General features: G+C 66.1%; 52 protein-coding genes and 2 pseudogenes (1 of these 54 only partly in view). 17 read left to right on the forward strand and 37 right to left on the reverse strand.

Translation table 11 applies throughout. From position 1 onward, the window contains the following. Window positions 1–275: 275 nt before the first annotated feature. From GV027_RS13195 to GV027_RS21270, 5 genes are all read right to left on the reverse strand, one after another. Window positions 276–1,202 carry a cytochrome c oxidase subunit 3 gene (locus GV027_RS13195; RefSeq protein ID WP_159512147.1) on the reverse strand — a complete coding sequence of 309 codons (927 nt, stop codon included), beginning with the start codon at window positions 1,200–1,202 and terminating at the stop codon, window positions 276–278. Between the two features lie 29 nt (window positions 1,203–1,231). Further along, entirely contained in the window at window positions 1,232–1,771 is a 540-nt protein-coding gene (locus GV027_RS13200) for a cytochrome c oxidase assembly protein (RefSeq protein WP_031441785.1), read from the reverse strand. Beyond that, window positions 1,771–1,914 carry a hypothetical protein gene (locus GV027_RS21265; RefSeq protein ID WP_166746380.1) on the reverse strand — a complete coding sequence of 48 codons (144 nt, stop codon included), beginning with the start codon at window positions 1,912–1,914 and terminating at the stop codon, window positions 1,771–1,773. The genes GV027_RS13200 and GV027_RS21265 overlap by 1 nt, the downstream gene beginning before the upstream one ends. After that, on the reverse strand, window positions 1,911–2,810 hold the full coding sequence (locus GV027_RS13205; protein WP_159512148.1) for a heme o synthase: 900 nt from the start codon (window positions 2,808–2,810) through the stop codon (window positions 1,911–1,913). The genes GV027_RS21265 and GV027_RS13205 overlap by 4 nt, the downstream gene beginning before the upstream one ends. Window positions 2,811–2,912: 102 nt before the next feature. Beyond that, window positions 2,913–3,441: L,D-transpeptidase family protein (locus GV027_RS21270; protein ID WP_236559209.1), on the reverse strand; the 529-nt coding region annotated here is incomplete at its 5' end. 51 nt (window positions 3,442–3,492) lie between these two features. On the opposite strand from GV027_RS21270, the pseudogene GV027_RS21915 reads away from it, so the two are divergent. Beyond that, a pseudogene (locus GV027_RS21915) lies at window positions 3,493–3,576 on the forward strand (hypothetical protein); the annotation flags it as partial. 143 nt (window positions 3,577–3,719) lie between these two features. Here GV027_RS21915 and GV027_RS21275 read toward each other — a convergent pair. From GV027_RS21275 to GV027_RS13225, 4 genes and pseudogenes are all read right to left on the reverse strand, one after another. Further along, window positions 3,720–4,865, reverse strand: a pseudogene (locus GV027_RS21275) (SLC13 family permease); the annotation flags it as partial. A 365-nt stretch (window positions 4,866–5,230) separates the two neighbouring features. After that, on the reverse strand, window positions 5,231–6,538 hold the full coding sequence (gene xylA / locus GV027_RS13215; protein ID WP_159512150.1) for a xylose isomerase: 1,308 nt from the start codon (window positions 6,536–6,538) through the stop codon (window positions 5,231–5,233). Between the two features lie 9 nt (window positions 6,539–6,547). Beyond that, window positions 6,548–7,993, reverse strand: a complete 1,446-nt coding sequence (gene xylB, locus GV027_RS13220) for a xylulokinase (RefSeq protein WP_159512151.1) — start codon at window positions 7,991–7,993, stop codon at window positions 6,548–6,550. Continuing rightward, complete coding sequence (locus GV027_RS13225) at window positions 7,993–9,165, reverse strand: glycoside hydrolase family 43 protein (protein ID WP_236559210.1); 1,173 nt, start codon at window positions 9,163–9,165, stop codon at window positions 7,993–7,995. The genes xylB and GV027_RS13225 overlap by 1 nt, the downstream gene beginning before the upstream one ends. A 260-nt stretch (window positions 9,166–9,425) precedes the next feature. Here GV027_RS13225 and GV027_RS13230 point away from each other — a divergent pair, with 260 nt between their 5' ends. Then, a complete protein-coding gene (locus GV027_RS13230) occupies window positions 9,426–10,511 on the forward strand; it encodes a LacI family DNA-binding transcriptional regulator (protein ID WP_082451164.1) in 1,086 nt (361 codons plus the stop codon). A 57-nt stretch (window positions 10,512–10,568) separates the two neighbouring features. Here the strand turns inward: GV027_RS13230 and GV027_RS13235 are convergent, their stop codons facing one another. Genes GV027_RS13235 through GV027_RS13275 form a run of 9 tightly spaced genes read right to left on the reverse strand, consistent with a single transcriptional unit; the run spans window position 10,569 to window position 19,296 of the window. Further along, window positions 10,569–12,245: a GMC oxidoreductase gene (locus tag GV027_RS13235; protein ID WP_159512152.1), complete on the reverse strand. Its 1,677-nt coding sequence runs from the start codon at window positions 12,243–12,245 to the stop codon at window positions 10,569–10,571. Window positions 12,246–12,266: 21 nt separating this feature from the next. Further along, on the reverse strand, window positions 12,267–13,112 hold the full coding sequence (locus GV027_RS13240; RefSeq protein ID WP_031394101.1) for a sugar phosphate isomerase/epimerase family protein: 846 nt from the start codon (window positions 13,110–13,112) through the stop codon (window positions 12,267–12,269). Next, window positions 13,109–13,684 carry a gluconate 2-dehydrogenase subunit 3 family protein gene (locus tag GV027_RS13245; protein ID WP_159512153.1) on the reverse strand — a complete coding sequence of 192 codons (576 nt, stop codon included), beginning with the start codon at window positions 13,682–13,684 and terminating at the stop codon, window positions 13,109–13,111. Before GV027_RS13245 ends, GV027_RS13240 begins: the two co-directional genes overlap by 4 nt. Then, window positions 13,681–14,496: a 3-keto-disaccharide hydrolase gene (locus GV027_RS13250; RefSeq protein WP_443029557.1), complete on the reverse strand. Its 816-nt coding sequence runs from the start codon at window positions 14,494–14,496 to the stop codon at window positions 13,681–13,683. The genes GV027_RS13245 and GV027_RS13250 overlap by 4 nt, the downstream gene beginning before the upstream one ends. Before the next feature lie 26 nt (window positions 14,497–14,522). Beyond that, window positions 14,523–15,434, reverse strand: a complete 912-nt coding sequence (locus GV027_RS13255) for a hydroxypyruvate isomerase family protein (RefSeq protein WP_159512154.1) — start codon at window positions 15,432–15,434, stop codon at window positions 14,523–14,525. A 13-nt stretch (window positions 15,435–15,447) separates the two neighbouring features. Further along, complete coding sequence (locus GV027_RS13260) at window positions 15,448–15,837, reverse strand: c-type cytochrome (protein ID WP_082446874.1); 390 nt, start codon at window positions 15,835–15,837, stop codon at window positions 15,448–15,450. Continuing rightward, entirely contained in the window at window positions 15,834–16,976 is a 1,143-nt protein-coding gene (locus tag GV027_RS13265) for a Gfo/Idh/MocA family protein (RefSeq protein WP_056406580.1), read from the reverse strand. Before GV027_RS13265 ends, GV027_RS13260 begins: the two co-directional genes overlap by 4 nt. Beyond that, entirely contained in the window at window positions 16,973–18,037 is a 1,065-nt protein-coding gene (locus GV027_RS13270) for a sugar phosphate isomerase/epimerase family protein (RefSeq protein WP_159512155.1), read from the reverse strand. Before GV027_RS13270 ends, GV027_RS13265 begins: the two co-directional genes overlap by 4 nt. Beyond that, on the reverse strand, window positions 18,034–19,296 hold the full coding sequence (locus tag GV027_RS13275; protein ID WP_236559211.1) for an MFS transporter: 1,263 nt from the start codon (window positions 19,294–19,296) through the stop codon (window positions 18,034–18,036). Before GV027_RS13275 ends, GV027_RS13270 begins: the two co-directional genes overlap by 4 nt. A gap of 124 nt (window positions 19,297–19,420) precedes the next feature. Here GV027_RS13275 and GV027_RS13280 point away from each other — a divergent pair, with 124 nt between their 5' ends. Both GV027_RS13280 and GV027_RS13290 read left to right on the forward strand, forming a co-directional pair. Next, on the forward strand, window positions 19,421–20,428 hold the full coding sequence (locus tag GV027_RS13280) for a LacI family DNA-binding transcriptional regulator (RefSeq protein ID WP_159512156.1): 1,008 nt from the start codon (window positions 19,421–19,423) through the stop codon (window positions 20,426–20,428). A gap of 508 nt (window positions 20,429–20,936) precedes the next feature. Further along, window positions 20,937–21,533: a sugar transferase gene (locus GV027_RS13290; protein WP_236559212.1), complete on the forward strand. Its 597-nt coding sequence runs from the start codon at window positions 20,937–20,939 to the stop codon at window positions 21,531–21,533. On the opposite strand, the gene GV027_RS13295 is transcribed toward GV027_RS13290, so the two are convergent. After that, window positions 21,527–22,615, reverse strand: coding sequence for a glycosyltransferase family 4 protein (locus GV027_RS13295; RefSeq protein WP_159512159.1), 1,089 nt, complete (start codon window positions 22,613–22,615; stop codon window positions 21,527–21,529). The two genes, GV027_RS13290 and GV027_RS13295, sit on opposite strands and share 7 nt — an antisense overlap. A 248-nt stretch (window positions 22,616–22,863) precedes the next feature. On the opposite strand from GV027_RS13295, the gene GV027_RS13300 reads away from it, so the two are divergent. From GV027_RS13300 to GV027_RS13315, 4 genes are read left to right on the forward strand one after another with little or no spacing between them, the layout of a single operon-like run. Beyond that, the gene (locus GV027_RS13300; protein WP_236559342.1) at window positions 22,864–23,748 is read left to right on the forward strand and encodes a glycosyltransferase family 2 protein; all 885 of its coding nucleotides are present in this window, start codon (window positions 22,864–22,866) and stop codon (window positions 23,746–23,748) included. Then, a complete protein-coding gene (locus tag GV027_RS13305; RefSeq protein ID WP_159512161.1) occupies window positions 23,745–24,839 on the forward strand; it encodes a glycosyltransferase family 4 protein in 1,095 nt (364 codons plus the stop codon). Before GV027_RS13300 ends, GV027_RS13305 begins: the two co-directional genes overlap by 4 nt. Then, entirely contained in the window at window positions 24,832–25,980 is a 1,149-nt protein-coding gene (locus GV027_RS13310; protein ID WP_159512162.1) for an acyltransferase family protein, read from the forward strand. Before GV027_RS13305 ends, GV027_RS13310 begins: the two co-directional genes overlap by 8 nt. 1 nt (window position 25,981) lies before the next feature. Further along, on the forward strand, window positions 25,982–27,478 hold the full coding sequence (locus tag GV027_RS13315; RefSeq protein ID WP_159512163.1) for an oligosaccharide flippase family protein: 1,497 nt from the start codon (window positions 25,982–25,984) through the stop codon (window positions 27,476–27,478). 48 nt (window positions 27,479–27,526) lie between these two features. Here GV027_RS13315 and GV027_RS13320 read toward each other — a convergent pair whose 3' ends face one another. Next, a complete protein-coding gene (locus GV027_RS13320) occupies window positions 27,527–28,501 on the reverse strand; it encodes a glycosyltransferase family 32 protein (protein ID WP_159512913.1) in 975 nt (324 codons plus the stop codon). Window positions 28,502–28,671: 170 nt separating this feature from the next. Between GV027_RS13320 and GV027_RS13325 the strand changes: the two genes are divergently transcribed. Beyond that, a complete protein-coding gene (locus tag GV027_RS13325; RefSeq protein WP_159512164.1) occupies window positions 28,672–29,724 on the forward strand; it encodes an acyltransferase family protein in 1,053 nt (350 codons plus the stop codon). 8 nt (window positions 29,725–29,732) lie between these two features. Here the strand turns inward: GV027_RS13325 and GV027_RS13330 are convergent, their stop codons facing one another. The 6 genes from GV027_RS13330 to GV027_RS13355 all read right to left on the reverse strand — a co-directional run bounded on the left by GV027_RS13330 (window position 29,733) and on the right by GV027_RS13355 (window position 37,647). Beyond that, the gene (locus GV027_RS13330; protein ID WP_159512165.1) at window positions 29,733–31,187 is read right to left on the reverse strand and encodes a hypothetical protein; all 1,455 of its coding nucleotides are present in this window, start codon (window positions 31,185–31,187) and stop codon (window positions 29,733–29,735) included. Next, the gene (locus GV027_RS13335; protein WP_236559213.1) at window positions 31,178–31,684 is read right to left on the reverse strand and encodes a hypothetical protein; all 507 of its coding nucleotides are present in this window, start codon (window positions 31,682–31,684) and stop codon (window positions 31,178–31,180) included. Before GV027_RS13335 ends, GV027_RS13330 begins: the two co-directional genes overlap by 10 nt. Continuing rightward, on the reverse strand, window positions 31,671–32,849 hold the full coding sequence (locus GV027_RS13340; protein ID WP_159512167.1) for a glycosyl hydrolase: 1,179 nt from the start codon (window positions 32,847–32,849) through the stop codon (window positions 31,671–31,673). The genes GV027_RS13335 and GV027_RS13340 overlap by 14 nt, the downstream gene beginning before the upstream one ends. Further along, window positions 32,849–33,889: a glycosyltransferase gene (locus GV027_RS13345; RefSeq protein WP_236559343.1), complete on the reverse strand. Its 1,041-nt coding sequence runs from the start codon at window positions 33,887–33,889 to the stop codon at window positions 32,849–32,851. The genes GV027_RS13340 and GV027_RS13345 overlap by 1 nt, the downstream gene beginning before the upstream one ends. 163 nt (window positions 33,890–34,052) lie before the next feature. Then, the gene (locus GV027_RS13350; RefSeq protein ID WP_236559214.1) at window positions 34,053–36,287 is read right to left on the reverse strand and encodes a GumC family protein; all 2,235 of its coding nucleotides are present in this window, start codon (window positions 36,285–36,287) and stop codon (window positions 34,053–34,055) included. Between the two features lie 58 nt (window positions 36,288–36,345). Then, on the reverse strand, window positions 36,346–37,647 hold the full coding sequence (locus GV027_RS13355) for an outer membrane beta-barrel protein (RefSeq protein ID WP_159512168.1): 1,302 nt from the start codon (window positions 37,645–37,647) through the stop codon (window positions 36,346–36,348). 614 nt (window positions 37,648–38,261) lie between these two features. Here GV027_RS13355 and GV027_RS13360 point away from each other — a divergent pair. From GV027_RS13360 to GV027_RS13375, 4 genes are all read left to right on the forward strand, one after another. Continuing rightward, window positions 38,262–38,585, forward strand: a complete 324-nt coding sequence (locus GV027_RS13360) for a hypothetical protein (RefSeq protein WP_236559215.1) — start codon at window positions 38,262–38,264, stop codon at window positions 38,583–38,585. Further along, window positions 38,582–39,694: an acyltransferase family protein gene (locus tag GV027_RS13365; RefSeq protein WP_159512170.1), complete on the forward strand. Its 1,113-nt coding sequence runs from the start codon at window positions 38,582–38,584 to the stop codon at window positions 39,692–39,694. The genes GV027_RS13360 and GV027_RS13365 overlap by 4 nt, the downstream gene beginning before the upstream one ends. Before the next feature lie 66 nt (window positions 39,695–39,760). Continuing rightward, window positions 39,761–40,333 carry a polysaccharide biosynthesis/export family protein gene (locus GV027_RS13370; protein ID WP_159512171.1) on the forward strand — a complete coding sequence of 191 codons (573 nt, stop codon included), beginning with the start codon at window positions 39,761–39,763 and terminating at the stop codon, window positions 40,331–40,333. Between the two features lie 57 nt (window positions 40,334–40,390). After that, window positions 40,391–40,966 (forward strand): hypothetical protein, encoded by a 576-nt coding sequence (locus tag GV027_RS13375; RefSeq protein WP_159512172.1) that lies wholly within the window; start codon window positions 40,391–40,393, stop codon window positions 40,964–40,966. Here GV027_RS13375 and GV027_RS13380 read toward each other — a convergent pair. From GV027_RS13380 to GV027_RS13420, 10 genes are all read right to left on the reverse strand, one after another. Beyond that, on the reverse strand, window positions 40,953–42,176 hold the full coding sequence (locus GV027_RS13380) for a glycosyltransferase family 4 protein (RefSeq protein ID WP_159512173.1): 1,224 nt from the start codon (window positions 42,174–42,176) through the stop codon (window positions 40,953–40,955). The two genes, GV027_RS13375 and GV027_RS13380, sit on opposite strands and share 14 nt — an antisense overlap. Then, complete coding sequence (locus GV027_RS13385; protein ID WP_159512174.1) at window positions 42,173–43,354, reverse strand: polysaccharide pyruvyl transferase family protein; 1,182 nt, start codon at window positions 43,352–43,354, stop codon at window positions 42,173–42,175. The genes GV027_RS13380 and GV027_RS13385 overlap by 4 nt, the downstream gene beginning before the upstream one ends. A gap of 318 nt (window positions 43,355–43,672) precedes the next feature. Beyond that, window positions 43,673–44,884, reverse strand: a complete 1,212-nt coding sequence (locus GV027_RS13390; RefSeq protein ID WP_159512175.1) for a nucleotidyltransferase domain-containing protein — start codon at window positions 44,882–44,884, stop codon at window positions 43,673–43,675. Beyond that, window positions 44,878–45,381 carry a lasso peptide biosynthesis B2 protein gene (locus GV027_RS13395; protein ID WP_159512176.1) on the reverse strand — a complete coding sequence of 168 codons (504 nt, stop codon included), beginning with the start codon at window positions 45,379–45,381 and terminating at the stop codon, window positions 44,878–44,880. Before GV027_RS13395 ends, GV027_RS13390 begins: the two co-directional genes overlap by 7 nt. After that, window positions 45,360–46,412 (reverse strand): 50S ribosomal protein L11 methyltransferase, encoded by a 1,053-nt coding sequence (locus GV027_RS13400; RefSeq protein WP_159512177.1) that lies wholly within the window; start codon window positions 46,410–46,412, stop codon window positions 45,360–45,362. Before GV027_RS13400 ends, GV027_RS13395 begins: the two co-directional genes overlap by 22 nt. Beyond that, complete coding sequence (locus GV027_RS13405; protein WP_159512178.1) at window positions 46,412–48,376, reverse strand: asparagine synthetase B family protein; 1,965 nt, start codon at window positions 48,374–48,376, stop codon at window positions 46,412–46,414. The genes GV027_RS13400 and GV027_RS13405 overlap by 1 nt, the downstream gene beginning before the upstream one ends. A gap of 37 nt (window positions 48,377–48,413) precedes the next feature. After that, entirely contained in the window at window positions 48,414–48,695 is a 282-nt protein-coding gene (locus GV027_RS13410; RefSeq protein ID WP_159512179.1) for a PqqD family peptide modification chaperone, read from the reverse strand. A gap of 635 nt (window positions 48,696–49,330) precedes the next feature. Beyond that, on the reverse strand, window positions 49,331–49,453 hold the full coding sequence (locus GV027_RS21725; protein WP_261362610.1) for a hypothetical protein: 123 nt from the start codon (window positions 49,451–49,453) through the stop codon (window positions 49,331–49,333). Window positions 49,454–49,574: 121 nt separating this feature from the next. After that, on the reverse strand, window positions 49,575–50,495 hold the full coding sequence (locus GV027_RS13415; RefSeq protein WP_159512180.1) for a hypothetical protein: 921 nt from the start codon (window positions 50,493–50,495) through the stop codon (window positions 49,575–49,577). After that, on the reverse strand, window positions 50,492–52,294 hold the full coding sequence (locus GV027_RS13420; RefSeq protein WP_159512181.1) for an ABC transporter ATP-binding protein: 1,803 nt from the start codon (window positions 52,292–52,294) through the stop codon (window positions 50,492–50,494). The genes GV027_RS13415 and GV027_RS13420 overlap by 4 nt, the downstream gene beginning before the upstream one ends. 366 nt (window positions 52,295–52,660) lie before the next feature. Between GV027_RS13420 and GV027_RS13425 the strand changes: the two genes are divergently transcribed. Both GV027_RS13425 and GV027_RS13430 read left to right on the forward strand, forming a co-directional pair. Further along, window positions 52,661–53,158 (forward strand): PilZ domain-containing protein, encoded by a 498-nt coding sequence (locus GV027_RS13425; RefSeq protein WP_159512182.1) that lies wholly within the window; start codon window positions 52,661–52,663, stop codon window positions 53,156–53,158. Window positions 53,159–53,375: 217 nt separating this feature from the next. Further along, window positions 53,376–55,157: a hypothetical protein gene (locus GV027_RS13430; RefSeq protein WP_159512183.1), complete on the forward strand. Its 1,782-nt coding sequence runs from the start codon at window positions 53,376–53,378 to the stop codon at window positions 55,155–55,157. 40 nt (window positions 55,158–55,197) lie between these two features. Here the strand turns inward: GV027_RS13430 and GV027_RS13435 are convergent, their stop codons facing one another. Continuing rightward, complete coding sequence (locus GV027_RS13435) at window positions 55,198–56,136, reverse strand: ABC transporter ATP-binding protein (protein ID WP_056673057.1); 939 nt, start codon at window positions 56,134–56,136, stop codon at window positions 55,198–55,200. Window positions 56,137–56,416: 280 nt separating this feature from the next. On the opposite strand from GV027_RS13435, the gene GV027_RS13440 reads away from it, so the two are divergent. Then, window positions 56,417–56,650, forward strand: a complete 234-nt coding sequence (locus GV027_RS13440) for a zinc-finger domain-containing protein (RefSeq protein ID WP_031393477.1) — start codon at window positions 56,417–56,419, stop codon at window positions 56,648–56,650. A gap of 18 nt (window positions 56,651–56,668) precedes the next feature. Beyond that, a protein-coding gene (gene tldD / locus GV027_RS13445) for a metalloprotease TldD (protein WP_056673054.1) crosses the window boundary here: on the forward strand, window positions 56,669–57,369 show its 5' end (the start). 730 nt of this gene lie beyond the right edge of the window; 701 of the gene's 1,431 nt are visible here — the first part of the coding sequence; its start codon is at window positions 56,669–56,671; the stop codon falls past the right edge of the window.

Here is a 57,369-nt window from a genome sequence, read left to right on the forward strand (position 1 = left end):
GAGCCCAGCCTGGCTCCCCGCGGGGGCGGGGAGCCAGGCTGGGCTCCCGCCTTTGCGGGAGAACAGGGGGCGGGTGCTGCATATCGCTTGCGGCATCGCCTTACCGGCAAGGGCCACCTCCCCGGCGGAGGCCGGGGTCCAGTTGGGGGACGTTGCCAACGCAGGGTAGCGCGTCGTTACCGCGGCCTTCCCAACTGGGCCCCGGCCTTCGCCGGGGTGGGGCCTATCGGGGTGGTGCCTACCGGGGTGGTAGGCAGGGATGGTGGCGTGAACGCTCAACCGCCGTGGACGGGGGCGCCCCAGCCGCCCCAGACATAGACGGTGACGAACAGGAACAGCCAGACGACGTCGACGAAATGCCAGTACCAGGCGGCGGCTTCGAAGCCGAAATGCTGGCGCGGGGTGAAGTCGCCCTTATAGGCGCGGACGAGGCAGACGATCAGGAAGATTGTGCCGATGAGGACGTGGAAGCCGTGGAACCCGGTCGCCATGAAGAACGCGGCGCCATAGTTGATCCCCTTGAACGGGAACGGCGCATGGACATACTCATAGGCCTGGATCGCGCTGAACAGCGCGCCGAGGATGACGGTCAGCCACAGGCCCTTGAGCACGCCGTCGCGGTTGCCGACGCCGATCATGCCCCACAGCCCGGTCTTCTCGCCACCGCGCTGGTTGTGGATCAGCGCATGGTGCGCCCAGGTGACGGTGGTGCCGGACGTCAGCAGGATCAGCGTGTTGAGCAGCGGGAGCTCGAACGGGTTGATGACGGTGAGGCCCTTGGGCGGCCACTGTGCGGCGACCGCAGCCGCACCTTCGGCGGCGCGTTCGACCTGGCCGTCGACGATGCTCATCGCGGTCGGGAAGAGCGAGAAGTCGAAGAACGCCCAGAACCAGCCGACGAAGAACATGACTTCGGAGGCGATGAACAGGATCATGCCATAGCGGAAATGGAGCTGGACGACGGGGGTGTGATCGCCCGCGCGTGCCTCGGCGATGACCTGTGCCCACCAGCTGTAGAAGGTGAAGAGCAGCCCGGCGAGGCCGATGAAGAAGATCCAGCCGCCGCCATTGGGCTTGTCGACATGGCCGCCATGCATCCACATGACGCCGCCGACCGCCATCACGAGTGCGGACATCGACCCGACCAGCGGCCAGACGCTGGGCGGCAGGATGTGATAATCGTGGTTCTTGGCGCCGGCCATGGTACTCCCCTATGTTCTTTACGACTGTCCTAGCTTGCGTTTTTCGCGGAATCCACCGGGTAAAACGTGTAGCTGAGCGTGATCGTCTGGATATCCGCCGCGTCGGGATCCTTCAGGATCTTCGGATCGACGAAGAAGATCACCGGCATCCGCGCGGTCTCGCCGGGCTTGAGCGTCTGCTCGGTGAAGCAGAAGCACTGGATCTTGGTGAAATATTTGCCGGCCTGCGCGGGCGTTACGTTGAATGTCGCGGTCCCGGTAATCGGCCGGTCCGAGGTGTTGGTCGCGGTGAAGAACGCCATGTCGCGCGCGCCGACCGCGATCGTGTCCGACGGGTTTTCGGGCGCGAACTTCCACGGCAGCTTCGGGTTCACATTGGCGTCGAAATCGACGCGGATCTGGCGATCGGTCCCGCCCGGGGCGACGAGCCCGCGCTGCGTCGTGCCGTTGAGGCCGGTGACCTGGCAGAACAGGCGGTAGAGCGGCACGCTGGCAAAGGCGAGCCCGGTCATGAAGCAGATACCGAGCACCGCGAGCAGGGCGGTTCGCGTGGTGCGCTCGACCCGCATCAGTGCGGCATCCCCGCTTGGATCTTGGCGATCGAGATGGCGAAGACGAGGATGACGAACGCGCCGAGCAGCAGCGCCATCACCTTGGCCCGGCCCATCTGGCGGCGGCGGATCAGGTCTTCGCGGGTCTTGTCGTCGTTCATGCCAGCCACCTATCGACGACGAGCGCGCCGAACATCGCAAAGAGATAGAGGATCGAATATTTAAACAGCCGCCGCTCGGGCTTCATCGTGTCGTCGACACCGGTCGTGCGCGTCGCGACGACGACCACGAGCCAGGCGAAGATGCCCGTCAGGACGGTCGCGACGACGCCGTAGAAATTGCCGACCAGGCCGAGCGGCCAGGGGAGCACCGCGGCGAGCGCCATCGGAATGGTGTAGAGCCCGATCTGGGTCCGGGTGACGCGCTCGCCCGCGACGACGGGGAGCATCGGGACGCCTGCATTGGCGTAATCGGTCTTCACGAACAGCGCGAGCGCCCAGAAATGCGGCGGCGTCCACAGGAAGACGAGCCCGAACAGCAGCAGCGGGAGCAGCGCGACATCGCCGGTCGCGGCCGCCCAGCCGATCAGCGGCGGGAAGGCGCCCGCCGCACCACCGATGACGATGTTCTGCGGCGTGCGGCGCTTGAGCCAGACGGTGTAGACGAGGACGTAGAACAGGATCGAGACGGTCAGGATCGCGGCCGCGGCGAGGTTGACCGCGAGTCCCATCAGTAGGACCGAGAAGCTGGCGAGCCCGACGCCGAAATGCAGCGCGGCCTGCCGGTCCATCCGGCCGGCGGGAAGCGGGCGCTTCTGCGTGCGTCGCATGACTGCGTCGATGTCGGATTCATACCATTGGTTGAGCGCCCCCGCCGCACCCGCGCCGAGCGCGATGCACAGGATCGCGGTGAAGCCGATCACGGGATGGATGCCGACGGGCGCGGCGAGCATGCCGCACAGCCCGGTGAACACGACGAGCGTCATCACCCGGGGTTTGGTCAGCGCCAGAAAGTCGCGCCATTCGGCGGGGGGAAGCAGGGGCGTCGCAGTGGTCATGGTTGCGCAGGCCTATACGCGACCCTGCCGTTCGGGGAAAGCCATGGTTCTGCTGGGCTTCTGCTGGGGAAATCGAAACCCCGGTATGGTGGCGAACGCCGATCAGGCGGCGGTGATCGGCTGGCCGAGGTCGAGTCGCTCGCCATCGGTGACGATCACGCGGTCGCCGAGCTTCACCGCGTCGAAGATCCGCTTCGCGAACGCCCTGGGCACGCCGATACAGCCATGCGTGGCATAGCCGTCGCCGACGTCGCTGCCATGGATCGAGATGCCGTCATTGGTCAGCCGCAGCATGTACGGCATCGGCGCATTGTAGAGGTTGGAGACGTGGTCGGCGTCCTTCTGCGTGATCGGGAAGACGCCCAGGGGCGTCGGCTTGTCGTCCGCGCCGTAGATGATGACCGCGGTGCCGATCTCATAGCCGGCGCGGAAGACCGAGACGGTCTGCGCGGCGAGGTCGACGGTGACGATGACGGGGCCCTGGGGGGCGCCGGTCTCGTCCCAGTAATGGTCGCCCTGACGCATGGGCCCCGGGATCTGGAGGATGCGCTTGACGGTGTAGGCGGCGGGATCCGGGGCGGCCGGTTTGGGGGCAGATGCCGCTGGGCGGGCCTTTGGCGCGGTGCGGGGTNTCGACCTGATCATTTCCGACGTGCTGATGCCGCGGCAGACGGGGCCTGAGATGATCGCGGCATTGCGGCCGCTGTTCCCCGACATCGCGATCCTGTTCGTCACGGGCTTTGCGGGTGAAGCCGCGACGAGCGAATTCGGTGAGCATGAGGTGTTGCGCAAACCCTTCACGCTGAGCGGCCTGGAACGCGCGGTCGCGGCGGCGATGGGCACCGACCGCCCTACCCCGACATCAAGGCCTTCACGGCGGATCGCCTGGAGCCACAGGATCGTCGCGAGCGACCCGGTGATCGACAGGTTGGGGCCGAGATCGACGCCGATCAGCAGCGCATCGACGACGACGCGCGGCGGCTGCGCCTGCGCGACCGCGGTGCTCGCGATCAGCCCGGCGGGAAGATTGTTGACTAGGTTCGACCCGAAGGCGAGCATCGTCCCCGTGGTCATCGCCGCGCGTGCAGGATCGGCGGCCTCTGCGCGCAACCACGCAACGACGTGGCCGATGACGCCGCTATGATCGAGCGCCTCGACCAGCACGAACAGCCCGGCGACGAGCGGCAGCACGCTCCACGACACGTCGCGCACGACCATGAGGGGTGACATGCGGACCAGCAGGCAGATGGCGAGCGTCGTCGCGACCCCGGCGATGCAGGTCGGCAGCCCCAGTTGCACGTCGAATGCCGAGGCCAGCAACAGCACGACCGCGGTGACGACGACTCCCGCCAGCGCCGCCTTGCCGCCGATGGTCAGCGGCGTGCGCGCGATCTCCGTCTCGCACTGCCCGACGAGCCGCGCCCGTTCGGTCCAGCGGAGCGCGCCATAGGTCACGACGATTGCCGCGACCGATGGCAGCGCGAACGACGCGAACCACTGGCCGAGCGGGGGCATCGTGCCGCCATAGAGCACGAGATTCGCCGGATTGGAGATGGGCAGCACGAAACTTGCCGCGTTGGCGATGAGCGCGCAGGCGAACAGCAGCGGCAGCGGATCCGCCTTCGCCTTGCGCGCGGCGGCATAGACGGCGGGCGTGAGCACCACCGCGGTGGCGTCGTTCGACAGGAAGGTCGTGGTGACGATCCCGGTGACGTAGACGAGCGCGAACAGGCGGACGGGCGACCCCTGTGCACCGCGCGCGGCGGTCGCGGCGATCCAGTCGAACAGGCCCTGCTGGCGCGCGGTCTCGCTGAGCAGCATCATGCCGATCAGAAAGAGATAGACGTCCATGCCCTGCCCGACCGCGGCCAGCCCCGCGGCGACCGGCAACAGGCCCAGCCCGAGTAGCGCGACCGCGCCGGCGACCGCCCAGACCGCCTCGGGCAGGCGGAACGGGCGCGCGATCACCCCGGCCGTCGCCGCCGCGCAGATTGCCCAGGTCAGACCAATTCCGGGGGTCACGCGCAGCGTCCGTCGCTGCTTCCAATGCGGCACCGGTTCGGCGCGACACGGCAGTCATTATGGCCACGATGACCAGCATAGCCGGTCATCACCCTGGTCGTCGCCATGGTCTTTTCAGACTAGGCGGCGTGATCGGGAAGTGTTGTTGCCCTAATGATTGTGTTACGCATTGATCCGGCCCCTGACATGACTTGCCGACAACTGGTGTCAGGCGCGACAACACAGCAGCAGGGGCAAAGGGCCCCGCTGCGATCGTGACAAATCGTTCATGTGGCAATCGGACCCGGATCGACGGGTTTATCGCCTGTTCCCAGCGGCTTGATTGCAGCGGCTGGGCGGCGAGCGGCGGCTAGGCCGGGGCCCGTCCTGCAGGACGTGGCCCCGGCGTCGTGGGTCGATCAGAGGAAGCGGTTGATCAGGTTTTCGAGGCGTTCCTGCTGGCCCGAAACCGGCTTCGGATCGATGTCGCGCTCGACCGCGAGATCGGCGATACCGGCCAGATCGAGCCCGCCGATCGTGCTGCCGAAGTCACCGTCCCAGCCGGCATAGCGCTTGGCCTTGATCGCATCGACCCGACCATCTTCGATGATCGCGGCGGCGGCGAGCAGCCCCTTCGCGACGACGTCGATGCCGCCGACATGGCCGTAGAACAGGTCGGCCGCGTCCATGCTCTGGCGCCGGACCTTGGCGTCGAAGTTGAAGCCGCCGGTGGTGAAGCCGCCGCCGCGCAGGATCTCGACCATCGCCAGCGTGAGTTCCTCGACCGAATTGGGGAACTGGTCGGTATCCCAGCCATTCTGTGGATCGCCGCGATTGGCATCGATCGAACCGAAGATGCCGAGCGCGTTGGCGGTCGCGATCTCGTGCTCGAAGGTATGCCCCGACAGCGTGGCGTGGTTCGCCTCGATGTTGACGCGCACCTCATTCTCGAGCCCGTAGCGCTTGAGGAAGCCGTACACCGTCGCGGTGTCGAAGTCGTACTGATGCTTGGTCGGCTCGTGCGGCTTGGGTTCGATCAGGATCGTGCCGGTGAAGCCGATCTTGTGCTTGTGCTCGACGACGAGGCTCAGGAAGCGGCCGAAATTGTCGAGTTCGCGCTTCATGTCGGTGTTGAGCAGCGTCTCATAGCCTTCGCGACCGCCCCACAGCACGTAGTTCTGGCCGCCGAGGCGATGCGTCGCCTCGAGCGCGTCGCGGACCTGCAGCGCGGCAAAGGCATAGACTTCGGGATCGGGGTTGGTCGACGCGCCGGCCGCATAGCGCGGATGGCTGAACGCGTTGGCGGTGCCCCAGAGGAGCTTGCGGCCCGACGCGGCCTGGAGCTGTTCGAGATGGTCGACGGCTTCGGCGAAGAAGCGGCGATGCTCGGTCACGTTGGCGGCATCCGCCATGACGTCGACGTCGTGGAAGCAATAATAGGGCACGTCGAGCTTCTTGAAGAAGTCGAACGCGACCTCGCGCTTGTGCGCCGCAGCGGCCGAGTCGTTGGCGCCTGCATGCCAGGGGCGGTTGAACGTGCCCCCGCCGAACACGTCCGACCCCGGCCAGCAGAAGGTGTGCCAGAAGCACGCGGCGAAGCGCAGATGCTCCTCCATCGTCTTGCCGAGCACGACCTTGCTCTTGTCGTAATAGCGATAGGCGAGCTCGTTGCTGCTGTTGGGGCCCTCATATTTGATCTGGGGGATATCGGCGAAGAAGTCGGACATCGGGGATTCCTATGACTTGGGGGTGATACGGGGATAGGCCTGGCGGAACGCCGCCTTTTTCTCGGCGAGCGCGGCGACGAGTGCGGGGTCGGGGGCGATGCGGTGCGACACGGGCGGTGCGACGCAGACGGTCGCGGGATCGCCGCCATCGACACCGAGCTGCGCGAGCCGCGCGGCGCCGAGCGCGGGGCCGACCTCGCCGCCCTGGAGATAGACGAGTTCGACCTCCATCGCCGCGGCGAGCACCGCACCCCAGTAGCGCGAGCGCGCGCCGCCGCCGATGACCGCGAGGCGTTCGACCGTCGTCCCCGCCGCACGCAGCACGTCGAGCCCGTCGGCGAGCGCGAAGGCGACGCCCTCGAGCACCGCCTGCGACAGCCGGCCGGCATCGGTGTCGTTGTCGAGCCGGAGGAACGCGCCGCGAACCTCGGCATCATTGTGCGGCGTACGCTCGCCCGACAGATAGGGGAGGAAGATCTCGGGGCCGCTGGCAGGACCGGCGGCTTCCGCGCGTGCGAACAGGTCGGCCGGGCCGGTCGCGCCGGTGATCCGCGCAACCCAGTCGATGCACGACGCAGCCGACAGATGGACCGACATCTGGTGCCACATGCCCGGCAGCGCATGGCAGAAGGCATGGACCGCGCTATCGGCGTTGGGACGGAACTCCTTCGTCGCGACGAAGATCACGCCCGAAGTGCCGAGCGAGAGCAATGCATCGCCGTCCGCGACCACGCCGACGCCGACCGCACCCGCGGCATTGTCGCCGCCCCCCGCCGCGACGGGGACCGGCGGCATGCCCCAGAGTTCGGCAACCTCGGCGGTCAGTGTGCCGGTGATCTCGGAGCCTTCGTACAGCCGTGGCATCTGCGCCTGCGTCAGCCCGCACGCGGCCAGCAGCGCGTCGCTCCAGCTCCGCGCGGCGACGTCGAGCCAGAGGGTCCCTGCGCTGTCCGACAGGTCGGACGCCTTGTCGCCGGTCATCAGCAGGCGGACATAGTCCTTGGGCAGCAGCACGGTCGCGATCTTCGCGAAGATCTCAGGCTCATGCTCGCGCACCCAGAGCAGCTTGGGTGCGGTGAAGCCCGGCATCGCGATGTTGCCCGCGATTGCGCGCAGATCGGGCACCGCACGCTCCATCGCTTCGCACTCAGCAAAGCTGCGGCCGTCGTTCCACAGGATCGCGGGGCGTAAAGGGCGGTCGTCGGCGTCGAGCAGGGTCGCGCCGTGCATCTGCCCGGCAAGCCCGACGCCGCGGACCGAGCGGCGGACGGCCGGGTCGATCGCCTGGACCGCCGCGGTGGTCGCATGCCACCACGCATCGGGATCCTGTTCGGACCAGAGCGGATGCGGGCGCTGGACGCTCAGCGCGGCGACGCCCTGGCCGACCACGCTGCCGGCCTCGTCGAGCACCACGGCCTTCACGCCGGAGGTGCCGATGTCGATTCCGAGGAACATCAGTTGACGAACGGATCGATGGTGGGGATCGAGCCGTCGGCGGCGAACTTCAGCTCGGTCACCTTGACGTTGCGCAGGTGATTCTTGTTGCTCAGCTGCGTGTCCGCATAGAACAGCCACCATTTCTTGTTCCACTCGATGATCGAATGGTGGCTCGTCCAGCCCTGCACCGGCTTCAGGATATGCCCCTTGTAGGTGAACGGCCCGTACGGATTGTCGCCGGTCGCATAGTTCAGGAAGTGCGTGTCGCCGGTCGAGTAGGTGTAGTAATATTTGCCGCCGCGCTGGAAGACCCAGGACGCCTCGAAGAAGCGCCGCTCATGATCGCCGCCGAGCACGGGCTTGCCGGCCTCGTCGAGGATCTGGACGTCGCGCGGCGTCTCGGCAAAGCTCTTCATGTCGGGGTTCAACCGCGCGATCTTGCCCGACAGCGCGGGCTGATCGTCCTGGCCGAGATCGGTGTCGGAGCCGTTGGGGTCAAACTTGCCGTCCTTCCAGCGCTGCAGCTGGCCACCCCAGATGCCGCCGAAATACATGTAGCTGGCGCCGTTCGCGTCGGTGAACACCGCGGGATCCATCGAGAAGCTGCCCGCGATCGGCTTGGGGTCCGCCTTGAACGGGCCGACCGGGCTCTTCGAGGTCGCGACGCCGATGCGGAAGGTGCCGAGCCCGTTCTTGTCGAGCTGTTTGTCGCGCACCGGGAAATACAGATAATAGGTGCCGTTCTTATAGGCGGCGTCGGGCGCCCACATCTGCTGCGACGCCCAGGGCACGTCCTTCACGTCGAGCGCGACGGGGTTCACCTTCACCGGCCCGCCGATCCGGTCCATCGACAGCACGCGGTAATCGCGCATCGCATATTGGTTGCCCAGATCGTCATCGGCCTTCGTCACGTCGATGTCGTGGCTCGGATAGACATAGATCTTGCCGTTGAAGACATGCGCGGACGGGTCGGCGGTGTAGATGCTGGTGACCAGTGGCTGCGACAGATAGCGCTTGCCCTCGGGGCTGCGCGGTTCGCCCTGCGGTTTGGCGGCGGACTGCGCCGTCGCGGTCCCGCCCGTGAACAATGTGGGTGCGAGACCCGCCAGCACGGGGATGACCAGAGCGGAGGCGGCCAGCAACGGGACCGCGCGCGCACGGCGGGCGGGCATGGGGAAACAGAGGCGCATGACCTTAATGATCCTTCCTAAGAGCTGGTCTTCTACGAGACCTGTCCTCCGCCGGGGCGGGAGATAGCGCTATCATATCCCTCTCGTGCGCCGGAACAAGGGGGTTCCGCATCGTCGCGCACGAAAAATACCCCATGAAAAGAACGGCAGGCGTCCCGCGACGGGGCGAGTCGTCCATCGAAGCCCGACGACGACGGCCGACTCGGGATCGGATCGCGTGGGGCTTTGCCGCGTCAAGGGGGTGCGCTAACGGTTGGTGCATGAACACTTCCTCGATCGGCCGCGTCAAGACGTCGCGGCGCACCGGCGGCGCGCCGACCATCAGCGACGTCGCGCGACTCGCCGGGGTCTCGCCGATGACTGTATCGCGCGTGATCAACGGCACGAGCAATGTGCGCGCCGCGACGCGCGATGCGGTGACTCACGCGATCGCGACGCTGAACTATGCGCCCAACCCGGCCGCGCGCAGCCTGGCCGGGGCGGGGCAGGTCCGCATCGGCCTGCTCTACAGCAACCCGAGCGCGGGCTTTCTCAGCGAGTTCCTGCTCGGCAGCCTCGACCAGGCGGCGCGCAGCGACGTGCAGATCATCATCGAGAAATGCGACCTGGGCGAGCACGAGATCGCGGTGACGCGTCACCTGATCGAGGGCGGGATCGACGGCATCATCCTGCCGCCGCCGCTGTGCGAGGCGGATGCGGTGCTCGACCTGCTGGCGGCGGCACAGGTCCCGACCGTGTCGCTAGCGAGCGGTCTGCCCGTGCCCGACATGCTGGCGATCCGCATCGACGACCGCGAGGCGGCGCTGACGATGACTCGGCACATCATCGCGCTGGGCCATCGCCGCATCGGCTTCATCACCGGCAACCCCAATTTGTCGTCGAGCGCGCGGCGGCTCGAAGGCTATGCGGCGGCGCTGGACGAGGCCGGGATTGCGCGCGACGAGTCGCTGATCGCGCACGGGCTGTTCACCTACCGATCGGGGCTCGATGCCGCTGAGACGCTGCTGGGGCTCGCCGAGCAGCCATCGGCAATCTTCTCGTCGAACGACGACATGGCGGCTGCGACGGTCGCGGTCGCGCATCGGCGCGGGCTCGACGTGCCGGGTGACCTGACGGTGTGCGGGTTCGACGACACGACGCTGTCGACCGCGATCTGGCCCGAATTGACGACGATCCACCAGCCGATCGCGGACATGGCGCGGTCGGCAGTCGAAATGCTCGCCTCGACCATTCGCCGGTCGCAGGCGATCGATCCGCAGGACCGGCACAAGACGTTCGATTTCACGCTGATCCGGCGCCAGTCCGACTCGGCACCGCGGCGCAGGCCGAAGGTTTCCGTCGACTGATCCGTCACCCGCCACCCCTCGATGATAGCGATATCATCGAGGGGTGGCGGGGGCCGATCAGGCGCGGGTGCGCTGCTTCACCGCGTGATCGGCGGCGCGTGCGGTCAGCGCAATGAAGGTGAGCGACGGATTGACGCAGGAGGCCGAAGCCATCTGCGCACCATCGGTGACGTAGAGGTTGGTGGCCTCGTGCGCGCGGCTCCATGCGTCGAGCACCGAGGTGCGCGGATCGCGCCCCATGCGCGCGCCGCCCATTTCGTGGATCGCGTCGCCGGGAACGTGCTCCTGTTCCGAACTCTTGACGTTGGTCAGCCCGGCACCGCGGAGCATCGCCTCGCCCTGCGCCCGCGCATCGGCCATCATCTTGAGTTCGTTGTCGTGGAAGCGCACGTCGAACCGGAGCAGCGGCACGCCGAACCGGTCGACCTTCGACGCATGCAGCGACACATGGTTGTCGGCATAGGGCAGGCATTCGCCGAACGCGCCCATGCTGAAGTGCCACGGCGCGTAGTTGCGCATCCCGTGCTTCATCGATGCACCGAATCCGACGGGTGCCGCAGGCGTGCGATAGGCGCCGCCCTGATAGCCATAGCCGCGTTTGAAGCCGACGCCGTCGTCGCCGCCGATGTTGCGGAAACGCGGGATATAGACGCCGCCCGGGCGGCGGCCATATTCGATAAACTCCTGCATCCCGCCGATCTCGCCGTCGACCCCGACACGGAAGATATGGTCCATCACATAGCGGCCGAGCGTGCCGCTCGTGTCGAAATGGCTGCGATCGCTGCCCGCCGGACGCGAATTGAGCAGGATCTGCGTCGATGCCATCGCCGAGGCGCAGAGGAAGACGAGGTCCGCCTGGACCGACTGCGCCTGGCCGGTCTTGGTATCGATGTAGCGGACACCGGTCACGCGCTTGGCCTTGGGATCATAATCGAGGCTGGTGACAACTGCGTCCGACTGCAGCGTGAGCCGGCCGGTCGCGCGCGCCGCGGGCAGCGTCACCGCCTGGGTCGAGAAATAGGCGCCGAACGAGCAGCCATTGCTGCACTGGTTACGGAACTGGCATTTGGTCCGGTTCTGCTCGGGCTTGTCCTCGGTCATGTTGGACAGGCGCGTGTTGATCAGCTTGCGACCGGGGAAGCGGCTCTCCAGATTCTGCTTCAGCCACTTTTCCGCGACGTTCATCGGGATGGGTGGCTGGAATTCGCTGTCCGGCAGATAGGGCAGGTTCTCGCGCGAGCCCGACACGCCGATATATTTCTCGACATAGCTGTACCAGGGCGCGACGTCGCCATAGCGGATCGGCCAGTCGCCATCGATTCCGTCACGCTTGTTCGCCTCGAAATCCTCCTCGCTCCACCGGAAGCACCAGCGTCCCCAGATCAGCGACTTGCCGCCGACCGCCGCGGGCCGGATCCAGTAGAATTTGCTGCCCTCGTCATAGGCATAGGGGTTCAGCCGGTCGTCATTGTAGAAGGCGCGGTTGCTGGGTGCGACATAGCCGTGCTTGGCGATGAAATAATCGCTTTTGACGAGCGCCGGGGGCATGATGTTGCGCGCGGGCACCTCGTAGGCGGGCTTGCCGTCATAGGCATAGCCTTCGCCGTGCTCGACCATCACGCCGCGGTCGAGCATCAGGACGCGCAGGCCCTTTTCGGTGAGTTCCTTCGCAGCGAACCCGCCGCTCACGCCCGATCCTATGACGATCGCGTCGAACCTGTTGGTTGCGGCCATGGTCTTGGTCTCCTGTCTCGATCAGAAGCGCAGTGCGCGCAGCGTCCGGAAGCTGGTGGTGATGTCGGGCAGATAGGGCGCGGGCGCCTGGTCGTTCTCGACGTAGAAATGCTGCACGCCGGCGCCCGACTTGCGCTTGAACAGCGCGGCAAAGTCGAGCGTGCCCTGGCCGACCGCGGTCATGCTGCGATCGGGGCGCATGTCCTTGACGTGATAGGCGTAGAGGCGGGTGGACAGCCGGTCGATCAGCGCCGCGGGATCCTCGCCCGCATGCGCCGCCCAGTAGATATCGAGCTCGAGCTTGACGAGCGCGGGATCGGTTTCCTTGAGCAGGCGGTCGTACAGGCTGACCCCGCCCGGCCGGACCGTGAATTCGAAATCATGGTTGTGATAGGCAAAGCCGAACCCCGCCGACTTCAGCTGCGTCGCGAAACGGTTGAAATTGGGCAGCGCGGCGTTCCAGCCCTGTTCGTTGCGATGTTCGTCAGTCATATACGGCAGCACGACCGTCTTCGCGCCGAGCGTCCTCGCCATCGCCACCGACGGTTCGAACCGCTGAAGCAGCGCGTCATAGCCGATATGCACCGAGGGTGCGGTCAGGCCGAGCCGGTCCATGGTCTTGCGCAACAGCGCGTGATCCATGGTCTCGTACCCGCCGCCGCCGAATTCGACCTCGCGGTAGCCGATCCGCGCAACCGCCTCGAGCGTGGCGACGGGGTCCTTCGCGAACAGCTCGCGCACGGTATAGAGTTGCAGGCCGATCGCCTTGAGCTGTGCGGCGGAGGCGGGGGAGATCGAGCGATCGACCAGCGCGAGCGCCGCCACCGCACCGGTGCCCGTAAGCAGGGTTCTACGGCTGAGGATCATGAGGAATACACCTTGTTGACCTGGGAATAGGGGAAGGCACCGTTATATTCGCCGGGGACCGGCAGATATTCGCGTTCCTGCGTGATGCCGATTTCGGACGTGTAATAGCCGGTGATGACGAGCTGCCGGAACGCGGTGAAGAACGCGCCGCCCGACGGCAGGCCGTCGTTCATCGCCAGGGTGAGCAGCGCGTCGTGCTGTGCCGCGGTCGCCCGGGCGCCGGCGACCTTGTAATCCTGCAGACAGCGCGCCTCGATCGCGTCGAGCCCGGCGATGATCGGCACGCGGTCCTCGGGTCGGGCCCAGTCGGCCAGCAGTTTCTCGATGAAGGCGGGGACGTCCGCCGCGATCGCGCCGGGGGTATCGGTGGTCGGCAGGACGCGCTCGCTGAGCGCGGTCATCAGTGCACGTTGTGCAGGCGTGAAGACCGGCGCGCTCGGTGGCCCTTCGCTGATCGGCGGGATAGCGCCCGCCGGCTGCTGCGCGAGCCCGGCCGCGCGCGCGATCGGGGCATAGAGCGCTGCGCCGAACATGCCGGCGACACCGGCCAGCGCGGTTCTGCGATCGATCATTTACCGTCCTTTCCAAGGTCCTGCGCGATTGCCGCATCGGTCAGCGGGCGGATCCAGATGTTGCGGAACGCCACGGGGGAATCATGGTCCTGCAGCTGGATCGGAGCCGCATCGGGATGCGCGGTGTAGCGTGCGACATGGCGCCAGTTGGTCGTGCCGAGCATCGCCTGATGGTTCTGGACGAGCACGCCGTTGAGCAAAGCGGTCACGTAAGCCGGCCGAACCAGACTGCCGTCGGCGGCAAAGCGCGGCCGCTCGAACACGATGTCGTAGGTCTGCCATTCGCCCGGTTTGCGCGCCGGGTTCACCAGCGGTGGCTTCCAGCCATAGACCCCGCCCACCGTGCCATCGGCATAGGTCGGGTTCCGATAGCCGTCGAGGATCTGCAGCTCGTAGCGCTGCATGAACCAGATGCCGCTATTGCCGCGGTCCTGCGAACTCTTGGTCGGCGGATTGGGCGAGCGGAATTCGAGATGCATCTGCACGTCGCCGAAACTCTGTTTCGAGACGAGATTGTTCTCGCCGCCGCTTTTTGCGCGCGACGGGATTATCAGCGCACCGTTCTCGATCGGCCAGGCGATGCGATCGGGCTTCCACGCGTCGAGTGAACGGCCGTCGAACAGCACGATCGCGTCGGCGGGCGGACCGCCGGGGGCGGCGGCCGGCGCGACGGCGATGGGCGCAGGGCGGTCGGCGTCGTGGACACGCCATTGGCCGCCGGGCAGCATCGGCGTGTCCGTGAAGCCCGGCTTGTCCTGCGCGGCAACGGACACCGTTGTCGTCAGCGCCATCGCCGCGACGACCCCCGCCATCACATAGCTCGTCATGCTCTTCCCCCTCATGCCGCGTCGATCGCGCGATAGGCGGCGATCAGGCGATCCTCGCCCGCGCGTCCCGCCACCGAATTGCCGTGTTCCATGCCGATTACCCCCGCATAGCGCCGGCCGCGCAGCCAGCGGACGATCGCGGCATAGTTGATCTCGCCCGTCATCGGCTCGTTGCGGCCGGGATTGTCGCCGAACTGGAGATAGCCGATCTCGTTCCAGCAGCTGTCCAGCGTGGGGATCAGATTCCCCGACTGGATCTGCTCATGGTAGAGGTCGGCGAGGATCTTGACCGCAGGGCTGTTCGCGCCGCGGGCGACCGCATAGCCCTGCGCGATCGTCTGCATATAGACGCCGGGATGGTTGGTGCGCGTGTTGAGCGGCTCCATCACCATCGCGATGCCGTGCGGCGCGACGATGTCGCCGGCCCGTCGCATGACGTCGATCACGCGCGCCGTCTGGATCTCGACGGGCAGTTTCGGGTCCATGAAGCCGGTGACGACCGTCATCCGGGTTGCGTTCAGCCGCTTGGCGACCGCGATCGACGCGCGGATATCGGCAAGGAACCCTTCGCGATCGGCGTCGTCATTGGCGCCCAGCAAGGGGCGCGACTTCGCCCATTTGGGCATGCTCGCGACGAAGACGCCCATCGTCATGCCGCGCTGCGCCAGTGCCTTGGCCATCCGCTCCTGGTCGGCGACGGGACGGGCCGCGGCCTCATTGTCCTCCCAGGCGGTGAAGCCCTGGTCGGCAGCGAAGGCGATCTGCTCGATCAACCCGCCGCGGCTCGCAAAGCTGCCCTCATGCGGCGCATAGCCGAGCGAGAAGCGGGCGGCGGTCGTGCCGCGGCGCTGCGCGGCGATCCCCGCGGGGAGCAGCGACGCCGCGGCGCCGGCCGCGATCAGCGTGCGGCGGGAGAGCGTCATCGCCGGATCCGTCTCATTTCGCGCCCGCCGCCTTCAGATAGGCGATGATCGCGGCGCGCTTTGCGGGATCCGGGGTGGCGATCGGCATGCGCGATCCGGGGACCTTCTTCGACGGGGCCGCGAGATATTCGCTCAGCGTCGCGTCGTCCCAGCGCAGCTTCGACGCCTTCAGCGCAGGCGAATAATTGAACCCCGGCGACGCGGCGGCGGCACGGCCGACCACGCCGTGAAGATTGGGGCCGATACCGTTGCGCCCGCCCTTGTCGACCGTATGGCAGGCCCGGCAGGCGGCAAAGGCCGGGGGCGCCGCGGCGGGCGTCGTCTGGGCGCTGGTCGGCGCACAGACGGCCATGAGGGCCGCCGCGCCGATGCCGGCCGCGCCAAGCCCGATGAAGAATTTCATTCCGTCTCTCCAGGATAGAGCGGCGACCATTTGCGGTCCGATGCCGCGTTGGCGATCACCGCCTCGATAAACCGCATCGTGCGAAGCCCGTCGACGACGCCGGGGAACCAGCGTCCGCCCTCGCCGCGGACGGTTGCCGCAAAGGCGCGATACAGATTGGCGAACGCCTCGATATAGCCTTCGGGATGGCCCGACGGGGTCCGCGTCAGCGCGGCGACACCGGGCTGCAGCGCGGGGCCGCCGGTGCGGACGATCTCGGCCGGGCGGTCGAGCCAGCGCATGACGAGCGTGTTCGGCTCCATCTGTGCCCATTCGAGCCCGCCTCGCTCGCCATAGACTCGCAGCGTCAGCGCATTTTCTTCGCCGGCCGCGACCTGGCTCGCCTTCAGCATGCCGCGCGCACCGCCCTCGAACCGCAGCATCGCGCTGACATCGTCGTCGAGCCGGCGGCCTGGCACGTGCGTCGTCAGATCCGCCGAGACTGCCTCGACCCGCAGCGCGCAGACATGTTCGGCGAGGTGGAAGGCATGCGTGCCGATATCGCCGAGACAGCCGCCCAGCCCGGCACGGGCCGGGTCGGTCCGCCACTCGGCCTGGCGGTTGCCGTCACCATCGATCGGCAAACTGAGCCAGCCCTGCAGATATTCGACCTGGACGAGGCGGATCGCGCCAAGATCGCCGCGTGCGACGCGTGCGCGCGCCTCCTCGATCATCGGATAGCCGCTATAGGTAAAGGCGAGCGCGAAATGCCGGCCGCTGGTCTTGGCGGCGGCAGCGATCGCCTCCGATTCGGCGACGCTCATCGCCATCGGCTTTTCGCACAACACGTCGAAGCCCGCGTCGAGCGCGGCGATCGCCATCGGCGCGTGGAGATGGTTGGGCGTGACGACCGCGACCGCCTGCGCGCGGATGTCCGCGGGCAGCGCGCTTTCGCCGGCGATCATCGCCTCGAACGACGCATAGACGCGTGCCGGGGCGAGCCCGAGCTGTGTGCCGGTACGCGTGTTGCGGCCGGCATCGGTGCTGAACGCGCCCGCGACGAGGTCCCAGTCGCCGTCGAGCGCGGCGGCCATCCGGTGGACCGCGCCGATGAACGCGCCCTCGCCGCCGCCGACCATCGCGAGCCGCAGCCGGGTCATGCGCGGTCCTCGGCCAGTCCCAGGATCGCGCGGATCGATGCGCGATCGATCCCGCTGGCGGCGAAATCGTCGAACGGGCGCTCGGTCAGGCGGATGATGTGGTCGCGGATGAACGGTGCGCCCTCGCGCGCGCCGTCCTCGGCCCGCTTGAGCGCGCACTCCCATTCGAGCACCGCCCAGCCGGCAAAGCCATATTGCGCCATCTTGCTGAAGATCGCGGAGAAATCGACCTGTCCGTCGCCGAGCGAACGGAACCGGCCGGCGCGGTCGACCCAGCTTTCATACCCGCCATAGACGCCCGATCGGCCGGTCGGGTTGAACTCGGCATCCTTGACGTGAAAGCAGGATATCCGGTCGTGATAGCGGTCGATGAAGTCGAGATAGTCGAGCTGTTGCAGCACGAAATGCGACGGGTCGAACAGGAGGCGCGCGCGCGGATGGTTGTCGACCGCGGCAAGGAAGCGTTCCCAGGACGCGCCGTCATGGACGTCCTCGCCGGGATGTACCTCGAACGCGCAGTCGACGCCGGCCTCCCCGAACACGTCGAGGATCGGGGTCCAGCGCCGCGCGAGCTCGGCGAACGCCTCCTCAATCAGCCCGGCCGGGCGTTGCGGCCAGGGATAGACATAGGGCCAGGCGAGCGCGCCCGAAAACGTTGCATGCGCGGACAGGCCGAGATTGGCGCTCGCACGCGCAGCCAGCTTGACCTGTTCGACCGCCCATTGCTGGCGCTCGGCGGGCTTGCCGTGCAGCTCGGGCGGGGCGAACCCGTCGAACAGCGCGTCATAGGCAGGGTGGACCGCGACGAGCTGGCCCTGGAGATGGGTCGACAGCTCGGTGATCGCGATGCCATGCGCGGCGAGCCGGCCGCTAAGATCGTCGCAATAGGTCTTGCTCTCGGCAGCCAGCGACACGTCGATCAGCTGCGACGTGCAGGGGATCTGCACCCCGACATAGCCAAGGCCCGCAGCCCATTGCGCGAGTCCGTCGAGCGTGTCGAACGGCGGCTCGGTGCCGAGAAACTGGGCGAGAAAGATGGCTGGTCCGCGCAGTCCGGTCATGCTGCAATCTCCCGTCGGGTATCGTCGCGAAACAGGATCTGGAACAGCAGCGCGATCACGGCGGCGGCAATCGCGGGATACCACCACATATGCTGCCAGTCGGCGATGGTCGGCGCGGCGGGCAGCTGCGCATAGAGCATCGCGCCGATCTGCGACCCGAGCAGCATGCCGACGCCATAGGTGAACAGCGTCAGCATCCCCTGCGCCTGTGCGTTCACCCCCTTGGGCGTCGCGATCGTGCCGGTGTAGATCGCGCCCGCGACGAAGAAGAAGTCATAGCAGACGCCGTGCAGCGCGACGCCGAGATAGACCGCCCAGAGGCTCGATCCGCCGTCGCCGATCGCGAACAGCGCGTAGCGCGCCGCCCAGGCGATCATCCCGACCAGCAGCAGCGGCTTCACGCCGAACCGGCGATACAGCCACGGCATCGAGAACATGAAGACCAGTTCGGACATCTGCCCGATCGCGAGCGTACCGCCGACATTGGTGATGCCGGTCGCGCCGACATAGGGCGAGGCATAGGCATAATACATGGCGAGCGGGATCGAGATCAGCGTCGCGCAGGTCATGAAGATCAGGAACGACCGCTGGCGGAGCAGCCCGAAGGCCTCGACGCACAGGACCTGGCGCAGCACGCTTTCATCGCGTGGCGCATCGGTTGCGACATTGGGCAACGTGAAGCTGTAGAGCCCGAGCGCGATCGAGACGACCGCTGCGACCCGGAAGATCTGCGGGCTCGCGGACAGGCCCGCCCAGCCGATGATCAGCCCCGCGGTGATCCAGCCGAGCGTCCCGAACGCGCGCACGAACGGGAAATTGTCGGTCCGATCGCCAAAGCTCTTGAGCGCGATCGTGTTCGCGAGCCCCACGGTCGGCATGTAGAGGATCATGTAGCCGAGCAGCAGCCAGACGAAGCTGGCGCCGCGCTCCGGCGTCACGAACGACGGCAGCACGAACAGGATCGCGCCGCCGACGAGATGGAGGATGACCATCAGCATCTTCGGACTGACATAGCGCGCCGCCGCCATGCCGAGCAGGAACGAGCCGACGATCGACGCGATCGGACCGACCGAAAAGGCATTGCCGATCAGGTTGCCGATCCCGACGGTCTGCATCGCCAGCCCGAGCGTGACGTTCCACGCACCCCAGACGAAAAACTGCATGAACATCAGCGCACTGAGGCGCGCGGTGAGCATGCCGCCCGTCGCGGTGTCGACACCGCGCAAGGGGGCCGTTCCCAGATCGTCTGCTACCGCCATTCGCCACCTCTCAACCGCAGTTTTGCTGCTTGTCTGACATAAGGCTAGGTCGGCGAAGCATCGATGTAAAGGATTACATCGGTTATCGGTCGACAGCGGCAGCGCCCGGATCCATGACCCGGCGATGCCGACGATCATCGAAGTGGCCGCGATGGCTGGCGTCTCCACCGCAACGGTGTCGCGCGTTCTCAGCCGACCGGACCAGGTGTCCGAGAAGACCCGGCTGCGCGTGCTCGCGATCGTCCGGTCGTCGGGCTACGCCCCCAATGTCGCTGCGCGCAGCCTGCGCACGCTGCGCGCCGCCAAGATCCTGCTGACGGTCCCCGACATCTCGAACCCGTTCTTCGCCAGCGTCATCCGCGGCGCGGAGGAGGCCGCGCGCGACGCGGGCTATTCGGTCGTTGTCGGCGACACGCGGCATGATTCCGCGGTCGAGGATCAATATGCCGACATGCTGTCGCGTCGCGAGGTCGACGGGCTGATCTTCCTCGGCCACCGCCTGCCCGACAGCCTGGCGTCGCTGCTCGCGCGGGAGGGGGGCGCCGCACCGATCGTCAATGGCTGTGAATATAGCGCGGATCTCGGCGTCCCCAGCGTCCATATCGACAATGCGGCGGCGAGCGCGGAGGCGATCGCGCATCTCGCCGATCTCGGCCACCGGGCGATCGGCGTCGTCACCGGTCCCGAGATCAGTCCGATCAGCCGCGACCGTCTGGCGGGTGCGCTGCGGGCGGCCGAGCTGCACGGTCTGCGCGACGCGCTGCACGTCGAGATCGGCGATTATTCCGCGGGATCGGCGTTCGTGGCGACGCACGCGCTGCTCGCCGCCGGGGTAACCGCGATCTTCTGCTTCAGCGACGAGATGGCGCTGGGGGCGCTGAGCGCGATCGGCGAGGCCGGATTGTCCTGTCCGCGCGACGTGTCGGTCATGGGGTTCGACGATCTTCCGCTCGCACGCTATTTCCAGCCCGCGCTGACCACCATCGCGCAACCCAAGGGGATGATCGGCCGGCGTACCGTCGAGCTGCTCGTCGACATACTGCGCGGCGTCGAATGCCCGCGGCGGCAGACGACGCTCGCGCATACGCTCGTGGTGCGCGGCAGCACAGCCGGGCCGCGCACCGACCGCTAAGGCGCGCGCGCGGCACCGTCCGACGGGCCGCCCGCATCGTCCCTGAGGCCGCGTCCCGCCAAGCGCGCGCGCCGGATGTCGTCGACCGTGCCTCGGCCCCGGCGGACCGCCGCGCCTGCCCGACCCTCGACCATTCTCAGAAAATATGAAGTTTCAGCAGGCGCTTAATGGTGCGGCCCGTCAAAACTCTCATGAAGGCAGCGGGGCTCATCTATTAGATGCTTACAATATGTTCGGCCTTATGTTTGCCGATGAAGTCTATAGAATGATTGTAGATATTCAGAAAACAAGATTGTATTATTTGATCAAGACTCGAGAAGCGCGATATTTATACAATTACATTGCCTTATTGAATGCAACATAGAGGGAAGGCTTGTGTTGCTTCGCAGAAGAACAAATGCGCTTTGCTATCACCGTGGGGGGTTTTGTGGCGACACGCGGGGAAATTCTTCAATATGGCGCTGAGCGCAGCCCGGCATCGCCAGCCATTTCTGTCGAACGACGCCTCATGCGGCTTTTCGACATTCTGCTCGCGCTCGTTGCCCTGCTTTTCTTTGCGCCGCTGCTCCTCGTCATCGCCGCGGCCGTCTATGTCAGTGACCCCGGGGCGATCCTGTTTGCGCAGCGCCGCATCGGCTATGGTGGCGCCTATTTCCGGTGCTTCAAGTTCCGCTCGATGGCGGTCAACGCCGAGGCGCTGCTCGCCGATCTGCTGGCGTCCGACCCGCAGGCCCGGCTCGAATGGGAATTGAGCCACAAGCTTAAGGAGGATCCGCGCGTCACTCGCGTCGGCAGCTTCTTGCGCAAGAGCAGCTTGGATGAATTGCCCCAGCTGTTCAACGTGTTGCGTGGAGAGATGAGCATTGTCGGGCCAAGGCCGATCGTCGAGGCGGAAAAGCGGCGCTACGGCCGGTATTTCGTGCATTACTGCATGTCGCGTCCGGGGATTACGGGGCTGTGGCAGATCAGCGGCCGCAGCGATGTCTCCTATCAGCGCCGGGTCGCCTTCGACGTCGCCTATTGCCGGTCGCAGTCGCTGTCGCTCTATCTCAGGATCATTCTGATGACCGCACCCGCGGTCCTGATGGCCAAGGGGTCCTACTGACCCGGTTGCACGGTCTGGAGATCGAAGATCGCGGCGAGGATGGTGCGCGCCTGTTCGCGCCAGGAATATCGGCTCGCCTGTGCCAGCCCGCGACCCGCGAGCATCCGCGCATAACCGGGATCGTCGAGCACCGAGACCACCGCACGATGGATCGAGTCGTGATCATAGGGATCGCAATAGGCCGCTGCATCGCCGCACCGCTCGCGCATCGACGGGATGTCGGAGGCCACCACCGGGCAGGCGAAATGCATCGCCTCGAGCGGGGGGAGGGGGGAGGCTTCGTAGAAGGACGGGAATAACAGGCACCGCGCGTTGCGGTACAGATCGCCGAGCCGGCCGAGATCCTCGACCTGACCCTCGAGGCGGATCAGATGTTTGACGTCGTCGGGGATGCTGACGGGGAGCGGCGACAGGAACCCGCCGGACGATCCGACCAGTACGAGCGGGATGCCGCGTTCGCGCGCCATCGCGATGCCGACCGCCAGCACCCCGGCGATGTTCTTGCGATGCGACAGCGAGCCGACATAGAGGATATAATCGCCCCGGGACGCGTCGATATCGGGCGGCGGGGCCGCACGCGCGTCGCAGCCGGCACGCCAGCCGCCATTCTGCGCGACGATCAGGCGGTGGCGTGCGCCCGGCACCAGGCTGGTGAACATTGCCTTTTCTGTTTCGGACACCGTCACGATCGGATCCGCGCGGCGCAACAGGAACGGCAGCATGAACGCATGGCCGAGTTTGTAATGACGGCGATAGGCATCGGGAAACAACCGATAGGACAGATCGTGGATCATCAACGCGACCGGCTTGCGGCCGAGCAACGTCACAATCGGTGCGGTATTGCCGAGGCACAGCAGGCGTCCGCCCTTCACATGGCGGGGCAGCACGAACTGTTCCCAGACATGGCCATGCGCGTGACGCGTCCGTTCCACCTGCATCGCGCGCAGGTTGAGATCGCCGATATCGGCATCGGCTTCGCAGACCAGGCGGACGCGCAGCGGCACGTCGCCGTTCGCAACGAGGTGATCGATCTCGCGTGTGATTTCACGTGCAACGCGTTGAACGCCGGTCGTGGGCTGCATCAAGAAGCGCCCGTTGATGACCAATTCCCGCAGCTGGTCCGTCATTATTATCCCCGAACCAAAAGACATGTCGTCCGCGACTAACACCATCATTATGAAAATAAAGTATTTCTATTTTATCAAATTGTACAAAAGATTTTCTGACCAGTAATAGTAAGCGACATGCTTGCTATGAATAGAAGGTACGTTACAAGACAAGTCGTCAAGCAGCTATGCTGGATATTGCTTGGGGGCGAATATTGGCTTTGATGTATGTCGTCGTGGCCACGGTCGGTCGGGCGTCACTGACGCGTCGAACGATCGATCTGCTGGAACGACAGACGCGACGGCCCGATCGGGTGATCGTCGTGTCGGTCTCGCCGCAGGACGTCGAGGGTGTCGCGGAAAGTTCGGTGCAGCCCGAGATCGTGTTCGCCGGACGTGGCCTGTGCCGGCAGCGCAACGCGGCGCTCGACATGATCGGCGACGCGGCGGCGTTCGTCACCTTCTTCGATGACGATTTCGTCCCCGCGCCCGACTATCTCGAAATGGTCGAGCGCGTGTTCGAAAGCGATCCTGCGATTGTCGGGATCACCGGCGACCTGCTCGCCGACGGCATCAACTCGAGCGGGCTGAGCGTCGAGGCCGCGCTGGCGATCGTCGCAGCGCGTGCCGCCAGCCCCGATTCCCAAGCCGATCCCCAAGCCGACCCGGCGCTGCGCGATCGTCAGGCGCTCTATGGCTGCAACATGGCGATCCGTCTGAGTGCCGCGACCGGACTGCGTTTCGACGAGGCGCTGCCGCTTTATGGCTGGCAGGAGGATATCGATTTCACGACGCAGATCGGACGACGCGGCCGACTGGTTTCGTCCGCGTCGATCACCGGCGTGCACATGGGCGTGAGGTCCGGCCGCACGCCGGGCAAGAAGCTCGGCTATTCGCAGATCGCGAACATCGTCTATCTGAAGCGGAAGGGTACGATGCAGCCGCGGCTGGGCGAACGGCTGATGACCGCGAACGTCATCGCGAATCTGGTGCGCAGCCTGTGGCCCGAGGCGCATGTCGATCGGCGCGGGCGCTTGTGGGGCAATGTCCTGGCCTTTGCCGACCTGACCCGCGGCAAGCTCGATCCCCGCAAGATCGAGCGGATGTGAGCAGCACCGCGACGCCGATCTATTTCAACGGCAAATTCTATGCGGGCGGGATGAACGGGGTGCACCGCGTGTCCGATCGCCTCATCCGCGAAGTCGACGCGCTGCTCGCCGCGATGCCGCCCGAACGTCGCCCGCCGGCCCGCCTGCTGATACCCGCGCGGCGGCAATGGCAGCCCGCTCTGCGCGCGATCGAACTGGTCGAGCAGGCGGACGGTGATACGCAGCGATGGGAGCAGCTCGTCCTGCCCGCGCGCGCGGCCGACGGCGTGCTGGTCAACCTCGCCAACCTCGCGCCGATCCGGCATCGCCGCAAGATCCTGCTGATCCACGACGCGCAGTTCCTCTTCCCCGACAGCTCCTATCCATGGCGACAGCGGGTCGGATACCGGCTGCTCGTGCCGCGCATGGCGCGCAGCAGCGCGGCCGTCCTCACCGTGTCGGCCTATTCCCGGCAGATGCTCGACCTGCTCGGCGTGGTCGATCGGCGGATGACCGAAGTCCTCCACAACGGCGTCGACCATATTTTCGACGCGGAGCCCGACCGTGACGCGCTGTCGCGACTGGGGCTCACCGCAGGGCGCTATGTGCTCCTGTTCGGCAGCCCCAAAGCGTATAAGAACAACCATGTCGTGTTCGAGGCCTTTGCCGATGGCGCGCTGGCGCCGTTGCAGCTGGTGGTGGTCGGCGCGGATCGCGCAGTAATCGACGCGGTCGGTCTGACGCCGCCGACCGACGCGGTGTTCGTCGGTCGCTGCGACGATGCGACGCTGCGTGCGCTCTATACGGAAGCCTATGCGCAGGTCTTTCCGTCGCGCACCGAAGGCTTCGGGCTTCCGCCGCTCGAGGCGATGCTGTGCGGTTGTCCCGCGATCGTCGCGCCGGCGGGCGCGATTCCGGAAATGTGCCGCGATGCGGTCCTCTATGCCGATGTCGACGATCCGGCGGGGTGGCGGCAGGCCATCACCGCGCTGGCCGATCCGGTCGTCCGGTCGGCGAAGCGCGCTGCCGGCTATGGCCGGGCCGCGGCGTTCCGCTGGGATTCGGCAGGACGGCAGCTGCTGGACGTTATCGAGCGTGTCGCGCGTGACTGACCGCACCGCCACGCGCGCCTGCGCGCCTGCGGGGTCGGGGCCCGACCGAAGCGATCGCGGCGTGACCCGCCAGCGCCCGCATTATGCCGCGCTCGACGGGCTGCGCGGGCTGGCGGCGATATCGGTCCTGCTCTTCCATCTTGGCCATTGGCAGGGTCATCCCTGGCTGGCGGCGAATGCAGGGCTCGCGGTCGATTTCTTCTTCTGTCTCAGTGGCTATGTGCTGTCGGTAGCGTATCGCGAGACGCTCGATCAGGGGATGGCAACGCGGACGTTCGCCGTCCTGCGGCTCGTCCGGTTGATGCCGCTCGTCATTCTCGGCACGCTGATCTCCGCCGCCTATCTCGCCGCACGCATCGTCCTGCTGCACGATCCCGCCATCAGCGTCGCCGAACTCACCCGCGCGACCGCGTTCGGATTGCTGTGCCTGCCGATGCTCGACGCCAGCCGGGCGATCGGCGGGCCGCAGGTCTTTCCGCTGAACGGGCCGCAATATACGCTGTTTCTCGAGATCGTCGTCAACATCGCCTGGGCGGCGCTGCGCCGGATCGACGGGATGGGGAGCGCGCTGGCGATCGTCGCGGCGGGATATGCGCTGATGGCGCTGGTCGGGATCGGCGGGGATGAGGTGGCGAGTTTCTGGACCGGCCTGCCGCGCGTGTTCGGGGCCTTTTACGCCGGGGTCGGGCTCTATCATGCGCAATCGGGGTTTGCGCCGATCCGCGATGCGCGGTGGCGGTTCCTGTTCTGGCCGTTGCTCGGGTTCAGCGCGCTGCTCTTCTACTGGCCGCAGGGCCTCTCCTTCTGGGTCGGATGGAGCTGGTCGCTGATCGTCTCGCCGCTGCTGGTGCTCAGCGGGGCGCATGTCGTGTTGCGCGGCCGGGTGGCGCGGGCATCGGCAGTGTTGGGGGCGCTCTCGTTCCCCGTCTATGCGCTGCATTATCCGATCTTCGTCTGGATCAACGCGGCCTATCAGGCGATCCTCGGCAGCAGGAGCTTTGCCGTCGGGACGGGGCTGGCGCTGCCCGGCGTGCTGATCGCGAGCTGGCTGATTCTGCGGTGGTGGGACGAACCGGTGCGCCGTGCCATGACGACGTGGTTGCGCACCCGCGCGCCGCAGCGCGTTGCGAACGGCGTCTGAGATGACGCAGGCGGCCCCCATTGCCGGACGCACCACTGCGGGTGCCGCGTGGCTCATCGCCTCGCGGTTCCTCGCGCGGCTGATCGACTTTGCCAGCCTCCTGCTGCTCGCCAACTATCTGGTGCCGCAGGACTTCGGTCTCGTCGCGATCGCGATGACGCTGGTCCGGATCGTCGAGGCGGTCTTCGAACTGCCCGTGGGTCAGGTGCTCGTCCGCGCCGAGGCGATCAGCCGGCCGATGCTGGAGACCGCGTTCACGCTCAGCGTGATACGCAGTGCCGTGCTCGCGGTAGGTCTGGCCTTGCTCGCGATACCCTTTGGCTATTTCTACGGCGACGCGCGGCTCGTCCCGCTGATCTGCTTCATCGCGCTCGCCCCCGCGCTCCGCGGCCTCGTCAGTCCGAAGATGGCGCAATATGCCAAGGATATCAGTTTCCACCGCGACCTGATCATCGAGGTCGGCGGCCGCGGCTGCGCCTTTGTCGCGGCCGCGGCATGCGCGATCCTGACGCGCAGCTACTGGGCGATCGCCGCGGGAACGGTCGTCGCCCCCGCCTTCATGGTGCTGGCCTCCTACTGGTTCGCCCCCTTCCGCCCGCGCTTCGGACTCGGGCGCTGGCGCGAATTCGCCGACCTGCTCGGATGGACGACCGCCGCGCAGGCCGTGACCGCGATCAACTGGCAGATCGACCGGCTGGTGCTCGGCTTCACCGTCTCGCGCGCGCAACTCGGGACGTTCTCGCTCGCCAGCGACCTTGCCAGCCTGCCCGACCAGGCGGTGCTCAAGCCCACGATCCGGCCGCTGCTGGCGGCCTTCTCGATGGTGCGACACGATCCCGAACGCCTGCGCGAGGCCTATCTGCGGACGACCAGCACGATCGTCAGCGCCGTCCTTCCCGTCCTCGTCGCGATCAGCATCCTCGCGCAGCCGCTCGTCGCCTTCGCGCTCGGGCCGAAATGGCAACCGGCATCGCCGCTGCTGCAATGGCTGGTGCTGGCAATGATCCCGACGCTGTTCGCTGCCGCGCTCGCGCCGCTCGCCATGGCGCTGGGCCAGACCGCGATCTTCTTCCGGCAGAGCCTGTACGAACTGTGCATCAAGGTGCCTGCGACGATCCTCGGCGCGCTGTATTTCGGCGTCGCCGGCGCGATCGCCGCGCGGGCGGGATCGTCCCTGGTCATGGGCATCGTGTCTGCGGCCTATGTCCGGAGCCTGATCGGCGTGCCGCTCGGCGTGCAGCTTGTCCGGCCGTGGCGGGCCTTTGCCGCATCCGCTGGGATGGCCGCGCTGTTGCTCGCGCTGCGCCCCTGGCTGCAGACGCTGACCGGGTTCGACCGCGGGCTCGGGCTCGTCGGCGCCGGGGCGGGGGGGATGATGCTGTATCTCGTCGTGCTGATGCTGGTCTGGCATGCCAGCGGACGCCCGCGAGGGATCGAGACGGTCGCCGCGGACCGGTTTCACCGGCTCGTGTTACGGCGTACGCGCGGGGTAGCCTGACCCCCGCGGCCCGCCCCCTCGCGCGGGGCGGGTCACAGCAGGCCGTATTTACCAGGAATGACTCCAATATGTGACAACCGCGGCGTCCGGAAAGAGAGAGCGGCCGACTTCGATCGGCAGGATGCGGCGGTCGGTGCGCAACCGGTTGCACAGCCGCTTGTGGAACATATTGGTCCAGTCGAGCGGATACCAGTTCCGCCCGTCGAGCAGCGTCGGCCGTGCATAGCGCAGCCGGGTGCGCTGTCGCTCGGTAAGCTTGGCGAGGAGGGGGGCGAGCAGCGCCATGACCGCGGCTTCGTCGAGCGCGACGAACGCGTCATAGGCCTGTTTCAGCAGCACCGGGCCGGTCATCGTCTCCGGCCCGGCGGCGATCCGTGCGGCGGCATCCGGGATGCGCTCCGCCGCCTCGATCATGCAGTGGATCGCGAACAGCCAGAAGATCTGTGACGGCCGGGATGCCATGATCGCGTTGGGGATGGCGTGCGCGAAATCGGGATTGCCCCCCATGCGACACAGCACGACCGCGCCGGTCGACGCGCTGGGCCGGATCGGGCGCAGGCATTCGGTATCCATGTCGGCGTACAGGCCGCCGAATTCGAGCAGGAAGAAGAACCGAACGGCATCCGCGCGGAAGATCTCCTGCGGATAGCTGTCATAGACCGGCAGCGCCCAAGCGAACCGATCGGCGATGAAGGCGCGGTTATCGGCGTCGTCCCAGAGCAGCACGCGACAGTCGGGGTTGGTGTCGACGAAGGTCTGCCGCCAGTGCCGGTAATTGCCGGGAATCACCGACCGGCTTTTCCACGTCTGGAAGATCACGGCAGGAAAGTCGTCCGGATCCGCGTCGTCGAGCATGACCACGTCATTGCGATAGCTGCCCGCAACGGGATCGTCGGACACCACAGGCGTAACGGCCGCGCGATCGCGTGCGTCGTCGCGCAGAAACCGCGCGATGCGCCAGGCGGAATCATCACGCAGCGAATGCACGACGCGTTTCACTCGCAGACTTAAAGGCTCCGCCATTGCCGTAAATCCCTCATTATTGGTCATAAGTCTGAACATAGAAGAAAGTCGAGTTGTAGCCCGTGATGCAGGATATTGAGCCAAGTAATGGAATCAAAGGCAAAACATACTAGTGTCTAAGAAATAAAGTCTGCCGCACGAAATATACACAAAATACATGCGGAAAGAATGTGGAGAGGATCAGATTTGATGTTCTGGACGGCCTGCGGGGCGTTGCCGCCTTCGCTGTTCTTGTCATGCACGTCACGCCGTATAATGCGATCCTGATAACCCCGCACGCCGCGCTGGCGGTCGACTTCTTCTTCGGCCTAAGCGGTTTCGTGATCGCGGCCGTCTATGAGGAGCGGATCAAGGCGGGGATGTCGTTGAAGGCCTTCATGTGGGTGCGCGTGGTTCGCCTGTATCCGTTGATCGTTCTCGGCGCCGTCATCGGTGCGGCAGGGTTTGTCCGTCTTTACGATGGCGGGATGCTGGCGCTGCTCTTCGTGACCGGGGTGCTGATGATCCCGACCCCCTATGGTGCGCTGTCCGAAGACCAGTGCATGTATGCGCTCAATGCACCCAGCTGGTCGCTGCTGTGGGAATTGCTCGTCAATCTTCTCTATGGCGCGATCGCACCGCTCCTGAATAACCGGATGCTTGCGGTCATCGTCGGCGTATCGGCCATCGCGCTGGCAGCGACCGGCCTTCATTTCGAGACGCTCGCGGTCGGCCCTTATTGGCCGGAAGGCTGGGCGGGGCTCCCCCGCGTGATGTTCTCGTTCTTTGCCGGTGTCGGGGTGTACAGGCTGCGCCGGGCGGGCCTGCTCGACCGACTGCGCGCGCCCGTCTGGGCGGTAATCGCGACGCTGTGCGGGATTATGGCGATGCCCCGGCTGGGTGCGTGGACCGGCGTGTATGAGGTCGCTGCGGCGATCCTCATATTCCCGCTTCTGGTCGCGGCCGGCGCCAATGGCACGGTCACGCGCACCGTCCCGCTGTGCCGCACGCTGGGCGCTCTCTCCTATCCGGTTTATATCCTGCAGGGCGGTATCGCTCCGCATATCCGCGGGCTGGCCGGTCATCTGCACATCCAGGGGCTGGCAGCAACGCTGCTGGCGATCCTGATGTCGGTCATATTCACGGTGTTCGCATGGGTTGCGGTGAAGACGTTCGACGAGCCTGTGCGCAAGTGGTTGCTCCACCGCACCCGCCTGGCACATCCCGCCAAGGCGGCAGGCTAGGCCCAGGGTCAGGCCATCGCGGTATCGTGCATCGCCGCCTGGCCGGACGGCGGTCCGGCCTGGATCCGCTGCGGTTTGCGCGATACCGCCGGGCGCAAGGCCAGCGCGGCGCCGGCAAACACCGCGAAGAGCACGCCCGGGTCGGGTGTCGGGCTGCCGACCGCGGCGGGCACCATCGAGGCGAAGCAGACCCAGGACGCCGCGGCGCCGACTGCGGCGCGAGGATCGGCGGGGGAGACATAGGTGCTCAGGCGCAAAGGTTTGAACACCTGCAGCAGATAGCTCACGAAGCAGACGATCCCGATCACGCCCATCGATCCCATGATCGCGGTGATCAGCGACGACGACCGGAAGCTGCCCGCGCCGATACCGAGGCCATAGCTTTCAAGAAACGCCCGGTAGCCGATCAACGACCAGAATTGCCGTTGTTCGCTCGACTGCGACTGGGATTTTTCGAGCGTGAAATGGGTGATCATATCGCCGAATTCGGCGACGAGCCGCGGGTACCAGACGCTGGCCGCGGCGACCACCATGAGGAAGAGCATCGTCGTCGCGCCGAGCACGAGCAGGCGATCCACCCGCATCGTCTTGGGAAAGACGACCGACCGGAGAAAGACCAGGACGGCATAGGAGACGAGGCCGAGATAGGCCAGGCTCGACGTGCTGGCGCCCAGCGCGAGCCCCAGCGCGAGCGCACACGGGCCGGTCAAACGCGGCATCACGTCGCGGATCCAGCATTCGAACAGGAAGACGAACAGCATGAACCCGAATCCGCCATAGGCGGACGCCTCGGGCGCGATGCCGTTCATCCTGACGAAACCGCGATAGCTATTGTCGATCTGCGCATAGGCGCCGTTGCGAAAGAAGGTCAGGACCGCGTTGCCCGGCACCGCCACGCTGGCGATGCCGATGACGACGTGGATCAGGGCTACGACGGCGACCGTCTTGACCAGCAGACGCCACGCATCCTTGTGCGTGAGCGCCACATAGGCACAGATCGCGACCATCACCGTCCCGAGCAAATAGATGGCAGTGGTCAGATTCTGCGACGTCGGCAGCAGGCGCTGGGTCGCATAGGTGAAGCGTTCCATCGATTCGTAGCGGTTCAGCGCGCGGACGCGCATCGGCACGACGTCGATCTGCCCGGCATAGAGCCGCGGCAACAGGATCGCGCCGACGATGCCATAGGCGACGAAGAAGATCATCAGGATGTTGGCGCGCAACGCGGCCGCCAGCGCGGGCACGTTGATCGATCCGGGCAGCAGCACGCGGATCGTGAGGAACACGGCGGCGAACTCGATCGGCGGGATCGACGACGCGCCGATCGCGGGAAGATCGATCGCCGACGACCCCATCATCAGCGCGGAGACGATCACGAAGGCGAGCATGCTCGGCACGGTACCGAACATGAGCAGGAGGAAGCCGATGACGAACTGAGCGGCGCCGATGAGCGTCAGATGCATCCTGCAGGTCCCTTGGTGGCGTCGGGCGAAATGGTGCCGCCCGCTTCGGTGAGCCGGATCCGATAGGTAAAGGCGTCGTGTCCCGGGATCTGGTTGGGGCCGACCGACAGATCGACCGTCTCGCCGGTACGCAGCGTCACGGTCTGATCGGTGGCCGTCCAGCGATCGACGACGACCGCGCCTGCGACCCGCTTGCCCCTGACCAGAAGCGCGACGTCGAGCCCGTCGCCACCGGGTGATTTCGCGATACAGGCGGCGACGCGCGCGGTCATCGCGGCGGGGGCGGTGTAGCGGATCACGGCGCGGGCCGCATGCGCCGCATCGCCCGCGACCGCGCCGCCGGTGTCGCTGATCGCCAGCGGCCGCGTGAAGCGGCTGCCAAAGGCGCTCGTCCACATCCCGTCGAGGATGCCGAGCGCGTGGCGCTGTCCGTCGGCGCCTTCGGCCCAATAGGACCAGGGGGCGCTGCCATAGCCGCTGAGGCTATCGGCGAGCACCGTGCCGCGCGTGAAAGCGAAGCGTGCAGCGCCAATCACCACGACCGGATCCGGACCGATCGCGACGCTGGTGCCGGGCAGGGGCCGGTTGCGCGCCGATAGGATGCGCCCCGCATCGAACCGCAGCGTCCCGGATGGACCCCAGACCACCCAGCGATCCACACCGAAGCGGTAGAGCCGGACATCGCGATCGCCCGTGTCGATAACGCTGCGCGCGCCCGGCGGGCAGCATGTGCGTCGTGAGCAGCGTGAAGGCCTCCGCTGCGGGCTTGGTCGCCTGCGACTGTGTGAAGAGGCCCATGTTCCGAAAGAACCGCTGGTCGATCAGCGCGTACCAATAGGCGCGCCGGACCCCGCTCGCGCTCATCAGCGTGACGAACTTGACCAGTTCGGGCGCGGCGAGATCGGGTGTCGGGTAATTGTCGCTGAACTCGGTCGCCCAGATCGGGATCGGCGTGCCGTAGCGGCGCATCGTCGCGTCGAGATGCGCGATCTCCCAGTCGATATTGTCCGCCAGGTGGCGATAGGGATGCACCGCGACGCCGTCGGCGACACCAAGCATCCCGGCCTTGAACAGCGTCTCGAGGAACCCGGTGCCGATCATGTTGGTCGAACCGCCGAGGATCGCGACGGACGGGTGGCGCGGCTTGATCCGGTCGCGGACGACCGTCAGCAGCGCGACATAGGCGGCGGCGGGGTCGACACCCTTCGGATAGGCCAGGTTGCCGCTATTGATCTCGTTGCCGACCTCGATCGCGGTGACGCAGCCGGGGAGGCGATCGAGGACCGTGCCGACATAGGCGGCATAGGCAGCCATCGCCGCCGGCGTGCTGACGGTATGGCCGCCGTCGTAGAGCGGGTGGCGCGGGTCGAGCGTCAGCAGGACGTCACCGCCGCTGCGGTGGCAATAGCGGGACAGGGTGCCAGCGACGCTACCCTCGATCGCATATCTGCCCGGACGCGGTTCGCCCGACGCCCAGGGGAGCGAATCGCGCAACGACCCGGCGGTGACGTCGATCGCCCGATCGCCCCATGCGGCGGGCCAGTTCTGGCTGAAATGGGTCTGGACGCCGAACCGCATCGGCGGGGTCGCGGGCTGCTGCTGCGCGCTGCCGGCGACCGCGAACGCCGCGCTGATCGCCGCGATCAAGGCCCTTCGGCGCATCATGCCTCCAGCGCCGCCAGGATCCCGGCATCGAAATGCTCGGGGGCGAACCGTTCCGCCTGCGCCACCGCATCGGCGGGGTCGAATTCCGGCAGCCATGCCTCCATCGCGCGAACGCCGTTGATCAGCGATCCGACCGTCTGGTGCTCGAAGAACAGTCCGGTCTTGCGCTCGACCAGGCTGTCGCGGATCCCGCCGCGTGCATAGGCGAGGACCGGGCGGCCCGATGCCATCATCTCGACCGGCACGATCCCGAAATCCTCCTCGGGCGTGAAGATGAGCGCCTTCGACGTCGCGTAGGCGTGGCGCAACTCGTCGAAGCGCATCCGCGGGATGATCCGGATCGTCGGGCCGGCGCGCTTGCGCAGCTCGGCCGCCATCTCGCCGTCGCCGACCATCAGCAGGGGCAATTGCAGCGCGTTGAACGCATCCACCGCCAGGTCGGCACGCTTGTAGGGCGTCATCTGGCCGACCCACAGATATTCGTCGCCAACCACGGCGGCCGGGGTGAAGAGACTTGTGTCGACCGGCGGATGGACGACGACCGCATCGCGGCGCCACGCCTTGGCGATCCGCTTCTTGATGAACTGCGAATTCGCGACGACGATGTCGATCCGCGCCGCGCTCGTCATGTCCCAGTGGCGCAGCCGGCCGAACAGCAAGGTCATCATCAGCCGGGTCAGGCGTCCCGCGCTGCCGCGATACTGATGGTAATGATCCCACAGATACCGCATCGGCGAATGCGCATAGCAGAGGTGCACCGTATCGGGATCGGTGATCACGCCCTTGGCCGGGCCCGATTCGCTGCTGATGACGAGGTCGAAGCCGCGCAGGTCGAGCTGTTCGAGCGCCATCGGCATCAGCGGCAGATATTTCTGATAGTGACGCCGGGCCCCCGGTAGCCGGTTGATGAAGCTGGTATGGACCGGGCGCTCGCGAATCGTTTCAGACACCGCGCTGGCGTCATAGACATGCGTGAAGATCTCGGCGTGCGGAAACAGGTGCAGCAGCCGCTCGACCACCCGTTCGCCGCCGCGCATCGTGACGAGCCAATAATGCACGATCGCCACCCGCTGCGGCCACCCTTCCGGGCGGCTGCGATTCGGGACGAACGGGGCGCGACATGGGTCGCGACACGGGGCACCGGGCATGATCGTTTCAGCCTGGCGGGCCAGACTGCCGATGCCGGCATCGACGGCCAGCTCAGGCATAATAGCCCTTGTAGTCGTGGTAATAATAGGTCGAGTCGCCATAGCCGAACCGCGCCTGTTTGCGGATGTCGACCTTGGTCAGCGCGATTCCGGCAAGGTGGATGCGGTCGAGTGGCAGGAGCCGCAGTGCCGAGCGGATCGCATGATCGGGTGTCTTGCGCCACCGCGCGACAAACACCGCGACATCCGCCTTGCCGAGCATCAGCCGCGCATCCGCGATCGGCAGGACCGGCGCTGTATCGAGCACGATGACGTCGAACCGGTCACGCAGCGCGTCGAGCAGTCCGTCCATCTTGTCGCCGATCATGAGGTCGCCGTCAAAATCGTCATCCGCGGCGATCGGCAGGACCATCATCCCGGTCGCTGTGTCCTCGACCAGCGCGGCTTCGAGTGTCGCCTCGCCGCGAAGCACCTGCATGAGGCCCGGGCGATCGGCTTCGGTGCGCAGGAACCGGCTGACGCCGTGGCGGCGAAGATCGCAATCGACGAGCACGACCTTTTCCCCGGCCAGACCCATCGACCTGGCCAGGCAGATCGACGTCGTCGTCTTGCCTTCCTGCGCGAGCGCGGACGTGATCGCGATCACCTTGGCGGGGGCGTGGGCGGCAAAGGTGATCGACGCGCGCAGGCTGCGGATCGATTCGGCGAACGCCGATCGCGGCTCGGCCGCGATCGCCGAGGGCGGGGACTTCGCCGATTTGGTCACCGAAGCGAGCAGCGGCACCGCGCCGAGATAGCGGACGCCCAGACGCTGTTCGATATCGTCGCCCGTGGTCAGCCCCGTGAACGCCATCTCGGTGAGGAAGGCGGCGACCAGGCCAAAGCCGAACCCGAGCACGGTCGTCAGGATCAGGTTGAGCAGGATATTGGGGCTGGTCGGGGTGTCGGGGATCGCCGCCAGCTTCAGGACGGAGGCATCGGCCTGCTCGGTGCCGAGCCGGGCCAGCTGCTCCTGATAGCGCGTCAGATAGGATTCATAGGTCGACCGCGCGGTCTTGTTGTTCTGTGCCAGGTTGTTGAGTTCGACAGTGGCGGCGTTGTTGCCGGCCAGCGCGGCCTGCGCCCCGCTCAGCGTTCCGGACAGCGACGCGAGACGGCCCTCCGACACCCGCGTCTTCGCCGCGAGGTTCGAGATGACGCGCGCGATTTCGTTGCTGATCTGCTTGTCGATCGCGGCGAGCTGGCTGTTCGCGCGCTGCACGTCGGGATGACGCGCGCCATAGCGGGTCGTGAGCTCGGCGACCTGAGCACTCAGCGCCGACTGGTTCGCGCGCAGACCCGACACGACGGACGACCCCAGTGCTTCCCCGACATCATCGCCGCGCGAGCCGGAACGAAGCTGCGCCCGCGCGGTCGACAGGCGGGCCTGGTCTTCGGCCAGCGCGGCCCGGGCTGCGGCGACGGCCTGGTTGTACGTCGAGATCTCCTGCTCGGTAAGCGAAAGGCCCTGCGTGCTCGTCAGGTTGTGCTGGATGCGATAGCGTTGTTCGGCCGCGTCGGCGGCCTGCCAGCGTGCGCGCAGATCCTCCGCGCGGCGGGCGATCATCGCGGTTGAATCGCGGTTCTCGACCTGCTTCTTCGCCAGCGACCCCTCGGTATATTGCCGCGCGAATTCGTTGACGATCCGCGCCGCCATCGCCGGATCGGTGTCGCTGAACGAGATGTGGAGCGCGTAGGTCGAGTTCAGCCGCGTCGCGGTGACGCCGTCCTGAACATAGGTGATCGCCGCGTCTTCCGCCTCCGCCGCAGTCGGTCGCGCGAGTTTCGGCGGCGCCGTGAACCAGCTTGTGATCCAGGTGCGGATGCCGTGCGGCTCCTGCACCGTTGTGAACCGCGGATCCGACGGCAGCGCCAGTGCCGAGGCGACGCGCCGGGCAAAGGCCTCGGAGCGGATGATTTCGACCTGGGTATCGACGAAATTCGCGCTGGGTTCGGCGCGGTCGAGATCCGGCCGCTCGCCGACCCCCGCTGGCGTGAGCGCAGATTGTTTGACGTTCAGCGACACCTGCGCGACCGCGGTATAGGACGGCGTCTGCCGGAACGTCAGTACCAGGCCGATTATTAGGATGCTGAGGAAGACCAGGAGGAAGATGCCGAGCCGCCGACGGAACATCGCGACAAGCGCGCGCGCATCGATCCGATCCTGCGCGACCTCGCTGGCCTGCGGGGTATAGGGGCTGATCGGCATCGCATTGCCGCCGCCATAGACTTGGATCGCGGTTGTCACTTGCTCATTCTCCATATCCCGGGAATGTCGTTTGCTGGTCGGATCATCGGCGCGCGGCTCATAGTTGAAGCCGCATGCCGAGAAATATCCGGGTCTTGTCGAAGCGTCGGCCAATGCCCAGACTGTCGACGCCGCTCGCCTGATCGGGGCGAGTTCGAAGATAGTCGAGCCGAAGCGTCGACGAGATCAGTCGGCTGAACAGATAGGTCGCACGCGCCGAGCCTGTCATCTGCGTCTGCGTGCGGTCGATCAGGCCGTATAGATTGCGCGAATAGCCCGCGGTCGCGCCGACTATCAGGTTCCGGCGGAGTTCGTAGTCGGCGATCAGCGTCCCGGTGGTCGTCGTGATCGCGCCCAGCGTCGGGCTGGGCGCGCGCTGCAGCGCGCGATTGAGCGTGAACGACGCGGTGGCGAGCGGGGTCGGGTTCCAGGTGATCGCCGCAGAATAGTTCAGGCCATTGGTGCCATCGAGCGAGGGCTCGCGGTAGGTCTGGGCGAAATATCCGATGCCGATGCTGCCGTAGAGCAGCGGGGTCACGCCGAACGCGATGCCGGTCAACGCGCTATAGCTTGTCGAATCGCCGCTCGGCCCGGCAGGTTCGTTGATGTAATCGGCAGTATTGACGGTGCCGCGAACGAACACGCCGGCGGCAGGCGCGACGGGCATCGTCAGCTGGATGTCGCCGAGGATCGAGCGGTAATTGCGCTGGCTGTTGTCGACCTTGCGCCCGCCCGCGGCTTTGCGATCGCCATAGCGGAATTCGTCGAACGTGAAGCTGGCGCGGGTCAGAAGCGGGCCGAAATCATGGTCCGCGCCCGTGCCGAAATGATAGTCCATGAAATTGACCGGTTCGCCGTCCAGCGCCGTGTCGCCGGTGCTGCCGCGCGCTTCGATGAGCCGGCCGACGCGGGCGTCCGCGACCAGATGCGTCCTGCTGCCGATATCGAAGCGACCATCGGCGCCGATTTGATATTGTTCGGCATTTTCGACGGGACGGTCGACAAAGCGTTGGATGTCGCTGCTCGCCCGCACCGTGACTGCGTTGCGCGACCAGTTGGAGCGCGCGACGACCGCGGGGCGCAGCGTGAAGATGAGGTCGTCGAGCACCGGGCTTTGCAGCGCGCGGACATTGCTGTCGTAGCCCGTGTTCGCGTCGAGCGAGGGCAGGATCGTGAACGTCCCGAGGCGAAGCCCGATCGGATCATAGTCCGGCCGCGTGCGCTCGAGCACCGACTGCGCGCCGAACCGGCCCGCCGACATCTGCGCCGACGCACTGCCGGCCCTGCCGCCGCCGCCAATGAGCAACGTTGCGCACACTGCCCGCGCGATCAGCGCGACACTCTTCTTACGCTCAACCAATACGCCGCCCCCCAAGAGCTCTGCCCGGCCCCGCCGCCGTCTTTGTGTCGAACTTCGGCAGGATCGGAGAAGCCGTGCCCCATCACATCCGTATAACTACAATATTCTGTCGATGCGGCAAATGATCGTTATTGTATGCAAGTTACAGTTGGTGTGTCATTTGGTAAAAAAGTTGATCTTACAATCGGTGCTGTAACATGCGTCCTGTGGAGCAGGCTCCAATACATTTCATAATGTAGGCGGGGGTTGTATGGGGAGGCTCTGAAGGCGGGATAAGGCCAGAGGACATATGATCAGGCGTCCTGCCTTCGGGCTCGATCGGAACATGATATCAGACGATAACGGCAATCGAGGCTAGGTTTTGCTGATCCGCAGTGAGCAGGTGTTTCACCGATAAGAACCTGAACTGTATAGGAAGACTTTGAGTCGCTCGCGCCGAACCCCTTGGGGTTTTTGCGAGCCGGGCGCTCTTCGGCCTGGCCGCGTCGGCATCATGCGCCAGCGGTGCGACGTGTCCGCGGACCGGGCGCCGGTCGGCATCGGCGGTCCCGATGCTATCGCCATTCGGCCCTGGCCGAAACGCCTCGCTCCAATGAAAGCGGCGATTATTTACAATGGTCATGAATAGCGATGTCTTGCCCGAAGAAAACGTAGATACCGTCGTCAAAGCACATGATGTCGGGCAGGCCGGGTCTGGTTGTGTCTGGAACTTTGGCAGTAAAGTTTCTGTTCTCAACGCCGTACGGATCCCTGATCCTGTCGCCGTCTCATTGTCGAACCGAAGGGCGAAGCGAATCATGACGGCGATCATCACGCGTTCGATTGCGGGTACGCGGCGGCGCGGCACGCGTGTCGGCCGCCACGTCGATCGTCAGCCCTGCGCCGCGTTGCGCGGCAATCGATTCCCCTTTGCGGCGCAGCGGGCGGTGCGACGATGACGGCCCTTACCCCGGCCGCGCGCACCGGGGCCGATCATGACCGCAAGTTGCTGCTCGATCTTCTGCGGGGGCTCGCGGCGATCGCTGTGATCGCGCTGCACGTCGGCGATATCGTCTTCGTGCCGCTGATGCCCGGCGGGTATCTGGCGGTCGATTTCTTCTTCGTGCTCAGCGGCTATGTCATCGCCACGGCGTATGACCGTCGTCTGTCGACGACGATGCGGTTCGGGCCGTTCGTGGGAATGCGGCTCATCCGGCTCTATCCGCTGTTCCTGGTCGGGGCAGGCCTGGGGTTGGTCAAGGTTCTGGCGCAGTCGCATCTGCACGCGCGGTTCGCGCTCGACGGCGGGCAGTTGGTGCTCGCCACGGTCAGCAACCTCCTGATGCTGCCCTATCTCCTTCCCTATCCCAGTGTGTTTCCGCTGAACGCACCAGCCTGGTCGCTCTCGTTCGAGCTGTTCGTCAACCTGCTCTACGGATGGATCCTGTTCCGCGCCCGAACCCTGTGGATCGTCGCGCTGGCGGTCGCTGCGGCGGTGGTGATCGTCGCGGGGCCCATGCTCTACGGGACCGACCGGCTGATCGCCGGATCGACCGCGGATCGACTGCCGTTCGGGCTGGCGCGGGTGTTGTACGGCTTTCCGATCGGGATGCTGCTGGCCCGATTACCGGCGATCACCGCGCGGCCATCGGCCAAGGCGAGCATGGTGCTGGCAGCGGTGCTGCTGCTCTGCCTCGCGCTGCCGCTCACCGGCGCGGCGTCTCTGGCGAGGGATCTCGCGTTCGTTCTGGCGGGCGGGCCGCTGCTCGTCTGGGCGGGGAGCCGGTTCGAGGTGCCGCCCCGATGGCGGCGGGTGGCCGCGTTCCTGGGCGATCTCTCCTATCCGCTGTACATCCTTCACTATCCGATAGTGTTGTCAGTCGCGTTTATCGGGTTGCGGCAGGGTTTCGCCCCCGCGACCATTATCGTGGCATCCCTGGCGATCGTAATTGCCGCCTCGATTGTCGCCATGCGCTATTATGATGGACCAGTTCGGGTATGGCTATCAAGACGATACCATCGCCGGGAATCGGCCATGCCATTGTCGGCGACGGTTATCCCAAGCTGATATCTCTGTATTTCTCTTTGTCGGCAATTCCGATATAGTCATGACAATCATAGTTTGGGGAAAATCATGCGTCCTATAGTCTATTTTCGGGCCGTCATCATTGCATCCCTGGCGATGGCGACCGGATGCACGCAGGCGGAGCCGCCGGTTCTTTCCGCGTCCGACATGGCGATCGTTGAGGGATACAGGCTGGGTGCCGGCGACAAGCTGCGGATCACAGTGTATAACGAGCCCAATCTGACCGGCGAATATAGCATCACGCCGTCGGGGACTGTCGCGTTCCCGCTGATCGGCGCGATCAAGGCGGGTGGCCAGACGATCGAGCAGGTGTCGCAATCGGTGACGGCAAGCCTTGCCCAGGGCTATGTCAACAATCCGCACGTCAGCGTCGAGGTCCTCAACTACCGCCCTTATTATATCCTGGGCGAAGTCGCGCGGCCGGGCGAGTTTCCGTTCGTGAACGGCATGACGATCGAGCAGGCGGTCGCGGCCGCGGGCGGGTTCTCCTATCGGGCCAATCGCAACCATATCTATATCCGTCGCGCGCGGGCGACCGAGGAGCGCACCGTCGTCATTCGCGAGCAGCCGATCGAGGTCCAGCCCGGCGATACGATCCGCGTCGGCGAACGCTATTTCTGATCGCGATCCACGACGGGTTTAACCCGAAATTGAGGTGTCCCGGTTATGGCTGTGGCCATGATTCGAGGACCCTCCCACTGGATCACCGGCGCAGACGTGGTCATGGCCGCGCGCGGCGGCCTGGTGCTGCTCGTCGTCGCGGCGGGTCTGCTGTCCGCCGCGGATCTGATCGCGGCTCCGCTGGGCGCAATCATCGCCTATGCGCTGGCGCTGTTGCTGCTGCTCGGCCTGCCGATGGTGCGCAGCGCGGATATCGCCGGGCTTGGCGCGATCGGCCTGACGCTCGGCGAATTCGCGGGATCGGCGTTTTTCCATCATTCGATCGACGCGATGCGGTTGCTCTATGGCATGGCGGCCTTGGGCGCGGCGATCCTGCCGATGCGTGCGCAACGGCTACGCGCGATGGCGCTCGCTAATCCCTATCGGGTCCTTGCCGGCAGCGAGCGCCGTGGCGCCGGCCGCACACGCGCCGGAAAAACCACTATGGCCGACGACGGTAGGGGCGTCGTCAATACCGGCTATGCGACGACAGCCGCGGCCAGGACCGCCCGGGCGGACCGCCGGGGTGCACGCGGGGGCGCATTGCCGCTGCCGCTGCTGCTCCCCGCGCCGGCGTCGGTCACGCTGCCATAGCCAGGCGACGTGCATAGGCGTCGAGCAGGCGGTCGATCCACGCGTCGGGCGTCAGCGCGAGCCCGCGGGTGTGGCCATAGGCCGCCTCGCTCATTCGGCGTGCCAGCGCATCATCTTCGGCAATCAGCCGGATCGCGGCGGCAAACGCTAGCGTGTCGCGCGGTTCGATCGCCAGCCCGGCGCCCGCCGCGACGATATCGTCTGCGAGGAAGGCGGTATCGGTGATGATGACGGGCAGGCCGCTCCACAGCGCCTCCGCCGCGACCAACCCATAGGGCTCGGGATAACGGCTCGGCATGACGAGCATCCGCGCGCGTTCCGCATAGCCGCGGATCGCCGCCGGCGGTTGCTGGCCCATGAAGGACATTTCGGGATAGCTGGCCTGTAACGACTCGCGCAGGACGCCGTCACCGATCACGCGCAAGGTGCACCCCGCCGCCCGCGCCGCCGCGGCTGCGAGATCGGGTCCCTTGGTCGCTTCGAGGCGGCCGATGAACAGGATTTCGGCATTGCGTTCGGCCTCGACCCGGGTGCTGCACCAGGGCACGACCGGATTGGGCAGCGCTTCGATCGCCGCGTCCGGAATGCCCGCGCGCATCAAATACGGGCGCATCGATTCGTGGATCGCCAGAACCGGCGGCGAGTGGCGCGGATCATAATGATGGCGTTGCACCGCCTGCCGACCGACCCGCCAGAGCTTGTGCGCGTAACTGCGACGATCGCAGTTCGCGCCGATGCAGCCGGGCGACATCGGCGTCAGCGTGCAGACCGCGCCGGTCTTCAGAAACGCGAACGCGCCGTTTGGACAGGCCAGGAAGAAATCATGCGCCGAATAGACGAGCCGCGCCCGCACTGGTGCGATCGCGGCGAACAGCGACGGCGACAGGATCTGTGCCCAGCCATGCACATGATACACCGTCGACGGGCGATCATTCGCGGCGATCCAGCGCGCGACCATGTCGGCGGCCGCGCGATTATAGACGCCGCGGGTCAACGCGGTCAGCGCGCCGCCCGACAGCAGCCGCTTGTTTCCCAGTGCGACGATCTCGACACCCTGGTCGCGGAGCGCCGGGTTGTCGCCATCATCGCCGGTGACGAAGGTGACGCGGTAGCCGCGTGCGCGGAACGCCGATGCGGATGCCAGCGCGAGTGCGGTCGCCCCGCCCTTGGGTACCGACAGGTCGTTGATGACGACGATATGATCGATCATGAACGCGCCGCGACCGCCGCCCTGAGTGCGCGGGCAAGCGCCGCAACGTCGCCCGCCGCCGCATCGATCAACGCCGTGCACGCGGCCCGATCGACCCCGGCCTGCTCGGCCCGTGCGGCCAGCTCGGCCAGCGCGGTCGGCGTGATCGTCGCGGGGTCGACGAAATAGTCCGATCGGCCCGCAATCTCGGCAAAGCTTTCCAGCTTCGGGTCCCATTTGAGCAGGATCGTCGGGACCGCGAAGGAATGCGCGGCGATGCAGGCGTGCATGCGGTGCGCAACCATCAGGTCGCAGCTCGAGATGAACGTGGCGAGGTCACCGGGCGTGGCGAAATCGGCGATGCGGGTGATGCGCGTCGGCGCGGCTGCCGCGATCCAGTCGGCCGCGTTGCGATTGAGATACGCCCGGTCTTCGGGGCTGCCGTTGGTGAACAGCCCGACGGTCCATCCCGCCTGGGCAAGCGCCGTCGCCACGCTACCATACCAGTGCGCCATGTCTCCGGCATCCGTGTCATGGCCGTGATAGCGCAGCGCGAGCGGATCGGTGATGCACAGCCCGACGCTGCGGCGATCGGTGGAGGCGGGGCCTCGCGGATAGTGCCGGCTGGCCAGCAGACCCGGGTCGCGAACCAGCCCCGCCCGGGGGATCGGTGCGGGAAGGAGGTCGTCCCAGATCTCTCGCGATCGTTCGTCGCGCACCGTCGCATAGACCATCGTGGCATTTCGCAGTCCGTCGGCGAACAATCGCCTGCCGGTCGCGGACCAGTTCCGCGCCACGCCGACCGCAAATACCGCGGCCGGCAGGTTCACCGCTTCAGACAGCGCGGCGTGGATCTTGACGGGAAAATTGAGATCGCTGTCGCTGAACAGATTGCCGCCGCCGACGACGACCGCATCGCAATCGACGAGCTGGCGGCGAAACGCCGGGCGCAGCCGGATCGCCGCTAGCGCCGAGAGGATCGTGCGGGTCGCGACGCGGCGCAGCGGTGCGGGCATTCCCTCAAGCACGGCGAGCATCCTGCCCCGGCTGGCATTACCGGGCGCGTAGCCCGTCCTGCCGGCAAGATCGATCGAGACCGCATCGATCCCGGCGCGGTGCAATTCGAGCTCGGTGCATTCGGACAGCAGTCCATCGCCCAGATTCGGGCTGTATTTCACATTGAAAAGCGCGACCTTCAAAGCAGCGCCTCCTAGGCTGACAGCAGATTATGACGGGGACCCGACGGTTGGCGCAAGTGCGGAATCAGACTTTATCGCGCCGATAGGATCAAACCTATCGACGAAATATCCTGCGTGCAACATCAGAGCAGCAATTCGAGTAAATATAATCTAAAAATGATCAATCAAATCGGTAAATTGATGATAAGATTTGTTAATTGCACGGCATATTCACGAATATAAGAGATCTGAAACATTGCAGACATATGAACTGCAAATGCCAGAAGCAGGCGTGCATTGTTAATCGTGACTTCAGATCATGGTAAAAGCCGTCGAGCCTTAGCCATTTTGGGCATGGTGTCGGCCGCCGGACAGTGCCCAAAGCCGTCGCGACACTTGGCCTAGCCGCGAGCCGCCCTTCAGCCCCTCCGCACTGCGGTCGAGCAGATCGTAGCGCAGTTCGTGGATCACGAAACGCGGATCGCGCGAGATCAGATAGTGGCTGAGGTTCTTGCGCGTCGTCGCATGCGCGACCTGCTCGAGTTCGCGGCCATCCTCGTCGCCGATCAGGCTCGCATAAGCGGTGCGCACCAGCGATCGCAGCCGCCAGTCGTGGGCCAGGTCGTCCCGGATCGCGCCGGGCAGCGCTGTCTCATACAGGGCGTGGCTGAGGATGAGTCCCGCCGCCACCAGTCGTGCCGCCCCCCGCTTCTGTGCACGCGCATAGAATTGATCGAGGTCGGCGAGCGTCTCGGCGGCAAGGATCGCGCCGATATCGGCCAGCCATTTCAATCGCGCCCAGCCATGTTCGGTACCATGCGCGAACAGGTACAGGATCGCTGGCGCGCGCGGGAGAACCGCCACGCTGGCGCCCGGCACGAGCTGCATCGGCTCGCGCGCATCGAGATCATCGCCGCGCAGCAGATAGGGATTCTGGAACAGGCGCCAGTGCAGCTCGATCATCAGCCCCGAATCGGGATGTTCGAATGCGAGATCCTTGTAGCGCGCCATCCGCGCCCGCATCGTCGCCGCGCTCGCATCGGCCGCCGGCGCGATCCGCACATAGCCCCGCGCATCGAGCAGGCTGGCGGCGTGCGCGACCTGGTCCTTGGCGACGATCAGATCGATGTCCATGCTGTAGCGGACACCATAGCGACCAAAGGCGAGCATCGCCGCGGTCGCGCCCTTCAGCACCCGGACGGGAATGCCGGCCCCCTCCAGCATGCGTACCAGGTGCAGCGTTTCGAAGACGGATTGCAGCTCCTGCACCGCGCTGTCCCGCGCGAGCGCCCCGATCGCCGCGCGCGCGTCGGTCCCGGCATCGATGTCCGGCAGGCCCGCATGGTTCAGGCCTGCCGCAAACAGGCCGGCAACGCGGTGGCGCTCGACGATCGCCGCGACGCGCGGCCAATCGGTGACCCGTGCCGCCAGCTCGCGAATCCGTGCTGCCCGGCGCGGATCATTCGGCCACCGCGTTGCTGCTACGACGAGCGCAAATTCCGGGGTGGCGATCTGGGCATCGCCGTCGAGCAGTGCGTCGAGGTTCAGCACGGCCGAAATCCGCTGGCCTCACGTCCCGGCGGAAACGACGCCAGGATCGCATAGCCTCCATCGGGCGGCGTGCCCGTCACGTCGAATCCCTGATCGAGAACCCAGACATGCGCATCGAGCGGCATCGTCGAACCGGGGCGGATCCCATAGAACAGCGTCGAATCGACTCCGCGCCGCCGCAGCATGACCTGTGCGGTGAGCCCGCGCTCGAAACACAGCGCGCGCAGGCGGCTGCGCTTGGCCGCGCGATCGACGGCCCAGGCGACGATCTCGGCCAGGTCGCGCCGGCGTGGCCCTGGCGGGAGCGGGCGGGGCAGCGGGCGCGAGGCGATCCGGCCGAGCCGGGGCAGCGCCCCATGGCGGATCAGCGGTGCGCAGATCGTCAGCAGGATGGTCGCCTCGGCAAGGGCGAACCGCTCCTCCCACGAAAAGCGGCCGAACTTGGTCCAGAATCCGTCCTGGCGGTGTGGCACGATCACGCCTCCAGCCAGAACCATGGCACGTCGCGGTCGTGCCGGCCGCAGATCACCACCGCCTGGCCGTCGGCGACGTCGAACGGCTCGACCGGCGTCACCTCGGTTTCGAACGCCCGCACGCCGGGATCGATCGTGTCGTAGACGATCCCCTCGGCCAGATGGAACCGGATCCACTGGATGATCCCGTGCACCCGACCTGCGGTGGCGTGGACCGTGACGGCGTTGCGCGCCGCCGGGATCGGCGGGCCGGTAAAGTCCATGTCGAAGATCGCGACGCCGTTCGAGCGAAGGTCGATCGCCCCCCGGTCCGGCGTATCATGGGCGACCGCGAGCTGGTTGAACGGGGTCATGTCGAAGCCGTCGACGATGCCCATCGCATAATCGGCCGGGCGACGATGCGTGGCGAGCCCGACCATGATCTCGGCCCGGTACGGCATGATCACCGCGTCCCGCGTGAGCAGGCGCGCGCGCGCATCCTCGACCGTCTTCAGTCCGCCCGCACCGATCAGGTTGTTCGCGAGGTTATCCCACAGCAGCAGATTCGCAGGGGCGGCCAGATCGACTCCGATCTGCAGGTCGCGCGCGTCCTTCGGGATGATCGTCACGCGGTCCGCATAGCCGTTTCTGGCGACGACCGCGGCCGCGGCCGCGGCAACCGCGGAATCCCGCTCGCAGGCGATGACGCGCGCGGCACCGGCTCGCGCCGCGATCATCGCGAAGAGGCCGGTCCCGGCACCGATATCGAGCAGCGTCGCATCGGCGGGCATCACGCTGCGCAGCGCCGCGGCGTAGAGCGCGTGGCGATCATCGTCCTGCACCATCGTGAAATACCATTTGCCAACCCCGGCGGATCGGATCCGGCGCGCCTGCGCCGCGATCTCGCGATCATCGGGGGCGAGCGCCAGCGCAGCGTCGCACAACCGTCGCGCGGTCTGTGCCAAGCCGCGGGGCAGCAGGAGAGTCAGGGCCAGTGCGACCATCGCATCGGGCCGGCCGTCGACCGCCGCGATCAGCCGCTGAATACCCGGATCGAGACGATCGTCCGGGGTCATCAATAATTGCTCCCGGCGGTCCGACGCATGTGGCTGGCCAGTGCGACGGCGTGCAGCAGATTTTCGCGATAGGCGATCTCGTAGGCGATATCCGTCCACAGCGGCGAATCGGCGGGCGGCATGTCGTCGACCAGCTTCTGGAGCCGGTCAACATTCATCGTCCCGGCGGTCTGCTCGAACATCTTGATCCGGTCGATCTCGTCGCGCAGCCGGTCGCGCGAGGCGACGAGCGCGACGGGCCAGTCGGCGCCCTGATAGCCGCGCAGCCGGGTATCGAGCACACTCGGCGGTGCCTTGCCCCGCATGGCCTCGCGCAGGATCGCGCGGGGCTCGCCGCCCCAGGCCCAGCGTTCGACCGGCACGCGCAGCGCCCATTCGACGAGGCGCCGGTCGGCAAGCGGATCGCGGACGTCGATCCTGAACTCCGCCAGCATCGCCTTGAAAAAACTGCCGTCCTCATTGCCGGCCACCATGCGCAGATTGGCGCCGACAGGATCGGTGCCGTACCGCATCGCGTCGGACAGGTCCGCCGCATGCGCCGGGTCGATCGTCGGGTTCTCCGCGGCGATGCGCGCCTCGACCCGGGCGAGCGTCTCAGGGAGCAGCGGGATGGCGGTGGCGACCGACGGCATCACGATGCCGCGGGCGCGCATCACCCGTTTCCACAGCGATACGGGCAACAACGGGCCGATCGTGTTCCAGCCGACGCCTGGCCAGCGCATCCACCCCGACCGGACCAGCCCCCGGCTGAGCCGCGCCCAGGCGAGCAACCGTCCGCGTCGCGCCAGCGACGGCAGCGCCGCGACGCCCGATGCGCTGATCGAAAGATTGCCCATCGTGCCCTCGAGCAGGACCCGGATGCCGCGGCGCTGCACCGCCGTGTTGATCGCGTCGACCCACACCATGTTGCACAGATTGGGGATCGGCTCGGGATAGAGATCGACGGTGCGGTCGAGCGCCGCGAGCGTCGGGGTATCGCTGCGGATCACGACATGTTCGACATTGGGGTACATCGCCGCGGTTTCGGCGGCGAGCGCGCTTTCGTCGGAGAAATGATGCGTCTGGTAGGTCTGCGGCGTGTGATGCGGGGCGGCGGTATAGGCGACGATCCGCTTCGGCGTATCCGCGAGAAGCCGCGCCGCCGTCACGACCACCGTGGTCGAATCGAACCCGCCCGAGAGATGCGCGGCGATCTCGTCGCCCGCACCGCGCAGCGTTGCCGTGACCGCAGCGTCGAGCCGGGTGAGCATCTGGGTTTCATAGTCGCGCTGCGTCTGGCGTCGCAGCGGCGTCCGATCGGGTTTCCAATAGGCGTGCGTCGTCGCCCCTTGCGCGGTGAAGACGCCGTAATAGCCCGGCATGATGCGCGAGATACCGGCCATCGGCGTGCGATCCGGCGAAAGCGGCGCGCGGCGAAACAGGCGCAGATATTGGTCCTCGTCCGCGGCACGCGGGACGATGCCGAGCGCGTGCAGCGCGTCGGGCATCGAGGCAAAGGCGAGTGTGCCGTCCTCGGCGCGCAGATAATAAAGCGGGCGCTTGCCGATGAAGTCGCGCGCGAGCAGCAGCCGCTGGTCCTGCGTGTCCCAGGCGGCGATCGCGAACCAGCCATAGAGGCGGTCGAACGCGCCCTCGCCCCAATGTTCGATCGCATCGGCGACCAGCATCGCATCGGACAGCGCCGACGCCGAGCCGCCCGAATGGCCGAGTTCGCGTTCCAGCTCCGCACGCTCGGTAAGATGCACGTCCGCAACCACGGCGTAGCGGCGGTCGCGGGCGTGGATCGGGGCGACGAACCGGTCCTCGTCGAGCAGGAAGGCGTGACGCGCGCCCAGCGCGATCGTCCCCCCCCGCCAGATTTCGTGCGCGTCGCGGCCATAGCGGGCCAGCACCGTACCCATGCGGTCGGCATCGGCATCGACGTCCCGGTCGGACCAGTGCGTCAGGCCATAGATCGCTGTCACGCCATGCGCTCCCGATCGATGCGCGTGCCTCCGCGGATCAGGCGGATATCGCCAACTCCGCCGCGAGCAGCTCGAGGATCAGATCGAGCGTCTGCTCCTCGGCGGTCGTCTGGTCGACGTCATATTCGTCCACGAGGATCGCGCTGATCGCTCGCGCGGACATGGGGGATTCGATCAAGCCCCAGATGCGCGTGCCGACCTCGTTGAGGCCGTAGCAAACGCCCTTGTTGATATCGAGCGCGACCAGTTGCCCGTCAATCTCCGCCGTTGCCGCCGATGTGCTGCGGCGAACCGGCGTATCCATTTCTGCACGAGCCAAACAAAATTCCCATGCTTTTTGACGCGTTTCTCAGGCCGTCCGCGGAAGCGGCATGCTTGGTGGGCCGATCGATGCCCAACAAAAACCGCGCGGCATTACCGCCGCGCGATTTCCCGTGCCTATTCAGGCCTGAAGATCAGGATGGGCCCATCTGACGACGAAACTGGTCGCGGTTATAGGCCTGTCCGAAATTCTCGGCATCAGCCGCGTCCATGCGAACAAGTGCAGGGCGCTGCCATGTCTTGCGAGTCTTGACCATATCGATACCCCTTGTAGCATTCGCTGTATCGGCGGCATGTCGATCAGCTTCTGGCTTTCGCAATAATTGCATAAACCGGCCAAAAGTCGTGAATAGTTTTCCTTACTATTTGCAATTTGACGGATAACATGAATGATCGTAGCGATTTGACACCCGTGAACCAACAGGATTTGCTTGAAGAATCCTGGTGACGTGATCGAGCGGCCGTGAAAGTCAGCGAAATCTTGCAGCGTCATTATCGAACCGGAATGCGAGTTCAGCGTGGTTCGGAGCCGGGTGACTGCACATTCCTGGGCGCGGCACCGCTATGATCGTGACTGGGTTCCCGAGATCGACGCGCCCCGGTGCGCTTCGTCGACCCGCCGGGACTGTGGAATCAGGACGGGCCCATCTGGCGGTGATAATAATCGCGATTATACATCAGCGATGCGCTATCGGCGTCGGCGGCATCCATGCGAACAAGTACCGGACGCTGCCATGTCTTGCGATGCTGTGTCATGACTAATTCCCAAAGATCGTGTTCAATGCGATTTAAGACTATTACGTGTTGTTAACCGGTCGTCGCACACATTATCAAAGTCGTCGCAACCGTTTTGCTTACAATGGCAGCGTTGCGTCCCTTATTGGGTCATCTTGACGCCGAGTAGATGGGCTTCGGCAAGGGCGGCATCTTCGACAACGTTCTCCAGCCCCCATCGTCGATTAAACCGGAAAATGGGAACGGTGCGGATCAGCGCCATCGATTCCGCCAGATATCCGGGCGCGCGGCCAAGGAGGTCGGCGATGCGGCGGCGATAGATGTTTGCCGTCACCGCATTGGCAGCCTTGAGCCCCTGCAGTCGGTGGATGCCCGGCGGCGCAGTCTCGTCGGCCTGACGCAGATGATAGATGGCGGCGACGGGATAGCGGCGATCCTCGGCGGCGCGCGACATCGCGACCTCGAACTTGTCCTCATACCAGGGAATGCGGGTGACCTCCGCGCTTTCGCGGCCGAGTGCGGTGAGCGATTCAATCCAGAGCTTGAGCCGTGGGATTCCCGGGGTGGCCGAAAACCGGCCTTCCGCATCCGCCGCCACCGCGCACAGATCGTCGGTGAGGAGAGGATAGCCCCGCGCTTCGAACACGGCGGCCAGCGTCGACTTGCCTGCGCCGGAGTCCCCGCAGAACAGATATGCCCTGCCGTCATGGACGATCGCGTTGCAATGCAGCGGCAGCAGCGCGCGCTGATGGAGCAGCGCCCCCAGCGCGGTCCCCAGGAGATAGGGCGGCATATGTTCCGCCGGGATGCCGGCGCGCGCCTCGTAGATGATGCGCGCACCCCCCGTCACGTCGAACCAGCCGCATTCGGGCACGGACAAGCGTAACGAGGTGCCGCTGATCTCGACCCGCATATCGTCGACGGCGACCCCCGGATCGGGGCGTGCCGGGGCGCCGCATCGGATATCGACATCGGGCTGCTGCGCCGCGATGCGGTTCGCGGCGAGCGACCCGAGCGGGATGTCCGAGCGAAACACCAGTCCGAACGCGCGATAGAAGTTCACGATGCCCCCTGCGTCTGTGCGACGTGCGGCGCCGCGGCGGTCGCATCGTCGCGCTCGACCGCGACCAGCCGCGATCGCATCGTTTCGAACGATCCCTGTGCAACGACGCGCCCGGCATCAAACAGGAGGATCCGGTCACACCGGCGCAGGCTTTCGAGCCGGTGCGCGATCATCAGGATGGTCGTGTCGGGACACGCCTCGCGCAGCCGGTGAAGGATGATCTGTTCACCATCGATGTCGATCGCGTTGGTGGCCTCGTCGAGGATCAGCAATTGCGGATCGCGCAACACCGCGCGGGCGAGCGCTAGCCGCTGGCGTTCGCCCCCGGAGATCAGGCTGCCGCGTTCGCCGACCCAGGTGGCGAGCCCCTCGGGCAATCGTGCGAGCAGGTCATCGGCGTCGGCAATCCATAGCGCCCGGGCGATCGCCGCATCGCTCGCGCCCGGGTTGGACCAGAGCAGGTTCTCGCGAATGCTCGCATGGCGCATGAACGGATCCTGCGCGACATAGGCGAGCCGGTCGCGCCAGGCGCTGTGGTTCGCCAGCGTGACGGGGGTGCCGTTGAGCAGGATGCGCCCAGCCTGCGGGTGGTAGAGGCCGACGAGCAGGTCCGCGAAACTGGTCTTGCCCGCGCCCGATCGCCCCGCAACGCCCAAAAACTCGCCGCGCCGGAGTTCCAGATCGAGCGCGTCGACGCCGGAACCCGCGCCGTCGGCCCCGCGCGGGTGACGATAGCCGACCCGGTCGAACGACAGGACCTCCAGCGCCGGCAGGATCGCGTCGGTCGCAAGACCGCGATCGCTGGCGAGTTCGGCCTCCAGCTCGCGAATCTGCGCATAGGCCGGCAGCGCGCGAACGACCTCGAGCGCCTGGGTCTGCAGCGCCTGCGCTGGTCCGGCCATCCGCGACAGGATCAGCAGCAGCGCGACCAGCGTCGGGACGGGGACTGCGACCACGCCCAGTCCGATCCCGGCGATCCCGCCCGCCATCACGATGCCCGCCACCGTCATGCGGAGCCGCGATCGGTTTTCCCGCGCGACGAAGGTCAGCTCGGCCTGGACCGAGTCGGTCATGGCGTTCGAAAAATCGGCGACGAACCGGGGGGCCAGGTTCTGGCTCATCGCGAGCTTGAGGGCCCCGAGAAACTGGCCGACTTCGTTCACCATCATCAGATTGGCATCGGTCACGCTGTCGCCGACCTGTCTGGCGGCGCGGAACAAGGGGGCACTGAGCAGCGCGCCCGTCGCGACGAACAGGACCGCGAGCAGCGTGAGCAGCGGGCTGAGCAGCATCGAGATGGTCAGCTGCACCGTCAATGTGATCGCCGCCACGATGGACTGGACGAGCCCGATCGCAGCTTGGCCGAGCCGCTGGATGTCGCTTCCGAGGATACGATTGACCCGGGCATGCCGCAGCCCGACGATCGCACTCCAGGGTGCTGCCCCCAGGCGTTCGATCAGCCTGATTTGCAGCGAGGACAGGAATTCCAGTTCCAGCCGGATGACCGCGCTCTGCCGGATCGAGATCAGCGCGGCGCGCACGAGCATGAGCACGGCAAAGGCCAAGAGCACGAGCGTGATCTGCTCCGGGCGGCTGTCGATATGCAGCCGGGCGAGCAGTGTGGACCAGTGTCCGCGAGCGCCCGTCCCCCCGGCAATCTGAAGAAGTGGAATGATGAGGACGAGGCCAAGCGCCTCGACCAGGCCGGCAATCGCAACGAGCAGGCCCGTCGCGAGCGACGCGCGCGGCTTGAACAGGCAGAATGCGATGACGAAGGCCCGTGCTTCCTGCCAATTCACAAGGTCATGCCCGTACCGTCGTGATGCGCAGCGCGATCCCCGAGGCGGCGTCACAGGCCGTCGGATCGATGCTGGCGATGTCATACCGATGCGCGTCGATCGGGGAGCTTGGGGTATATGTCATTGGCACACCATATAGTCTTTCCGCCTAAGGCAGTGTGCAATGATCAGCAATGACACGGGCCATTATTGGACGTTTCAGCGTTATTCTCTGAGGTTATTGTTTAAGAAAACAAATATTGACTTGCTAAGCATCTGTATAAAGGCATTTGTTCAGGGGTTAACTGCAAATATGATGATGCCAGACTGCGCTGATAATCTTGTGTTAAGAGCCGCGACTTATACGGCCCTTAACCTGGAGGACCGATGTCACTCACCGCAACCATGCAGATCATGCCCATCGATGCGCTGACGATGCGCGAAAGCCGTGCCACACGGCGCTTCGTCTCCGCCGACAGCACCTTGCGGCTCATGCCGGGTGTCGCGCATGACGTGATCGTCGAGGATTTCTCGACGACAGGGTGCCGTCTGCGGTCCTCGATCCCGATGACTGTGGGGACGCGTCTGCGTCTCGCACTGAGCGGCGGCGGCGCTACCGTCGAGGCAGACGTCGTCCGTCTCGCACCTGGCGGCTATGGATGTGTCTTCGCGGTGCCCATTCCAGAAGAGACGTTCGCAAAGGCCTTTTCCGGCCAGACGATCGTCCACGCGATGTTCGAAAAGGACCCGGCGGCGCACGATGCACCCGTGTCTGAGTCCGTGCCCGACATCACACCCTGGCCGCGACCCGTGCGCGCCGTCGTCATGGTCGGGTGCGGGGTCGGTGCCTGGGTGCTGCTCGGACTGGTCGTTGGCTGGCTCTGACCACCAATTCCGAGATATCAGTACTTAGATCAGCAAAACTGCTGTTTGCCAGTAGTTTGGCAGTCTTATTATTCAGCAGTACTGCAAGAATACGATATTCAAGCCAAAAAATGCCGACTTCATCCATTTTAGACTCATCTGTTCTACAAGTGGGGTAGGAAAAGTGCGGCGACTCGTCGTGAGGGCGACGGGCATGTTTGGCGCGGGGGGCGTTCGAATGCAGGCGAAACTAGCGGTCGGTCTGGCAGCGGCGACGTTGTTGTACGGGGTCACGGCATTTGCGATCGGCGCGAGCGGCGCATCTGTGTCCGACCCGGCGATCACGGTCGTCTCGACATCCGCGACGGCGTCTCAACCGGCGAGTGGCCGGCAGGACGCGGGCGTGACGACCGGCACTGCGGCAACGAGCGCTCTGCCGAGCGAGACCGGGTTCGCGTTCGGCGTGCAGACCCATTTCAGCCAGGGATGGAGCCCGGCGTGGCTCGATCTTACGACGCCGCTCGCGACCAAATCCGTGCGCGATACGGTCAACTGGGCCAGTGTCGAGCGGACGGCGGGCGTGTACGACTTTTCCGGTACGCCGGTTCAGACGCTCGCCACATTTTGCGGACGCGGCGGTGCGCTGACGCTCACGATCACGCCCAAGAACGCACTCTACGACGGCGGGCGGATGGTGTCGTCCGCGGCGGGCCGGACCGCCTATGCGAATTATATCGCCGCGCTGCTGACGCGGTTCGGATCCTGTGTCGTGGCGATCGAGGTCGGCAACGAAGTCAACAGTGCCGGCGCGCTCGATTATCCGGCCGGCGTCGACAAGTTCCGCGCCTATGTCGACATGCTGCGGGTCCTCTATGCCCGGGTGAAGCCCGCCAACCCGCAGGTCGCGATCCTCGGCGGATCGACCAACGTGATCGGGACGGGGTTCCTGACCTCGCTGTTCGCGGTCGGCATGCTCGACGTGATCGACGGCGTCGCGGTCCATCCCTATCGCCCCGATGCCGAGGGGATCGATTTCGAGATCGCCAATCTCAACGCCGCCATGAGCCGCTACGGGACGCCAAAGCCGATCTGGGCGACGGAATTTAGCTTTGGATATGCCGATACGCGGCGCGCCTCGGCCGGTTTGGTGAAATCGGTCGTCGAGCTCTATGCCGCCGGCGTCCGGCATGCGTCCTGGTACGCGCTCGTCGAACAGACCCATTTTCCGTATATGGGGCTGTTTACCGGATCGCTGATCAAGCCGCAGGGCAGGGCCTATCGCAACGTCGTCGATTCGCTGTTGCCATACGGCCAGCCGGTGCGGGTCGATACCGGGGACCAGCCGTTCAACCTCTACCGGATCGGTGCCGATCGCTGGGTCGTCTGGGGGCTGCGCGGCATGATCAGCTTCACCGGCGGCACCGTTCGCGACATGTACGGGGTGGCCTTGCCTGCTGGCCCGGTCAAGATCGGATCCGAGCCGCTGATCGTCACCGGGGCCACCGGCTATACGATCACCGCGTCGCAGGTCGTTGCCGACACGATGCTGCAATATGGCAGCGGATCCTGGAGCTACTGGCGTCGCGACAAGGCGAATGTCGATACCCGGCTCGGCGTGTTCGACACCGATTTCGCGAGCCATTTCGGCGATCGCTGGTCCAAGCCGCTGCGCATCAACAATACCACCGCCGCACCGGCAGGCGATGGCGCGAACCCGATCCGCGCGGTGATCCGCTATACCGCGCCGCGCGCGATGCAGGTCGAACTGTCCGCCTGTTTCAGCAAGGCAAATACGGGCGACGGCGTCGATTACCGCATCACCCGCAACGGCGTGACGGTCGCCTCGGGAATCGTCGTCGACACCGCCACGGTCAACGGGGTCAAGTTCGGCCTCGAAATCGGCGATAAGGTCGATCTCGTGTTCGGCCCCAACCAGACCTATGGCAGCGACTCCTTCTTCTACCGCGCCACGCTGAGCAACCGTGGCCAGGGCACGACGGTGGTCTGCCCCACGGCGTGAACCGAACCGGCCCCGGCACTGCGCCCGGTGCCGTGCGCGCTCAGGCGTTGGCGGCGCGGGTGAGGCTGAGGAACACGTCCTCGAGATCGGGTTCCTTGGTCGAGACGTCGACGATCCCGAAACCGCCCGACTGGACCGCGGCGAGGACTTCGCCGGCGTTCACGCGGTCCTTGGCATAAGTGATTTCGAGCGTGCGCGTGCCCTTGAGCGCGATCTTCTGGAAGCAGGCGTTCGCCGGGACCATGCCGACGTCGCGGTCGACGGTGACGGCGACGATCTTTTCCTGCGCCTTGCCGACGAGTTCGCGGGTCGGCTCGTTGGCGATCAGGCGGCCGTTGTTGATGATCGCGATCCGGTCGCAGAGCTCTTCGGCTTCCTCGAGATAATGCGTCGTCAGAATCACCGTGACGCCCGCTGCATTCAGGCTGCGGACATAGGTCCAGAGCTGCTGGCGCAATTCGATGTCGACGCCCGCGGTCGGCTCGTCGAGGACGAGGACGGGGGGCGAATGGACCATCGCCTTGGCCACCATCAACCGGCGTTTCATGCCGCCCGACAGCGTGCGGGCATAGGCATGCGCCTTGTCCTCCAGATGCACCGCGCGGAGCAGTTCCATCGTCCGGCGCTTCGCCTTGGGCACGCCGTAGAGCCCGGCCTGGATCTCGAGCGTCTCGAACGGCGAGAAGAACGGGTCGAACAGGATCTCCTGGTTGACGATCCCGATCGACGCCTTGGCGTTGCGCGGGTGGCCGTCAATGTCGAAGCCCCAGATCGCGGCGCTGCCATCGGTCTTGTTGACGAGCCCCGCCAGGATGTTGATCAGCGTCGACTTGCCCGCGCCGTTCGGGCCGAGCAGCCCGAAGATCTGGCCGCGCGGGACGTCGAACGTCACCCCGTCGAGCGCGCGCTTGGGTTCCGCCGTGCCAACGGGGGCGTAGGTCTTGCAGAGATTGGTGATGGCGATCGCGGCTTCGGTCATGGTTGCGGCATAGCGGGGCGGGGAGGGCGGGTCATCCCCTCGGGCGTGGCAAAGAAGATTTGTTCGCGCGGAGGCGCGGAGGCGCGGAGATGTCGTATCCAGCCTGTCGGTCGGGAGACCCACGCCCTGTTCCGCCATTCCTGATGTGAAGGTCGCTTCGCGACAAGCGCAACACCTCCGCACCTCCGCGCCTCCGCGCCTCCGCGTGAACAAATCCTTCCTTCCTATCACCACCGAAGAACCAATTGCCCGCCCCGCCCGCGCTTGCTATCGCGCCCGCATGCATCCGCCGCTCGAAACCACCCGCGTCACCCACGCCCGCGTCGCCTGCGACGGCGCCACCGACATTCCCGGCGGTGCAGCGCTCGGCCATCCGCGCGTATGGCTGCAGATCGACGAGACCGGCTATGTCGATTGCGGCTATTGCGATCGGCGCTTTATCCTGGTCGGCGGGGCCGCCGATGGCGCGGACCAGTCGACATTGCGCGACCATGGGGATGGCGCAGGGCGCTAAGCCGCTTATATCTATCGGATGACGATAGCTGCAGACCCCCGTTCGTTCCTCTACCGCGACACGCTCGACCCCGAGCAGGCGCAGGCCCTCACCGCCAAGGCGCTCGCCAAGGCCGATGACGGCGAACTCTATCTCCAGTACCGCAAGGCGGAGGCGTTCGGGTTCGACGACGGCCGGCTGAAGACCGCGTCCTACGACACCAGCTCGGGCTTCGGCCTGCGCGCGGTGTCGGGCGAGATGACCGCGTTCGCGCATTCGAACGAGATGACCCCCGCCGCGATCCGCCGCGCCGCCGAGACGATGGCGCTGATCGAGCCGGGCGTCGCCGCCAAGGCCGGCCCGCCACAGGGCACCAACCGCCACCGCTACACCGCGGCCGACCCGCTCGACCTCGTGCCGTTCGCGGACAAGGTGAACCTCTGCCAGACGATCGACGCCGCCGCGCGAGCACGCGATCCGCGCGTGGCGCAGGTGTCGGTCAGCCTGTCGGGGACATGGTCGGTCGTCGAGATCGTCCGCGCCGACGGCTTTATCGCGACCGACGTGCGGCCGCTGGTGCGGCTGAACGTGTCGATCGTCGCCGAGCAGAATGGTCGTCGCGAAACGGGCAGCTACGGTATCGGCGGTCGCTATCTCTATACCGACCTGTTCCAGCCCGAGACGTACAACCGCGCGATCGACGAGGCGCTGTCGCAGGCGCTGGTCAATCTTGAATCGAT

Origin of the sequence: Sphingomonas sp. T1 (genome assembly GCF_902506585.1) — a bacterium.
Classification (GTDB): Bacteria; Pseudomonadota; Alphaproteobacteria; order Sphingomonadales; family Sphingomonadaceae; genus Sphingomonas; species Sphingomonas aerolata.

Bases quoted from the DNA above. Each gene is read 5' to 3' on its own strand.
- GV027_RS13195 (WP_159512147.1), bottom strand. From the start codon at position 1,202: ATGGCCGGCGCCAAGAACCACGATTATCACATCCTGCCGCCCAGCGTC.
- GV027_RS13200 (WP_031441785.1), bottom strand. From the start codon at position 1,771: ATGCGGGTCGAGCGCACCACGCGAACCGCCCTGCTCGCGGTGCTCGGT.
- GV027_RS21265 (WP_166746380.1), bottom strand. From the start codon at position 1,914: ATGAACGACGACAAGACCCGCGAAGACCTGATCCGCCGCCGCCAGATG.
- GV027_RS13205 (WP_159512148.1), bottom strand. From the start codon at position 2,810: ATGACCACTGCGACGCCCCTGCTTCCCCCCGCCGAATGGCGCGACTTT.
- xylA (WP_159512150.1), bottom strand. From the start codon at position 6,538: ATGTCCGACTTCTTCGCCGATATCCCCCAGATCAAATATGAGGGCCCC.
- xylB (WP_159512151.1), bottom strand. From the start codon at position 7,993: ATGTTCCTCGGAATCGACATCGGCACCTCCGGCGTGAAGGCCGTGGTG.
- GV027_RS13225 (WP_236559210.1), bottom strand. From the start codon at position 9,165: ATGCGCCTCTGTTTCCCCATGCCCGCCCGCCGTGCGCGCGCGGTCCCG.
- GV027_RS13230 (WP_082451164.1), top strand. From the start codon at position 9,426: ATGAACACTTCCTCGATCGGCCGCGTCAAGACGTCGCGGCGCACCGGC.
- GV027_RS13235 (WP_159512152.1), bottom strand. From the start codon at position 12,245: ATGGCCGCAACCAACAGGTTCGACGCGATCGTCATAGGATCGGGCGTG.
- GV027_RS13240 (WP_031394101.1), bottom strand. From the start codon at position 13,112: ATGATCCTCAGCCGTAGAACCCTGCTTACGGGCACCGGTGCGGTGGCG.
- GV027_RS13245 (WP_159512153.1), bottom strand. From the start codon at position 13,684: ATGATCGATCGCAGAACCGCGCTGGCCGGTGTCGCCGGCATGTTCGGC.
- GV027_RS13250 (WP_443029557.1), bottom strand. From the start codon at position 14,496: ATGGCGGGGGTCGTCGCGGCGATGGCGCTGACGACAACGGTGTCCGTT.
- GV027_RS13255 (WP_159512154.1), bottom strand. From the start codon at position 15,434: ATGACGCTCTCCCGCCGCACGCTGATCGCGGCCGGCGCCGCGGCGTCG.
- GV027_RS13260 (WP_082446874.1), bottom strand. From the start codon at position 15,837: ATGAAATTCTTCATCGGGCTTGGCGCGGCCGGCATCGGCGCGGCGGCC.
- GV027_RS13265 (WP_056406580.1), bottom strand. From the start codon at position 16,976: ATGACCCGGCTGCGGCTCGCGATGGTCGGCGGCGGCGAGGGCGCGTTC.
- GV027_RS13270 (WP_159512155.1), bottom strand. From the start codon at position 18,037: ATGACCGGACTGCGCGGACCAGCCATCTTTCTCGCCCAGTTTCTCGGC.
- GV027_RS13275 (WP_236559211.1), bottom strand. From the start codon at position 19,296: ATGGCGGTAGCAGACGATCTGGGAACGGCCCCCTTGCGCGGTGTCGAC.
- GV027_RS13280 (WP_159512156.1), top strand. From the start codon at position 19,421: ATGCCGACGATCATCGAAGTGGCCGCGATGGCTGGCGTCTCCACCGCA.
- GV027_RS13290 (WP_236559212.1), top strand. From the start codon at position 20,937: ATGCGGCTTTTCGACATTCTGCTCGCGCTCGTTGCCCTGCTTTTCTTT.
- GV027_RS13295 (WP_159512159.1), bottom strand. From the start codon at position 22,615: ATGCAGCCCACGACCGGCGTTCAACGCGTTGCACGTGAAATCACACGC.
- GV027_RS13300 (WP_236559342.1), top strand. From the start codon at position 22,864: ATGTATGTCGTCGTGGCCACGGTCGGTCGGGCGTCACTGACGCGTCGA.
- GV027_RS13315 (WP_159512163.1), top strand. From the start codon at position 25,982: ATGACGCAGGCGGCCCCCATTGCCGGACGCACCACTGCGGGTGCCGCG.
- GV027_RS13320 (WP_159512913.1), bottom strand. From the start codon at position 28,501: ATGGCGGAGCCTTTAAGTCTGCGAGTGAAACGCGTCGTGCATTCGCTG.
- GV027_RS13330 (WP_159512165.1), bottom strand. From the start codon at position 31,187: ATGCATCTGACGCTCATCGGCGCCGCTCAGTTCGTCATCGGCTTCCTC.
- GV027_RS13340 (WP_159512167.1), bottom strand. From the start codon at position 32,849: ATGCGCCGAAGGGCCTTGATCGCGGCGATCAGCGCGGCGTTCGCGGTC.
- GV027_RS13345 (WP_236559343.1), bottom strand. From the start codon at position 33,889: ATGCGCGGCGGCGAACGGGTGGTCGAGCGGCTGCTGCACCTGTTTCCG.
- GV027_RS13360 (WP_236559215.1), top strand. From the start codon at position 38,262: ATGGTCATGAATAGCGATGTCTTGCCCGAAGAAAACGTAGATACCGTC.
- GV027_RS13365 (WP_159512170.1), top strand. From the start codon at position 38,582: ATGACGGCCCTTACCCCGGCCGCGCGCACCGGGGCCGATCATGACCGC.
- GV027_RS13370 (WP_159512171.1), top strand. From the start codon at position 39,761: ATGCGTCCTATAGTCTATTTTCGGGCCGTCATCATTGCATCCCTGGCG.
- GV027_RS13375 (WP_159512172.1), top strand. From the start codon at position 40,391: ATGATTCGAGGACCCTCCCACTGGATCACCGGCGCAGACGTGGTCATG.
- GV027_RS13380 (WP_159512173.1), bottom strand. From the start codon at position 42,176: ATGATCGATCATATCGTCGTCATCAACGACCTGTCGGTACCCAAGGGC.
- GV027_RS13395 (WP_159512176.1), bottom strand. From the start codon at position 45,381: ATGGTTCTGGCTGGAGGCGTGATCGTGCCACACCGCCAGGACGGATTC.
- GV027_RS13400 (WP_159512177.1), bottom strand. From the start codon at position 46,412: ATGACCCCGGACGATCGTCTCGATCCGGGTATTCAGCGGCTGATCGCG.
- GV027_RS21725 (WP_261362610.1), bottom strand. From the start codon at position 49,453: ATGACACAGCATCGCAAGACATGGCAGCGTCCGGTACTTGTTCGCATG.
- GV027_RS13425 (WP_159512182.1), top strand. From the start codon at position 52,661: ATGTCACTCACCGCAACCATGCAGATCATGCCCATCGATGCGCTGACG.
- GV027_RS13430 (WP_159512183.1), top strand. From the start codon at position 53,376: ATGCAGGCGAAACTAGCGGTCGGTCTGGCAGCGGCGACGTTGTTGTAC.
- GV027_RS13435 (WP_056673057.1), bottom strand. From the start codon at position 56,136: ATGACCGAAGCCGCGATCGCCATCACCAATCTCTGCAAGACCTACGCC.
- GV027_RS13440 (WP_031393477.1), top strand. From the start codon at position 56,417: ATGCATCCGCCGCTCGAAACCACCCGCGTCACCCACGCCCGCGTCGCC.